The sequence below is a fragment of the Brevibacillus borstelensis genome (assembly GCF_003710865.1).
GTDB lineage: Bacteria > Bacillota > Bacilli > Brevibacillales > Brevibacillaceae > Brevibacillus > Brevibacillus borstelensis.
Genome location: NZ_RHHO01000033.1, coordinates 112228 through 169436 on the forward strand (window position 1 = coordinate 112228; position 57209 = coordinate 169436).

54 protein-coding genes and 1 pseudogene (1 of these 55 running past the window's edge) are annotated in these 57209 nt (G+C 53.2%); 35 read left to right on the forward strand and 20 right to left on the reverse strand.

Going from position 1 to position 57209, the window contains the following annotated elements; genetic code table 11:
* Positions 1–257, forward strand: the final stretch of a protein-coding gene (locus EDM54_RS16560; protein WP_003389661.1) for a 3D domain-containing protein. The gene continues 361 nt to the left of window position 1, outside the view; only the last 257 of its 618 coding nucleotides appear in the window; the start codon falls outside the window, past its left edge; its stop codon occupies positions 255–257.
* A gap of 117 nt (positions 258–374) precedes the next feature.
* Here the strand turns inward: EDM54_RS16560 and EDM54_RS16565 are convergent, their stop codons facing one another.
* On the reverse strand, positions 375–1175 hold the full coding sequence (locus EDM54_RS16565) for a cobalamin-binding protein (protein WP_003389660.1): 801 nt from the start codon (positions 1173–1175) through the stop codon (positions 375–377).
* 74 nt (positions 1176–1249) lie between these two features.
* Entirely contained in the window at positions 1250–1732 is a 483-nt protein-coding gene (locus tag EDM54_RS16570) for a divergent PAP2 family protein (protein ID WP_003389659.1), read from the reverse strand.
* Between the two features lie 150 nt (positions 1733–1882).
* Between EDM54_RS16570 and EDM54_RS16575 the strand changes: the two genes are divergently transcribed.
* From EDM54_RS16575 to EDM54_RS16590, 4 genes are read left to right on the forward strand one after another with little or no spacing between them, the layout of a single operon-like run.
* A complete protein-coding gene (locus tag EDM54_RS16575; protein ID WP_003389658.1) occupies positions 1883–2254 on the forward strand; it encodes a DUF309 domain-containing protein in 372 nt (123 codons plus the stop codon).
* Positions 2255–2314: 60 nt separating this feature from the next.
* On the forward strand, positions 2315–3817 hold the full coding sequence (locus EDM54_RS16580; RefSeq protein WP_031931943.1) for a leucyl aminopeptidase: 1503 nt from the start codon (positions 2315–2317) through the stop codon (positions 3815–3817).
* 55 nt (positions 3818–3872) lie between these two features.
* The gene (locus tag EDM54_RS16585) at positions 3873–4307 is read left to right on the forward strand and encodes a CoA-binding protein (RefSeq protein ID WP_003389655.1); all 435 of its coding nucleotides are present in this window, start codon (positions 3873–3875) and stop codon (positions 4305–4307) included.
* 51 nt (positions 4308–4358) lie between these two features.
* Positions 4359–4955 carry a sulfite oxidase-like oxidoreductase gene (locus EDM54_RS16590; protein ID WP_003389653.1) on the forward strand — a complete coding sequence of 199 codons (597 nt, stop codon included), beginning with the start codon at positions 4359–4361 and terminating at the stop codon, positions 4953–4955.
* A gap of 58 nt (positions 4956–5013) precedes the next feature.
* On the opposite strand, the gene EDM54_RS16595 is transcribed toward EDM54_RS16590, so the two are convergent.
* Complete coding sequence (locus tag EDM54_RS16595) at positions 5014–5829, reverse strand: DUF2935 domain-containing protein (RefSeq protein ID WP_122958470.1); 816 nt, start codon at positions 5827–5829, stop codon at positions 5014–5016.
* Positions 5830–5899: 70 nt separating this feature from the next.
* Here EDM54_RS16595 and EDM54_RS16600 point away from each other — a divergent pair.
* Together EDM54_RS16600 and EDM54_RS16605 are read left to right on the forward strand one after the other, a co-directional pair.
* Positions 5900–6163, forward strand: a pseudogene (locus EDM54_RS16600) (helix-turn-helix domain-containing protein); the annotation flags it as partial.
* 78 nt (positions 6164–6241) lie between these two features.
* On the forward strand, positions 6242–6712 hold the full coding sequence (locus EDM54_RS16605; protein WP_024983121.1) for a DMT family transporter: 471 nt from the start codon (positions 6242–6244) through the stop codon (positions 6710–6712).
* A 139-nt stretch (positions 6713–6851) separates the two neighbouring features.
* Here the strand turns inward: EDM54_RS16605 and EDM54_RS16610 are convergent, their stop codons facing one another.
* The gene (locus tag EDM54_RS16610) at positions 6852–7094 is read right to left on the reverse strand and encodes a hypothetical protein (RefSeq protein ID WP_122958471.1); all 243 of its coding nucleotides are present in this window, start codon (positions 7092–7094) and stop codon (positions 6852–6854) included.
* A 157-nt stretch (positions 7095–7251) separates the two neighbouring features.
* Here EDM54_RS16610 and EDM54_RS16615 point away from each other — a divergent pair, with 157 nt between their 5' ends.
* Positions 7252–8835: an alkaline phosphatase family protein gene (locus EDM54_RS16615; RefSeq protein ID WP_122958525.1), complete on the forward strand. Its 1584-nt coding sequence runs from the start codon at positions 7252–7254 to the stop codon at positions 8833–8835.
* A gap of 76 nt (positions 8836–8911) precedes the next feature.
* On the opposite strand, the gene EDM54_RS16620 is transcribed toward EDM54_RS16615, so the two are convergent.
* Both EDM54_RS16620 and EDM54_RS27240 read right to left on the reverse strand, forming a co-directional pair.
* A complete protein-coding gene (locus EDM54_RS16620; RefSeq protein ID WP_081607785.1) occupies positions 8912–9109 on the reverse strand; it encodes a hypothetical protein in 198 nt (65 codons plus the stop codon).
* Between the two features lie 204 nt (positions 9110–9313).
* Positions 9314–10288 carry a globin-coupled sensor protein gene (locus EDM54_RS27240; RefSeq protein WP_003389646.1) on the reverse strand — a complete coding sequence of 325 codons (975 nt, stop codon included), beginning with the start codon at positions 10286–10288 and terminating at the stop codon, positions 9314–9316.
* Positions 10289–10675: 387 nt separating this feature from the next.
* On the opposite strand from EDM54_RS27240, the gene katA reads away from it, so the two are divergent.
* Complete coding sequence (katA, locus tag EDM54_RS16630; protein ID WP_122958472.1) at positions 10676–12139, forward strand: catalase KatA; 1464 nt, start codon at positions 10676–10678, stop codon at positions 12137–12139.
* A 231-nt stretch (positions 12140–12370) separates the two neighbouring features.
* Here katA and EDM54_RS16635 read toward each other — a convergent pair whose 3' ends face one another.
* Both EDM54_RS16635 and EDM54_RS16640 read right to left on the reverse strand, forming a co-directional pair.
* Positions 12371–12604, reverse strand: coding sequence for a sulfurtransferase TusA family protein (locus EDM54_RS16635; protein WP_024983458.1), 234 nt, complete (start codon positions 12602–12604; stop codon positions 12371–12373).
* 168 nt (positions 12605–12772) lie between these two features.
* On the reverse strand, positions 12773–13843 hold the full coding sequence (locus tag EDM54_RS16640; RefSeq protein WP_031931936.1) for a YeeE/YedE family protein: 1071 nt from the start codon (positions 13841–13843) through the stop codon (positions 12773–12775).
* 211 nt (positions 13844–14054) lie between these two features.
* Between EDM54_RS16640 and EDM54_RS16645 the strand changes: the two genes are divergently transcribed.
* Entirely contained in the window at positions 14055–14948 is an 894-nt protein-coding gene (locus EDM54_RS16645; protein WP_003389642.1) for an AEC family transporter, read from the forward strand.
* A 240-nt stretch (positions 14949–15188) separates the two neighbouring features.
* On the opposite strand, the gene EDM54_RS16650 is transcribed toward EDM54_RS16645, so the two are convergent.
* The 3 genes from EDM54_RS16650 to EDM54_RS16660 all read right to left on the reverse strand — a co-directional run bounded on the left by EDM54_RS16650 (position 15189) and on the right by EDM54_RS16660 (position 16526).
* On the reverse strand, positions 15189–15389 hold the full coding sequence (locus tag EDM54_RS16650) for a hypothetical protein (protein WP_003389641.1): 201 nt from the start codon (positions 15387–15389) through the stop codon (positions 15189–15191).
* A 59-nt stretch (positions 15390–15448) separates the two neighbouring features.
* Positions 15449–15811, reverse strand: a complete 363-nt coding sequence (locus tag EDM54_RS16655) for a cupin domain-containing protein (RefSeq protein ID WP_024983454.1) — start codon at positions 15809–15811, stop codon at positions 15449–15451.
* A gap of 175 nt (positions 15812–15986) precedes the next feature.
* Positions 15987–16526, reverse strand: coding sequence for a superoxide dismutase family protein (locus tag EDM54_RS16660; protein ID WP_122958473.1), 540 nt, complete (start codon positions 16524–16526; stop codon positions 15987–15989).
* Between the two features lie 392 nt (positions 16527–16918).
* Here EDM54_RS16660 and EDM54_RS16665 point away from each other — a divergent pair, with 392 nt between their 5' ends.
* Positions 16919–19069: a M28 family metallopeptidase gene (locus EDM54_RS16665; RefSeq protein WP_122958474.1), complete on the forward strand. Its 2151-nt coding sequence runs from the start codon at positions 16919–16921 to the stop codon at positions 19067–19069.
* 170 nt (positions 19070–19239) lie between these two features.
* Here EDM54_RS16665 and EDM54_RS16670 read toward each other — a convergent pair whose 3' ends face one another.
* Positions 19240–19644 carry a hypothetical protein gene (locus EDM54_RS16670; RefSeq protein WP_003389633.1) on the reverse strand — a complete coding sequence of 135 codons (405 nt, stop codon included), beginning with the start codon at positions 19642–19644 and terminating at the stop codon, positions 19240–19242.
* 167 nt (positions 19645–19811) lie between these two features.
* Between EDM54_RS16670 and EDM54_RS16675 the strand changes: the two genes are divergently transcribed.
* Positions 19812–20030 (forward strand): hypothetical protein, encoded by a 219-nt coding sequence (locus EDM54_RS16675; RefSeq protein WP_003389632.1) that lies wholly within the window; start codon positions 19812–19814, stop codon positions 20028–20030.
* A 337-nt stretch (positions 20031–20367) separates the two neighbouring features.
* Here the strand turns inward: EDM54_RS16675 and EDM54_RS16680 are convergent, their stop codons facing one another.
* Positions 20368–21450 carry a suppressor of fused domain protein gene (locus EDM54_RS16680; RefSeq protein WP_122958475.1) on the reverse strand — a complete coding sequence of 361 codons (1083 nt, stop codon included), beginning with the start codon at positions 21448–21450 and terminating at the stop codon, positions 20368–20370.
* A gap of 151 nt (positions 21451–21601) precedes the next feature.
* Here EDM54_RS16680 and EDM54_RS16685 point away from each other — a divergent pair, with 151 nt between their 5' ends.
* Both EDM54_RS16685 and EDM54_RS16690 read left to right on the forward strand, forming a co-directional pair.
* Positions 21602–22780 (forward strand): DUF4272 domain-containing protein, encoded by a 1179-nt coding sequence (locus EDM54_RS16685; protein WP_122958476.1) that lies wholly within the window; start codon positions 21602–21604, stop codon positions 22778–22780.
* A gap of 194 nt (positions 22781–22974) precedes the next feature.
* Positions 22975–23367 (forward strand): nuclear transport factor 2 family protein, encoded by a 393-nt coding sequence (locus tag EDM54_RS16690; protein ID WP_122958477.1) that lies wholly within the window; start codon positions 22975–22977, stop codon positions 23365–23367.
* A gap of 209 nt (positions 23368–23576) precedes the next feature.
* On the opposite strand, the gene EDM54_RS16695 is transcribed toward EDM54_RS16690, so the two are convergent.
* From EDM54_RS16695 to EDM54_RS16705, 3 genes are all read right to left on the reverse strand, one after another.
* A complete protein-coding gene (locus EDM54_RS16695; protein WP_122958478.1) occupies positions 23577–24191 on the reverse strand; it encodes a flavin reductase family protein in 615 nt (204 codons plus the stop codon).
* Between the two features lie 77 nt (positions 24192–24268).
* On the reverse strand, positions 24269–24652 hold the full coding sequence (locus EDM54_RS16700; RefSeq protein WP_003389626.1) for a hypothetical protein: 384 nt from the start codon (positions 24650–24652) through the stop codon (positions 24269–24271).
* Positions 24653–24948: 296 nt separating this feature from the next.
* Entirely contained in the window at positions 24949–25740 is a 792-nt protein-coding gene (locus EDM54_RS16705; RefSeq protein ID WP_024983447.1) for a tyrosine-protein phosphatase, read from the reverse strand.
* Positions 25741–25971: 231 nt separating this feature from the next.
* On the opposite strand from EDM54_RS16705, the gene EDM54_RS16710 reads away from it, so the two are divergent.
* Positions 25972–26583 (forward strand): TetR/AcrR family transcriptional regulator, encoded by a 612-nt coding sequence (locus EDM54_RS16710; protein ID WP_031931930.1) that lies wholly within the window; start codon positions 25972–25974, stop codon positions 26581–26583.
* Positions 26584–26635: 52 nt separating this feature from the next.
* On the forward strand, positions 26636–27268 hold the full coding sequence (locus EDM54_RS16715; RefSeq protein WP_122958479.1) for a TetR/AcrR family transcriptional regulator: 633 nt from the start codon (positions 26636–26638) through the stop codon (positions 27266–27268).
* Positions 27269–27488: 220 nt separating this feature from the next.
* Here the strand turns inward: EDM54_RS16715 and EDM54_RS16720 are convergent, their stop codons facing one another.
* Positions 27489–28454, reverse strand: a complete 966-nt coding sequence (locus EDM54_RS16720; RefSeq protein ID WP_003389622.1) for a helix-turn-helix transcriptional regulator — start codon at positions 28452–28454, stop codon at positions 27489–27491.
* A gap of 294 nt (positions 28455–28748) precedes the next feature.
* On the opposite strand from EDM54_RS16720, the gene EDM54_RS16725 reads away from it, so the two are divergent.
* From EDM54_RS16725 to EDM54_RS27040, 4 genes are all read left to right on the forward strand, one after another.
* Positions 28749–29969 carry a cysteine desulfurase-like protein gene (locus EDM54_RS16725; RefSeq protein WP_024983443.1) on the forward strand — a complete coding sequence of 407 codons (1221 nt, stop codon included), beginning with the start codon at positions 28749–28751 and terminating at the stop codon, positions 29967–29969.
* A gap of 205 nt (positions 29970–30174) precedes the next feature.
* Positions 30175–30792, forward strand: coding sequence for a sporulation-specific diadenylate cyclase CdaS (cdaS, locus tag EDM54_RS16730; RefSeq protein WP_081787789.1), 618 nt, complete (start codon positions 30175–30177; stop codon positions 30790–30792).
* A gap of 180 nt (positions 30793–30972) precedes the next feature.
* Positions 30973–31251 carry a hypothetical protein gene (locus tag EDM54_RS16735; RefSeq protein ID WP_122958480.1) on the forward strand — a complete coding sequence of 93 codons (279 nt, stop codon included), beginning with the start codon at positions 30973–30975 and terminating at the stop codon, positions 31249–31251.
* Between the two features lie 700 nt (positions 31252–31951).
* Entirely contained in the window at positions 31952–32086 is a 135-nt protein-coding gene (locus tag EDM54_RS27040) for a hypothetical protein (protein ID WP_255320259.1), read from the forward strand.
* Between the two features lie 71 nt (positions 32087–32157).
* On the opposite strand, the gene EDM54_RS16740 is transcribed toward EDM54_RS27040, so the two are convergent.
* On the reverse strand, positions 32158–34764 hold the full coding sequence (locus tag EDM54_RS16740) for a winged helix-turn-helix domain-containing protein (RefSeq protein WP_122958481.1): 2607 nt from the start codon (positions 34762–34764) through the stop codon (positions 32158–32160).
* 262 nt (positions 34765–35026) lie between these two features.
* Here EDM54_RS16740 and EDM54_RS16745 point away from each other — a divergent pair, with 262 nt between their 5' ends.
* From EDM54_RS16745 to EDM54_RS16790, 10 genes are all read left to right on the forward strand, one after another.
* Positions 35027–35494, forward strand: coding sequence for a tripartite tricarboxylate transporter TctB family protein (locus EDM54_RS16745; RefSeq protein ID WP_024983438.1), 468 nt, complete (start codon positions 35027–35029; stop codon positions 35492–35494).
* 13 nt (positions 35495–35507) lie between these two features.
* Positions 35508–37025, forward strand: a complete 1518-nt coding sequence (locus EDM54_RS16750) for a tripartite tricarboxylate transporter permease (protein WP_024983437.1) — start codon at positions 35508–35510, stop codon at positions 37023–37025.
* 26 nt (positions 37026–37051) lie between these two features.
* Complete coding sequence (locus tag EDM54_RS16755) at positions 37052–38110, forward strand: tripartite tricarboxylate transporter substrate binding protein (RefSeq protein WP_122958482.1); 1059 nt, start codon at positions 37052–37054, stop codon at positions 38108–38110.
* Between the two features lie 396 nt (positions 38111–38506).
* Positions 38507–39595: a hypothetical protein gene (locus tag EDM54_RS16760; RefSeq protein ID WP_122958483.1), complete on the forward strand. Its 1089-nt coding sequence runs from the start codon at positions 38507–38509 to the stop codon at positions 39593–39595.
* 183 nt (positions 39596–39778) lie between these two features.
* Positions 39779–41170, forward strand: coding sequence for an efflux RND transporter periplasmic adaptor subunit (locus EDM54_RS16765; protein WP_122958484.1), 1392 nt, complete (start codon positions 39779–39781; stop codon positions 41168–41170).
* A gap of 9 nt (positions 41171–41179) precedes the next feature.
* Positions 41180–44311 carry an efflux RND transporter permease subunit gene (locus EDM54_RS16770; protein WP_122958485.1) on the forward strand — a complete coding sequence of 1044 codons (3132 nt, stop codon included), beginning with the start codon at positions 41180–41182 and terminating at the stop codon, positions 44309–44311.
* An 81-nt stretch (positions 44312–44392) separates the two neighbouring features.
* A complete protein-coding gene (locus EDM54_RS16775; protein ID WP_003389609.1) occupies positions 44393–45079 on the forward strand; it encodes a response regulator transcription factor in 687 nt (228 codons plus the stop codon).
* The gene (locus EDM54_RS16780) at positions 45072–46334 is read left to right on the forward strand and encodes a sensor histidine kinase (RefSeq protein ID WP_003389608.1); all 1263 of its coding nucleotides are present in this window, start codon (positions 45072–45074) and stop codon (positions 46332–46334) included. Before EDM54_RS16775 ends, EDM54_RS16780 begins: the two co-directional genes overlap by 8 nt.
* 230 nt (positions 46335–46564) lie before the next feature.
* Positions 46565–46990: a MarR family winged helix-turn-helix transcriptional regulator gene (locus EDM54_RS16785; protein WP_122958486.1), complete on the forward strand. Its 426-nt coding sequence runs from the start codon at positions 46565–46567 to the stop codon at positions 46988–46990.
* 139 nt (positions 46991–47129) lie between these two features.
* The gene (locus EDM54_RS16790) at positions 47130–48419 is read left to right on the forward strand and encodes an MFS transporter (RefSeq protein ID WP_003389606.1); all 1290 of its coding nucleotides are present in this window, start codon (positions 47130–47132) and stop codon (positions 48417–48419) included.
* A 195-nt stretch (positions 48420–48614) separates the two neighbouring features.
* Here the strand turns inward: EDM54_RS16790 and aspA are convergent, their stop codons facing one another.
* A complete protein-coding gene (gene aspA, locus EDM54_RS16795; protein WP_122958487.1) occupies positions 48615–50042 on the reverse strand; it encodes an aspartate ammonia-lyase in 1428 nt (475 codons plus the stop codon).
* Positions 50043–50228: 186 nt separating this feature from the next.
* On the opposite strand from aspA, the gene EDM54_RS16800 reads away from it, so the two are divergent.
* The 5 genes from EDM54_RS16800 (at position 50229) to EDM54_RS16825 (ending at position 56056) form a co-directional block, all read left to right on the forward strand.
* On the forward strand, positions 50229–51749 hold the full coding sequence (locus EDM54_RS16800; RefSeq protein WP_039070660.1) for a sigma-54 interaction domain-containing protein: 1521 nt from the start codon (positions 50229–50231) through the stop codon (positions 51747–51749).
* Positions 51750–51996: 247 nt separating this feature from the next.
* The gene (locus EDM54_RS16810; RefSeq protein WP_122958488.1) at positions 51997–53106 is read left to right on the forward strand and encodes an alanine dehydrogenase; all 1110 of its coding nucleotides are present in this window, start codon (positions 51997–51999) and stop codon (positions 53104–53106) included.
* 39 nt (positions 53107–53145) lie between these two features.
* Positions 53146–54561, forward strand: coding sequence for a Na+/H+ antiporter NhaC family protein (locus EDM54_RS16815; RefSeq protein ID WP_122958489.1), 1416 nt, complete (start codon positions 53146–53148; stop codon positions 54559–54561).
* 295 nt (positions 54562–54856) lie between these two features.
* Positions 54857–55294: a MarR family winged helix-turn-helix transcriptional regulator gene (locus tag EDM54_RS16820; RefSeq protein WP_003389600.1), complete on the forward strand. Its 438-nt coding sequence runs from the start codon at positions 54857–54859 to the stop codon at positions 55292–55294.
* Positions 55295–55300: 6 nt separating this feature from the next.
* A complete protein-coding gene (locus EDM54_RS16825; RefSeq protein WP_003389599.1) occupies positions 55301–56056 on the forward strand; it encodes an SDR family NAD(P)-dependent oxidoreductase in 756 nt (251 codons plus the stop codon).
* Between the two features lie 142 nt (positions 56057–56198).
* Here the strand turns inward: EDM54_RS16825 and EDM54_RS16830 are convergent, their stop codons facing one another.
* Positions 56199–57209 carry an LCP family protein gene (locus EDM54_RS16830; RefSeq protein ID WP_024983427.1) on the reverse strand — a complete coding sequence of 337 codons (1011 nt, stop codon included), beginning with the start codon at positions 57207–57209 and terminating at the stop codon, positions 56199–56201.

Sequence of the window (57209 nt, forward strand, 5' to 3'; positions counted from 1 at the left end):
ATCTGCGCGTGTTTCCACTGGGGACAGTGTTGTACATCCCCGGCTATGGTTACGGAGTTGTCGCTGACAAAGGAGGGGCTATACGCGGCAACAAAATCGACCTGTATTTTGAAACCAAGCAGGATGTATTCAAGCAGTGGGGGAAGAAGTCCGTAGACGTATACCTGGTCCGCCGGGGCGACGGGAAAGTAACAGAGGCGATGATGCAAGGGTTGAATGAAAAAGGGATTGCGGCGATGGCCGAACCTATTGACTAGTGTGATCGAAAGCAAACGAATGTGACTTTTAAAAAAGGATTTGCTTTAGCTATTTCAGCTGGCAAATCCTTTTTCGCATGAGCTCTGATCAAAATCTTGCAGCGTTCCATGCAAAGCTTAGTTTCGAGAAGCGGGCAGCTTTTCGGCGAGCTCGGGGTGGATCAGGGAGACAAGACGCTCCAATCCGTCCAGGATACGCGGAGAGGGCCTGCAGTAGAGGCCTTCTTCCAAAAGGTGCACCTGCTTTTTCCGAATAGCCGCCATCTCTTGCCATTCAAGGCGATCAGTGATCATAGCCGGTTTAATCCTTCGAAGCTCAATGCCGCACCAGACTACGCAAATATGGTCGGGATTGCGTTCCAGGACCATCTCGCGGGTCGCTTTTACATTGGGGACGGAAAAATCGGCAAACACATTCATGGCGCCGGCGATCTCGCTTACATCCGTCAGCCAGTTGTCCCGGCCCGGGGTGTAGATCGGATTGGGCCACCACTCCCAGTAGAGCTTTGGCGTAGTTTCAGCAGCCAACGCTGTTTGCCTGATGGTTTCAGATCTTTCGACAAAGTGATTGGCAAGCCGCTCTGCTTCCAGGTGTCTGCCGGTCGCTTCCCCGACGAGCCGGATATCCCGCGGGATGTCGGTGAAACGCTGCGGGTTGAGGACGATATGGGGAATCCGGCGGGCAATCAATGCTTCCACATTCTTTTCCATTCCAGGGACACTGAGCGAAGCTACGACCAAATCCGGTTTGAGGGCTTCCACCTTTTCCATGTCGATGGTCAGGTCAGGTCCGACGCGAGGCAAATGCTGCCACTCGCCTGGCCAGTCAGAGTGATCATCCAGCCCCACCACTTCCTCTTTCAACCCCAGATAATAGAGAATCTCCGTATTGCTCGGACAGATGGAAACGATCCGCATAACCCTTCCCCCTCCGGTTGTGTAAAGATCAGACCAGGACAGATTTTTCGTCTCCTGGTCTTTCTGTCGCCTGCTTATGCATAGAAGAGACGATCGACGATAATGGCGATCACGATTCCCAGCCATCCGCCGATAAGCACCTCGATCGGCTGGTGACCGAGCAGTTCCTTCAGCTTCTGGGCCTTTTCCTGATTCGGACGGACCTTGAAGGTTTTCATGCCTTCCAGAAGGTGATTGAATTCATCTACCAGCTTATTCAGAACGACAGCCTGCATTCCTGCATGGCGGCGAACGCCAGCCGCATCAAACATGACGATGATGCCGATAATGGCAGAAATGGCAAACATGCTGCTGGTGAAGCCTTCGCGAATGCCGACTGCTGTGGACAGTGCGGTAACAGCTGAGGAATGAGAACTGGGCATACCGCCTGTGCTGAACAAAAGCGACCACTGCCACGTCTTGGTGGCAAAGTAAGTAAGGGGAATCTTGACAAACTGGGCAATTCCTATGGCAATCAAAGCCGCCCATAAGGGAAAGTTGTCAAATATCGCTGCCATAGTGAAAATCCATTCCTTTCTGCTGTGCACTTCTAGAGATTATTGTAACAGAACGGCGTTATGCTCATCCGTGAAGTTTTCGTTGGGATTTCGAGACAAGCCAATCTGTGTTACCATAAAGATGGAAGGTTTGAAACGGAGGCAACGCTTATGAGTTACCCCGAGCAGTATCTCCAGTTTATTGATTTGTTCAATAAAAAAGAATACTACGAGTGTCACGATCTGCTGGAAGAAATCTGGATGGAGGATAAATCCAACAAGTTCCTTCAGGGACTCCTGCAGATGGCAGTCGGGCTGTACCATTTCTCCGGCGGCAACATCAAGGGAGCGCGCTGGATGTTCGAAAACAGCCGCAAGTACCTGACGCCCTATGCGCCCAGGCACTGGGATCTGGACGTATCTGCCGTGCTTGCTTTTCTGAATGAATGCATAGCAGCACTTCCCGAGGAGAATGCCATCCCGTACACAGAGGCAAAGGCGATGCCGTTTCCTGACTTGCACCTGACGCTGGGCACGCGCTGAAAATCGGAAAACAAATGTGCCCATAATTGTATCCTATCACAGAGAAAGAAGGAAGAGTATATGAACGTCACTGTAGAAAAACGTATGGATGGGTGGAACGTCGCCTGCGACGAGTTGATCATTCCTCTCTGGAAAGGAGAGGAGATTGCGGCGGCGTATCCGGAGTTGGACCAACGCTTTGACGGCGGTCTTGCCGCGATGCAAGCGGATAAGGAGTTCAGCGGCGAAGCGAAGACAGTGGCTATTGTTCACACGATGGGAAAACTGGCGGCAAAAAAATTAATCATCGCCGGCATGGGCAATCCCGAGTCGTTTGACTTCGTTTCGGCACGGGCTGCATGGGGACGCGCAGCCAAGGTTTCCACGACGAAGGGAAAGGAAAAGCTCGTTGCGATCGATGTGCGGACGAAGGGAAGTCTGGAGCTGGACCGTCTGGCTCAGGCGATGACAGAAGCGTTTGGGCTCGCTTCGTACCATTACGAGGGCTACCGTCAAAAGCCGAAGCGCGAAGCGGAACCGCTCAGCACCGTTCAGCTTCTGGTCGGCAGCGATGAGGAAGCCGCGACCGCTATGGTCGGCGTGATGCGCGGCGAGGCGCTGGCGCAGGGAACCAATTTGGCCCGCACGCTTGTCAACGAGCCCGGCAATTACTTGACACCGACCGCGTTGAAGGACGCTGTCGTGGCTGTCGCCGAGCGCTACGGTATGGAGTATGAAGTGCTGGCAAAAGATAAACTGGAGGAATTGGGGATGGGCGGCGTTCTGTCCGTTGCAAAGGGAAGCGCGGAGGAGCCGTTCGTCGTCGCCGTCAAATACCAGGGCAAGGAAAACTGGGAAGACGTCATCGGTCTGATCGGAAAAGGCGTTACCTTTGATACGGGCGGTATTTCCATCAAGCCGGTAGCCGGCATGGAGGACATGAAATCGGATATGGGCGGGGCAGCGGCCATGATCGGGGCTCTGGAAGCGATCGGGCAGCTAAAGCCGAAAGCAAACATCCTGACCGTGATCGGCTGTGTCGAAAACATGCCATCATCAACGGCCTACAAGCCTGGGGACGTCATCACTACGATGAGCGGGAGAACCGTTGAAATCATCACCACCGATGCGGAAGGCCGACTCGTTCTGGCGGACTGCATTACATATGCCAAACAGAAAGGCGTTTCCTGCCTGCTCGACGCGGCTACCTTGACCGGGGGCATCGTCGTCGCACTGGGCCACTACTGCTCCGGTGTCATGACGAACAACGACGCTTTGGTGGGAGAGGTACTGGATGCTGCCGGCCAAGCGGGTGAACGGCTCTGGCAGCTTCCGACCTTTGACGAATACCGCGAGCTGAACAAAAGCCGTTTTGCCGATCTGAAAAACTCGGGCGGACGTTACGGTCACGGCATTATCGGCGGAGTCTTTTTGCAGGAGTTTGCCGAAGAGACGCCGTGGGCACATCTGGACATCGCGGGCACAGCGTATTCTGCCAGCGCGAATGATATGAACCCGGCAGGCGGTACAGGCGTCATGGTGCGAACCATCGCCCAGTTTGTAATGAACCGCAGCCAGGCATAAGTACAGATACACGATCAAACAGCCAATCATAGCGGAATGAAGGAGGAAGTTATCCATGTTCCAAAATCCAAGCGATGAAAAACGCCGCCAGCTCCTGCAGGAGGCAAACACAATCGCAGTCGTAGGTCTTTCCGACAAGCCGGATCGGACCAGTCACATGGTAGCGGCAGCCATGCAGAGCGCTGGCTACAAGATCATCCCGGTCAATCCGGTGATCGCGGGAAAAACGGTACTGGGTGAAAAAGTCGTCGCCTCGCTTACCGACATCGACGAGCCTGTCGACATTGTAAACGTCTTCCGCCGCAGCGAGGATATTCCTCCCGTGGCCGAAGAAACGCTGAAGATGAAGCATAAGCCGAAGGCATTTTGGCTGCAGCAGGGCATCTCCAACGAGCAGGCGGCAGAGCAGGTGTCCAAGGAAGGCATCGACGTCATTATGGATCTGTGCATAAAGGTGGACCACGCTCTTTTACGCATTGGCAAGAAGTAATGGCTGCACAAAAACAACCGTGGAATGGTTTCGGCGAAGGAGTGAAGTCAGATGTTTTACAACAAGACAGCAGAGGCAAAAAATGACCGTGTCCCACCGAATCAAAAGGTGACGACCGGCTTCCCTGTATTGCATTACGGCGAAGTGCCGGAGTACACCGATCTTGCTGCGCAGTGGAGCTTCCGCATCTTCGGGCTCGTGGAAGAGGAAGTGACATTGTCGTACGAGCAGATGATGGCTCTTCCAAAAGGAACGACCACGAACGACATTCACTGCGTTACAGGCTGGAGCAAGCTGGACAACGTCTGGGAAGGCATCCCCGTAGAAGAGATCGTCAAGCTCGTCAAGGTCAAGCCGGAGGCCAAATACGTCATGCTTCACGCGGAGCACGGCTGGACAGCCAACATGCCGCTCAGCGACTTTTTGACGCCGGGCAATCTATTTGCCAACAAGCATAACGGCGAGGAACTGACGCCGGACCACGGCTGGCCGCTCCGTTTTGTCATTCCTCACCTGTATTTCTGGAAGAGTGCAAAGTGGGTGCGCGGCATCGAGTTTTTGGAGCGTGACAAGCAGGGCTTCTGGGAGAAAAACGGGTATCATATGTATGGCGATCCCTGGAAGGAGCAGCGTTTTGCGTGGGATTAAATAGACGTAGAAAGGAGGCGGAGAAACCGCCTCTTTTTTTTGAACCATAGCGGGACTTCTACTGTTCAATCCTCGGCCTCGTAGGATAACAGTCCGGCATTTTCACATCCGATACCTCAGACAGCTTCAGCAAGTAATAACACTCCTCCCGCGACATGTGGTCGGCCATCAGCGGAGACAGCACGACCAATACTTCATCCCGCAAGCGCATTTCCGTCAATTCATGCAAGAAGGATTGGAAAAGCTGAATCTCCATTTCTGCCTGGTGATGGAAACGGCTTAGCGCAGGAAAGCTTTGCAAATGGGTACGGAGATATCCGGCCAATTCAACGGCTTTTAGATAAAAATGTTCAAACTGCTTCGTAAAATGATTGCTTTTTTGCTTATAGTCATGTTCCACCATGTCCAGAAGCGAACTGATCGTAGCAGCATGCCCGGCAGCGTCAGACAGCCACAGCAGATGATAATGAACGGCATGAAAAGTGGGAGCTCCGCTTCCGGAAAGGACATCGTTGAGGATTCGTTCGTATTCCTCCAATTCGTTTACCATGTGGTTTAAAAAAGTGGGAGGCAGGCTGATCGCAATCTTTCCGACAAGATGCCGCTCCAATAGATGAAGCTTAAATTCACGCAATTTCTCCGTGAAGAGGCTCGCCTGTTGATTCAGCAAATGAATGTCCTCGCCAGAGAGATTTTGGCGTGCGTATTCAAGCAGCTTGTCAAAGGACTTGATAAAGTGGCTTGCTTGCTCAATCTCACGGGTCTCTTTTGGCGCCAGTGACTGATGAATAAACCGGGCATGATCGCCGAGTATTTGCAGCCAAAATCTATGTTCAAACATAATGTCACTTTGTACATCGACTTTGTTTTTCATGTCATTCCCTCCCTTTGCACACTTCAGGGTATGTGCAGGAGCCCAAATGTGTGTAAAGGGTGAACAGGGGAATCGGATGCACCCCGTGGAAGTGAGATTGGCCAGTTATCTGTTGTCTGTCTGCTTTGATGCAGCCGATTCCCGGTTTCAAGGGCAATTGAGCACGGCCAGTCTGAGGGATGCCGCGAACTCAATCGGAACCAGCTACCGACATCTGAACAGGGTCATCCGGCAGTTTTGCACGGAGGGTCTGATCGAACGCAGCAAAGAGTACATCCTGGTTGCGGACAAGGAAGGGGTAAGAGCGCTGGCAGGCGATAATATTTACGAATAGACACATGGCAATAGGCTTCAGAAGAGCAGGGCGGCGATCAATCATCATCCAGGGTGCAATCACGGGAGAGGAAAGCGTATGATATCGGGACGGATACTTGCAGTTCTCGCAGGTTCGCTGGTCAGTCTGCAAAATATTTTCAACAGCAAGGTAAATGAACGAGCGGGATCCTGGGCAACCACGGCGCTCGTATTAGGCATGGGATTTTTGGCTTCGCTTGTGATCGGTCTGCTATTTGAAGGCGCAGAGCTGTCTGTCTTGGAAAAGATGCAGCCCTGGTACTGGTTTAGCGGTTTGATCGGAGTTGGAGTAGTCATTTGTCTGGTGCAGGGGATCAGGCTGCTCGGCCCAACGTACGCCAGCTCGGTCGTTTTGTCAGCGCAGCTCGGATTTGCGTTATTGTGGGTCTCTCTAGGCTGGTTCGGTTTGGAGCAAGTCCCGTTTACTTTCAAACAGGTGGTCGGCGTGCTGGTCCTCGTCGGCAGTATCATCGTTTTTAAATTTGGCGGTAAACATGAGGCGCAGGAGTCGTCCAAGCAGCCAGCGTAGATGATCCGTTGAGCTTTCTCGCAGGCGATGACCTGTGTGCACATTCCGTTTTCGTTATCGGAAATAGCTGCCATCCGTTTGCCTCTTCTCCCTGGCGGTTGCGCTCAGGGATTTTTTATTGGGCAGGCGGGTACTGCCACTACAGCTTGACAGCGAACAGCCAGAGAATCACCCCAGCCACGGCAGCACCTAGCAGGAGCAGCACCGCCCATATTGTGCTATTTCCCTGCTGCTTTGCTTGTACTTGTTCCTGACCCTGGTTCTTTTCTTGTTCCTTTGGTTGTTTCTTTCTGAACAGCAGCGGCAATTGAGAAGCGGCTATCGCGGCAATGCCCGAAAAAATCCAGAACCGCATCGTTTTCTTCGTTTCGTTGTCTTCCATGCTCTGCACCCTCCTAATAGCTTCAGTATGCGTCAAATGCCGGGAAATGTTGTAGGAGGAACGGGTTTGTCCAACCGAGTCTAAATTGACTGTATGGGCAGCATCGCTGCATAGAAATATTGCGTTGGGAAATTTTATGGTTAAAAAGGGTGGGCTCATGAAGATCAAGGATAGGGTTTCTTTATTGCTCGCCGTCAGCCTGTGCCTGTTGACCATCGGTTGCCGGACAGACCCCGGCCAGCAGCTAAACCAGCAAAGCGTCAAATCCCCGGCGTCTGCCAATCAAACGGCAAAACCCGTCATACTGATTGTCATTGATTCGTTGATGGACAAGCCATTGCGGGAAGCGATTCGGCAAGGCCGCGCCCCCGCTTTGAAGCATTTGCTAGCGAACGGGCACTACTTTCCGAAGGTCGTCAGCTCGTTTCCGACGATGTCCGTCACCATCGACAGCACTTTATTGACCGGGACATACGCAGATCGGCATCATGTTCCGGGCCTTGTCTGGTACAGCGGCAAAGAAAAGCGGATGATTTTCTATGGAAACGGCCCAAAGGAGGCCATGAAAATCGATCAGCCGCAAGTATTGATAGACTCCGTGCAGCAGTTAAACCAGGTTCAATTGAACAAGGAAACGAAAACGATTCATGAGGAGCTGGCGGAAAAGGGAAAAAAATCGGCGTCGATCAATGCGATTGTATTTCGGGGAAAAACGGAACACAGCTTGAAAGTCCCCGGCTGGATCTCAGCCGCCACTCATATGCCAGACGCATTGAACGTAACGGGACCTGAATGGCTTTCCTATGCGGCGTTTGCACAACTGGACCCGAACAACCGCCACGACCGTCTGTGGAAAAAGTACGGGATGAACAATGATTTTTCCGGTCATGACGTGGCCTATTTGATCACGAAAAAACAGCTTCCGCCTTTTACAATCGCATACTTCCCGGAGAATGACATGACCGTCCACAGAGGGGGCGTCGCCAACCTGGATGGGATAGCAAAAGCGGATCAGGCGCTGCAGGTCGCGCTTAACGCTTACGGCTCGTGGGATCGGGCGGTGAAGAACGCCGTTTGGATCGTTATGGGGGACAGTGCACAGAGCGCCGTGTACGACGACCGGGACAAAGCGACGGTCGACCTAAGACCGCTATTGGCTCCGTATCGGATCGCGAAAATCGGCCAACCGGTAAGGCCCGAGGATCAGGTTGTGATTTCCACCAACGAGCGCATGGCTTACATCTATGCGATTGATAAGAAGGTCCGGTTAGCCGACATCGTGAAGCGGCTGCAGGCCGAGGACAAGCTCGATATCATTGCCGTGAAAGACGGCAAAAACGTGCGGGTTACTGCAGGCAATACCAGCGATCAGTTTTCTTATCGTCCCGGCGGAAGATACACGGATGAGTACGGGCAAACATGGACGATATCGGGAGAACCGAAGCTGGCGGATATTGCGATTGCCAATAAGCGGATCAAATACGGGAAGTATCCGGATGTTTTGGCGAGACTGTACGGTGCGGTGCATTCTCACGAAGGAAGGTATGTTGTCGTCACGATCAAACCCGGATACGAACTGGTCACGGAAAGCTCCCCCACTCATCTCGGCGGAGGAGCTCACGGTTCGCTTCATGAAAAAGATTCGCTTGTCCCGATGATTGTAGCCGGAACAGACACCCGGCCAAAAACGCTGCGCCTCATCGATATGAAAGACTGGATTTTGCAATTGGCAAATCGGTAGAGAACAAACTCCCTCGCTGCCTGGACAGCACAGGGAGTTTGTTTGAAGCATTACAGGCTGCTCGCCCCGCGACTGATTATGCCTTTGACGGATCACCCATAAACCAGGATATATACGTGCACCGCTTGCAAATCAGGATGGCTGCCTCTTTGTTTGCCCAATCCAGCCCGAAAAAGGTAGCTCCCCGCGAGTTTAACTGTCTATAGTCCTTGTCAAACGTGTCGTTTTGACAGCACGGACAAGTGAGAATCGTCCCGCCGATTTTATATTTCAAACCCATTCACTCCCTGTCATTTGATACATAAAAATACGAAATTACCCAAAAAAAGGTTTCAAAAGGAGGCGGTCTGTGTGTCGTGGCAGTGTCCTCAAAAGGAGCGGCTTCCTCCCAAAACAAGTGATTTGGGGACTGAAGCGGAGCTTTTTGCAAAAAAGCAAGCGGCCATAGGAAATCAATGAGTCCATGGCCGCATGCCGTTTATTGGTGCTTGTTATGTAATCGGTTCGAAATCTCATCCAGCGTGTGGATGATCGAAAAGAGCTGGTCGGAGGTAGCAGCCATCTGTTCAGCAGAAACAGTGGAAAAGGCTATCTGTTGGTCAATTTTTTGCAATTGGTTGGTAATCTTCAGCAGAGATTGATGGATATGTTTGGAGGAGGCATTCGATTTATCCGCCAATTTTCGCACCTCATCCGCAACGACGGTAAAGCCGCGGCCGTGCTCGCCAGCTCTGGCAGCTTCTATGGCGGCATTGAGTCCAAGCAAGTTGGTCTGCGAAGAGACTTCCGAAACGAAGTCGCTGAGCTTTTCGATTTCTTCGTTGTGCGTTTTCAGAACATCCATGGAAAGGGCAATCTCTTCATTGCATTCGGCAAGCTTTGAAGCCGACTCGGCAAATACGGAAGAGATCCGAACGGCTTCCTGTGTCGTGGTCGTAAGCTCTGTTGCCATTTGCTCCATCCGCTGGCGATATGCCAAATTTTCTTCCATGGTATCCCCGATGTACTGCTCGAGAATGATGGCAGAATCAAAGAAAACTCGTTTGCTAAGCGCGCGATAAAAGGCATGCCCATCAGGCAAGGCTTGGATTCTTTCAGCAAACAGGCGCAAATAGAGAGAGTATCCGCCCAGAAACCAGGAAGCGGACAACCCGATCTTGGCATGGATAGCGCCTATTTTTTGCCGAGTGTGTATATAGTCAGCATCAATGACGGTAGAAGAGAGAGATTCCAGGTACCGCAGTTGTGTTTTCTTTAGTCTGTCTACAGTACTGTTGGTACGAATGAGTTGGTCGAGAATCGAGTGTCTCTCCAACTCCTGATAGAAACAGTCTACGATCTCTTCCGAGTAAGTCTGAAAAAAGTCGCGATGTGAATGCAAAAGATTCAGATCGTCTTTTGTCAGGTCATAAAACGCGAGGAGTTGGCTCCATTTGTTCTCTAGCGTAACCATGATGTGTGCCCCTTTTAGAAAAATAGAAAAATATATTCTCAAATTTTACCAGAGTTGAAAGTAGGATGAAACCCAAATTTTTCATGCACGGGGTTGTCATTCCTTCTTCTCGAACTATTCCCGAATGTTTCTGATGCGAAACCTGATGGGTTTGGCACTGTGATTCAGCACAGTTTGGAGAATAAAATCGCAAGATCCGGGCATAATAAAAAATACGCTGTTAACAACCTTTTTCATCCCCCCGCTTTGGCGGGGGCTTTTTTTTGCTTTTTTACAGCAATCATTGTAACAATTACTTATTTAAATTTATTATAAAAAAGTATTGATTTTATTTTGAGAAGTGTTATCATTTGTTTTGTAAGAACAAACTGGTGAGGTGAATAGGTGATGAGTGCAAACAAGAACAACAACCTGACGACTAGCTGGGGTACTCCGGTCGGGGACAACCAAAATTCGATGACAGCCGGTTCCCGCGGTCCCACATTGATTCAGGATGTGCATCTGCTTGAGAAATTGGCGCATTTCAACCGGGAGCGCGTGCCAGAACGGGTCGTGCATGCCAAAGGCGCCGGTGCGCATGGCTATTTTGAAGTCACAAATGACCTGACAGCGTACACCAAAGCTGCTTTCTTGTCAGAAGTAGGCAAACGTACACCTCTCTTTGTTCGCTTCTCGACGGTTGCAGGCGAGCTGGGCTCGGCCGATACAGTCCGCGACCCTCGGGGTTTTGCCGTCAAATTTTACACAGAAGAAGGCAACTATGATTTGGTAGGGAACAACACGCCTGTTTTCTTTATTCGGGACGCGATCAAGTTCCCGGATTTCATCCATACACAAAAAAGGGATCCGAAAACGCATTTGAAAAATCCGACAGCGGTATGGGACTTCTGGTCTCTTTCCCCAGAATCCTTGCATCAGGTGACGATCTTGATGTCTGACCGCGGCATCCCTGCTACTTACAGACATATGCACGGCTTTGGCAGCCATACCTTTAAATGGGTCAATGCAAAGGGAGAGGCCGTCTGGGTCAAATACCACTTCAAAACGGAACAAGGGATCAAGAATCTAACGCCCGAAACAGCGGCTCAAATTGCCGGTGAAAACCCTGACTATCATACAGAGGATCTGTTCAATGCGATTGAAAAAGGCGACTATCCTGCGTGGAGGCTATACGTGCAGATCATGCCGCTGGAGGATGCCAATACGTACCGCTTTGACCCATTTGATGTGACGAAGGTATGGTCGCAAAAAGACTATCCGCTGATCGAAGTGGGGCGCATGGTGTTGAATCGCAACCCGGAAAACTACTTTGCCGAGGTTGAGCAAGCGACATTTTCACCCGGCACGCTTGTTCCCGGCATTGAAGTGTCTCCTGACAAAATGCTGCAAGGACGCCTGTTTGCCTACCATGACGCACACCGTTACCGCGTAGGGACGAATCACCAGATGCTGCCGATCAACCGGCCGCGCAACGAGGTGAACAACTATCAACGCGACGGACAGATGCGTTTTGATCAGAACGGCGGCGGCTCGGTATACTATGAGCCCAACAGCTTCGGCGGTCCGACGGAGGCGCCCGAGCACAAGCAAACGGCTTATCCGGTGTCAGGCTTGGCCGACAGCGTCGCCTATGATCGGGATGACCACTACACGCAGGCCGGAGATTTGTACCGGCTGATGAGCGAGGATGAGCGCGCGCGTCTGGTTCAAAATATTGTGAATGCGATGAAACCGGTGGCAAAAGAAGAAATCAAGCTTCGCCAAATCGGACACTTTTACAAAGCGGACCCCGAATACGGAACACGTGTTGCCGAGGGACTTGGCCTGTCTGTACCGGAAGAAGTGAAATAAGACGGTCGGGACTGTCTGCTTCAGCCGTTTGGCAAAGCGGGAAATAACGAAGAGGTGAAAGACGATGAACCTTCAAAAGGTGCTATGTCCGGTCTGCCAATCGGAAATCAGGTATTTGAAGCACAGCATTATTTGTGATTGCGGCATGCGGCTGAAGCCAAAACGGAAACGGGCGTAGGCAAGATAGGCGCCTTTTGAGGGTGGATACGAGAGCAAAAAGACGCGGCAGCTTCAGCCTGCCGCGCCTTTGCGTATCGTGATTTGCCACTGGGCATCATCGGTTTGTTCGAAGGAGACGACCTGATGTCCGTTTTTGACGGCCCATCGGGGCAAGCTTTCTGTCGCTTGCGTGCAGTCAAAATCGATGATCAGCTCCTGTCCCGGCGCCAGCTCCCTAATGGCGCTTTCCGCTTCGACCAGCGGGAAGGGGCAAACCATGCCGATGACCTGCAAATGTTTTTTCATGCGGATTCTTCCTTTCTTAGAAGAGTATGAGGCAGTAAAAGCGTTGTGCCTGGCCGCAGCAAAACCAGTCGGCAGCAAAGCCGGTCGCAGCAATGCTAACTGCCAAAGCCCACGGCAGTCACAGTTTCGCGAGGGTAAAGCTTACGATCGTCAATCTGCTACCGATCGTCAAACCGCTACCGACTGGCTCGGGGCTGCTCCGCTGTTGGCTTTGCGTTTTCCGCGAATGATCACAAAATAGGTGGCAACCCAGGTGCCCAAAATGATGAACAAGGTGGCGACCCAGCCCTGCCAGGTGAACAGCGACGTGTTGACCAGCCCGTTTCCGATGGTGCAGCCGCCGGCGATACTGGCGCCGAAGCCCATGAACAGGCCGCCAAAGAAGTTGTTCCGGATCGTTTTGATGTCAGGCAGCCGCCAGCGGAACTCGCCGCTGCCCTTGGCAGCGACGTAGGAGCCAAGCGCGATGCCGATGACCAGAAATACAGCCCAGTCGAGAAATTTGATGTCGCCGGTCGTGATGTAACGCAAAAGGTTGCCGCTCGGAGTGGTAATGCCCAGTCCAAACATGCGGCCGGTAGCTTCGCTCATCGGCCATGCCGCAATGGCGATTACGCCGACGATCAGTGCGGTCACAAACGGATGCCAGCGTTTTTCAAACAGCAGATGGGCAAGCCCTGTTTTTCGCCGTTTCAACGTCGGTACGGCGAAGGACGGCTGGCGCAAATGCCTCCAGACGATCAGCCCGACGAGAACAGCAAACAAGGCGACGAGCACCCAAGGGGAAATCCCCAGAGTCGTATAGATAAACACATCCTCGCTCTTTTGTCCGGTCAAGGCATCGGAAGCCGGCTTTAAAACGCCCCATTTTGTCGCCACGGTCCCCAGCATGTAGGCGAACAGCGCGATCCAGCTGCCTAGTAGCCCTTCGCCCGCACGGTACCAGGTGCCGGTTGCGCACCCTCCGGCAAGGACGATCCCCAGGCCGAAGATAAATCCGCCTAGTGTCGCTCCGAGCCACGTGAACGGCACTTCCGAAAGCTGGATCAGGCCGAGGCCGGCCAGAGCGTAGACGCCGATGCTCTGAACGGCGATGGCAATCAAGACGGCGATGAACATGCGATTGTCCTTGACCAGAATGACATCGCGATAGGCGCCGACCACGCAAAACCGTCCCCGCTGCAAGACAAATCCGAGAGCGAGCCCGCAAAGAAGTCCCAATACAATTTTCGCTGCCATGTTCATCCTCCCCAAGCGTGGTGTTTTGATTGTAAATTATAAATACAGCAATTCCGATATGTCAAATATGAATTGTGTGGAAACTTGTTTTTGTTTCTTGCTTTGAACAACGCGTTGGAAAGGAAAACGGGCATAAGAAGAATCAGCGGTTTGCAACTTCGTCTGGTATACTATTCTCAATCAACAATCGACTCGGAAGTAGGTTGCTATCATGATCTTTTTTGAAGTCATTTTGCCCGTTCTGCTTATTTTTTTGAGCGGCTACGTCTTGCAGCGCATTTTCAAGCTGGATCTAAAACCGATCTCCACGCTTGCCATTTACGTTTTGACGACCGCCCTGGTGTTCCGCACGTTTTACAAAACCCCGCTGGATCTGCAGTTGTTTTACATTGTGATCATTTCGCTGCTGCTTCTGGCCGGATTGATCGTCATTACGCAGCTGACCGCAAGATTTTTCAAGTACGACAAGCAGCAGGAAAGCGCGTTGATGCTGTCGACGGCTTTCATGAACAGCGGAAACTACGGAGCGCCGATCATTCTTTTCGCGTTTGGGGAAACGGGCTTTCACTACGCCGTGCAAATCATGGTGTTTCATTCCATCATCATGGGCGTGTTCGGCGTCTATTTTGCTTCTCGCGGGGAAAATGGGGCGAGAACAGCGGTCAAGGCGGTATTGAAGCAGCCGTCCAATTATGCGGTCATCGTGGCCGTTGCGATGCAGCAGTTCCAGGTGGTCATTCCGGAGAGCTACTACCAGGCGATCGATCTCGTAGCGCAGGCGGCGATCCCTACCGTTATGCTGATCCTCGGGATGCAGCTGGCGAATGTATCGTCGAGCACCTTTGAATGGCAAAGCTTGAGTGTGGCCACCGTGATTCGACTGGTGGCCTCGCCGCTCCTGGCATATCTCATCTGTCTGTGCTTTCCGATTGATCCGCTATTGCAAAAGGTTCTGGTCATTCTGGCCGCTATGCCATCGGCTGCCACGACAGCGATGTATGCGATCCAGTTCAACATGCGCCCCCAATTCGTCTCCAGCAGTGTTTTGGTCACAACGTTGATAAGCGTGGGGACGCTGACGTTTTTGCTCAATATCATGCAGTAGGAAAAAAATGCCTGACATCCTGTCTGCGGCTATCGGCGGCGGGTTTGCTTCAAGCGTAAAGGTTGACATTTTACGTTTAACGTCTAAACTCGAAAAGTCTATCGTTGTTCACTTATAAAAATTGTTTGGGATTGTGGCATGCCTGTCCCGTGCTTCCCTCGCTCCGGCGGGGGATTTTTTTCGGACAAAAAATAAACTCCGCCCAAAAACTGCGGAGGTAGTAGGCATATGGCTTGCAGGCTAGCTGCTGAAAAAACCGCTGCTGGAGCGTTTCTTCTTTTTGTAATAGGAGCTGCCGTAGTAGGCATGCCCGTTTCCGTGAGGATGGCTGTGGCCTTTTCTGTGATGGTAATCGCTGCTGCTGTACTTGCGGTATTTGTGTGAATGAGTCGTTCCATGTTTGCCGAGCAGGTTGTTTAACAGTTTTTTAAACACGTTCATCACTCCCGCAGGTAATGGTTGCTCTATCCTTTACGATTGTGACGGCTGCAGGTTTCAGTCTAAATGGTATCCAGCTTGGCGACGGTCCTCTCGTTGTTCACATTTCCTGTGTTCAATGTGCTTTTCGGCTCGATCAGAATGACGTGGCATTCGCCTTCCGGTACGGACGGTTTGTGCTCCACGCCCTTGGGAACGATGATAAACTCGCCTTCCTCGACCCATTCATCCCGGTCGCGGAAATGCATCAGCAGTCTTCCTTTGACGACCAGAAAAAGCTCATCCTCATCTTCATGATGATGCCAGACGAACTCTCCCTGAAACTTGGCAAGTTTGATGTAGAAATCATTGAGGTCGCCGACAATCTTTGGACTCCAGTATTCCTGGAACAGCGCAAACTTTTGCGAAATATTGACCTTTTCCATCCCTGCACCTCTTTGGTTTATATTTGTCCACGTGCAAGTATGATTACGTTAGCCTTTTGATTATAGCACGCTGCTGATGTACCAAACGGGAGGGATTGCACTTTGACGAACAAAAACAGGCTGCCACAAAGGGCGCCTGTTCAGTTGTTTTTCGTGTATGCAGGTATCGGTATCGTTACGCTTCCCACGGCTGGATGATCCCGCAGGCCAAGCGCTTGCCGGAATTGCCTGCCGGCTGGGTGCGATAGTCGTCCGGGTTTTGATGGATGATGATCGTTTTCCCGATGATGTCTCTCACCTGGAACCGATTCGTGAAAAAGCTCATGCGGGCGTATCCATCGTTGGAGAACAGCACGGGAAAATCGCTCGCGTGATTGCCGTGGGGCTGATTCGTCGGATTCCAATGTTCTCCCGCCCGCTTGAATGGGTCCTGCGGATCGCCGATTTCGCAAGTGGTTCCATCATGTATATGGAAGCCATGGGGCCCGATTGGCTGCCGGCCCGCTGATCCCGGTCGGTAGGGAGGAAAGCCGGTTACTTCGACAAGAACGTCAGTGCCATAAGGAACTTCGGTAAATGTCACATAGCCTTGGAGATTGGGCGCCAAGGGACCCCCTTGTATCCAGGCAATCGCCCGGGCCGGTTGAGCGTGCACTTGCTCGGAATCCGCGACTGGATAGGGATAGGGAAAGCCCTGTTCTGAATAACTGTACATAACACTCCTCCACTTTCTGTTTTTGAGACTGCCTACTGTATCTTACGGTGAGCATAGGCATTGTGTTCTGGCTTTTGAAAGGTTGCCGATGATGACTGCCCGATTGTTTGCGATTCCGGTTTTGTCATGCTTCATCAGGAATCGAATGGAATACTTCTCACCGATAGATGAACAACTGCCATATGTCTGTCGATCAGAGAAAAAGGGTGTAGGCCCTGCGTTCTTCCTCAACCTAGGGCTACATGGAATTGCCTGCTTCTCAAGCTTTTCAACGAGTCAATAGGACAGAAGCAACTGCTGGGAATTACACCCAACAACCTATGTTTTATTGCAGGTAATTTACCTACTATTATGATTAATCAGAAATTTAATGGCGGTAAGGGGGAGTCTGATTGAGCAAGCTGGAATCTGCATCTTTATGCGCAAGGAAAGTTTCTTCGCTGTTATTGGGTCTCACTGTTGCTTCGACACTGGTCTTCACGTCAGCCGTTCCGTCGCTGACATACGCTGCATCGGCAACAGCAGCTTCAAAAACCGCAACAGGCTTTTCAGCGGAAAAAGCGGATTGGCAACTGGAGTATGAACAGACTTTTGCCCAACTGGTCAAAAAGGAATCGCTGGCCCGCTATTCCAAAGATTTGAGTGAACGCTCCTCGCTGGTGGGATCGCCCGGCAATGAGGCCAATGTAGAGTATGCCGTGCGGGAGTTGAAAAAGGCGGGGCTTCAGCCGGAAGTGAAGACCTATCATGTCTACATGTCCGTTCCCAAAAAGATTTCGGTCACGCAAACCTATCCGCAAAAACGCGAGCTGCAGGTCATCGAGAAGCTGCCCAAAGGGACGAAGCACGCAAACGAGATTGTGCCGGGATACAACGCATATTCACCCGCTGGCGAGGTGGAGGCGGAGCTTGTATACGCCAACTACGGCAGGCCCGAGGATTTCGAAGAGCTGGAAAAACGGGGCATTTCGGTAAAAGACAAGATCGTCATCACCCGCTACGGTGCCAACTTCCGCGGCGTCAAGCCGGAACAAGCGGCGAAAAGGGGAGCCGTCGGCATGCTGATGTACAGCGATCCGGCCGATGACGGGTACATAAAGGGACTCGTCTATCCGGATGGTCCATGGAGACCTGCAGACGCCATCCAGCGCGGAAGCATCCTGTACATTTTCCGATATCCGGGCGATCCGCTGACCCCGGGAGAGCCGTCAACGCCCGATGCCAAACGGATCGATCCGGCTGATGCGGATTCTCTGCCGACGATCCCGACGACTCCGATCTCTTACGGGGAGGCACGTTCCTTGCTGGAAGCGATGGAAGGAGAAGAAGCGCCGGAGTCCTGGCAGGGAGGTCTGCCGTTTACGTACAAGATCGGACCGGGGCAGACGAGAGTAAAGATTTCCCTCGACATCGATTACAAGCAGCAGCCAGTCAATGACGTGATCGTCCGCATTCCCGGGGCAAAATATCCGGAGCAAATGGTGGTGATCGGGGCTCACCGTGACACTTGGGTAAAAGGGACAAGCGACGATCTGTCGGGCTGGACGGCCACGATGGAGATTGCCCGCGTCCTCGGGGAAATGGCGAAAAAAGGCTGGCAGCCGGATCGCACGATTGTCCTGGCCGGATGGGACGGGGAGGAATACGGCTTGCTTGGCTCGGTCGAATGGGCCGAGGATGAGCGCGAGGAATTGACGAAAAACGCCGTCGCCTATATCAACATGGACGGATTGGGCGGTCAGTTCTTCGGCGCATCTGCGGTGCCTTCACTGAAGCAGCTCGTATACGAGATCACGAAAGAAGTAACAGAGCCAAGAAGCGGCATGTCGATCTACGATGATTGGTATTTGAGATCGGGACGCAAAGAGCCGGCGATTGGAAAATTGGGCAGCGGGTCGGACTACACTCCGTTTATCCAGCACCTCGGCGTGCCGTCGCTCGATATGGGGTTCGGCGCTGCTGGCGGGCTCTATCACAGCGCCTATGACAACCTTGATGCGATGGAAAGGTTTACCGATCCCGGCTATGAGCATCATGCTGCCGGTGCCCGTTTGGTCGGAATGACAGCGCTTCGCTTGGCAAATGCGGAAGTAATACCGTTCAAATACTCCGATTATGCGGCCGACGTTCGGGCAATGCTGGAGGAGCTGGCCGATAAAGGAACGCTCGGTGTCGATCTGTCTCCGGTGATCGCTCAGGCTCAGGAGTGGCAGGCTGCGGCCGCTGCACTTGAGGAGAAGGCGGCGAATATCATCGAAGACGGCGTAACCGAAGAGGAGTACGGCGATTTGGCAAAGCTGAATGCGGCACTGCTCCAGCAGGAGCGCGACCTGCTCAAGCCAGAGGGGCTGTCCGGCCGTCCGTGGTATAAGCATCAGGTATGGGCGCCGGGGCTTACGACCGGTTATGCGGCGCAGCCTCTGCCAGCCATCGCTGAGGCCCTGCAAGCCAATGATCCCGCGGCATTGCAAAAGGCGGCGGAGAAGCTGAAGGAAGTGTTGGCAAAGGCGGCAGAAACGGCTCGTTCGGTGAAAGAAGAATAGGCAAGCACTCGGGGGTGTACAGCCAAGAGGTCCGCGTGAATGCGGACCTTTTTCGTGTACCGAACCAATGTCGGGTGCGGAACCAATATCGAGTGCAAACCACTATCGAGTACCGAACCAATTTCACAAATACGCACATAATCAAGACGGTTTTGCAAACAGGGCCAGGTTCACTCGTTTGACAGAGAGAGCGGATGGTCCGTCACGGGTGCTTTGAACAAGACAAAATCGCCGGACCACATTCTTGAAGTGATCACGATCTTTTCCGTCCCTTGCTGAAAAAAATAACCCGAGCCTTCTTGCTGTAAAAAAGTCCAGCCCGCTTTGCCCATTTCTTCGATCAGCTTGTCTTTTTCTGCTCCTCTTTGGGCAGCAATGCCGTACCAGACATAGCTTCGTTCGGTTGCCAGTTTTCTGAACCGGCCGTTTGCTTCTCGCAATTGGGATACAACCGTCTGTTTCGAAACGGATGGAAAGGGCAGTTCGGGATAAAGAAAGGCAGGGCGGTCGGCAAAAAGGAGCATGCCGCCCAATAGACAAATCAGCAAAAAGAGAAAAACTGTTTTTCTCGCCATATGTTCGCAGCTCCATTCAATCGTGGTCGGGTCATGCGATAGAAATCTTTTTACCAGCGAACCATTTGAGAACATGAGTTCGTTTGTGTACAATGTAATTTATGATGCTTGGTTCACACGATCTCTAACTTTTATATACAACATGCTCGTCAACGGAGGGATGACAATTGATCGAAACCATCATGGTTCCATTGGACAGTAAAATGCAGCGGGTGCCCGTGCTGACTTCCAAACATCTGAAGGTGTACGGCTTGCTGATCAAGGGTACGGACATAAACGAGCTTGTAGCTGACAGAAAGACGAGACATATTATAAATGAGCTGTGTCGTCTCGGGTGGGTAAAGCCTCGTGCCGAGAGGAAATATTCTTCGCAGAGATATATCTGATTTTTCAAAACTGAATTGTTTTACAAAGATTCATGAAATTTTAACACATTGCAAGAAAAACGATCACATTTATCGGATATAATGGGGGTGAAGTACACAGGAAGCATCGAAAGGGGTAAATACTCTTGAATCTGGTGTTAACGGAAGTGCAATGCAAGGAATGCAAGGCTCGGCTCACGGAGTATGAGATCGAAAACAACAACTCTGTTTGCATGGATTGCTATAAGGAGACTCAAGAAGATAATTAATCTGTTTGGATAGAAGGACCCGTCTTTGCGATTGCAGCAGAGACGGGTTTTCTTTTGCCGAGTCCATTCAAAAAGAGATTCGCCTGCATTTAAAATTTGCATTCACCATTGAAAACCAACAAATCTTTTCCGGCAGACCTCTGGATCAGCGCTTCCGACCCGTGGTTTTCGGCGAATTGTCTTTCCTCATCGGTTATCGGAATCATCCAGAGCAGGTTGACCGGGTCTTCTCCCATGTCCGGAAAAGAAATAGCAGGAGCATTCGCCGGTTGGGCGAGCAGGACAGATGTGAACCTCTCGTGAATCTGGCCGATTTCGCGGCAAGGAATAGTATGGCCGCGGGCGAAAAAGGTGAGGTATGACCAGGGCAGCGAGGTTTGCCCACTGATGTATTGCAGCATCTGCTTTTCGTTTTTGGCGAGCCACTCTGTTTCGCAGGCAAAGGCGAGCTCAAAGCGCCGTAGCCGCTCCGGTGTTTCCGTATACTGCTCGACCTTGGGCTGCGGCAGGATGGAGACGCCGAGTGTGACGACATAGGTGATCTCTTCCTTGACAATCTTGACCATCGCTTTAGGCGGCCAATGGCCACCGTCGATCGCGTAGTAGTTGTCGATCGGGCCCAGCTCTCGGGTGATGGCGTCAAGGTATTGCTGCTGCAGGTGCGTCCATGGATTCGCGTCCCAGCTTTGCCAAAACTGCTTGGCAGACTCTACGCGCTCATACAGTGCATTCGTCTCGGACGTTCCCAGCGGAAAGCACAGGTCCGACTCGCCGATGCAATCCCGGGCATAGGAAGGGTAGAAGGAACGTCCGTCGTCCGAAGGGCCGGCCCATCCGGGGATGACGCTGAGAATCTCCTCTTTGTAAAGAAGGGCGGCAGCATCGCATTCCTCAAACCAGACGATAGACAGGTGATCGGGGTCCAATCTTTCGGCACCTTCGGGATGGGCGCACAAGGCTCTCGGCAGCATCGGACCTTTGCCGCTTTCCATCGCCTCCAGATCGAGCGATTCCGGCGCTTTTTTGTAGTTTCGGACCCAGCAGGAGCGGATGCGGGCATACTCCTCGCCGGGGTAATCCCATAGGTAAAAGTAGACGCAATCGTCGTATTCTTCTACAAAGGCCTGGATAGGACAAAAGGGGGATAATTCCTCCAAAAGAATGTTTTTCATCTATTCACCTCAATAATCATGTTCTCCCAACCGATACATATATGGATTGATATACAACTTCAGGGTGGATATGGAAAAAGGATAGCACAGTTGTTGCGAAGGAAACAAATTTAGAAATAGTAAATCAATTTTCCGGAAGAGAGGGTTTACCATGCAGCAGTGTACATTGTACGTTTCCATTCAGGATCGTGAAAGCGTAACGGATGCCATTCGGAAGGCGTTTTCCGAAAAAACGGTTGAAGTCTCAACAGATGGCCGGGCTGTGACCGTCAGCAGCAAAAAATGGTTTAGCAAAAGCACGATTACCTTCAATACGCTGAGAGAGGACCTCGATCCGGAAGCGTTTGACCAGATGAAAAGAGGGATGTACGGTTATTTTTCGCAGATTGAAACGCCTCATCTGCGTGTTCAACAGAAGCTGCTCATGCAAATCACGGCTCTCAATGTCGCAGTAGGAATCGTGTCGAGTGACGGGATCGACAAGGAAACGTTTCAAAAAATACTGGAGATTGCCCGAAGCGTGCATGGGATCGTTTTCCTCCCTACAGGCGAGATGCTCGACAAAGAGGGCAAACTCATTCTCGACACGGCAGGCGAATCAGAGCTGGAGGATTTTATCTTGACTGTCAGTGTTGATCTGATTGATGGACATATACACCCCACGCCATCGGGAGAGGCGCGCAAACAGAGAAGCATGCAGCTTCTCAGGGAGCAGGGAATCCCGGTGATTGATCACCTTCCTGTAATCGTCGGGGACGAAGATGCGGTGATCCGGACAAAGGATGAGATCGTCCAGCGAGCAATCGCACTGTGTCTGATCGCGGTTTATTCCGGCGGCATTGCCGAGAATGGCAATGTTGAGGAAGAGCGAGAGTTTATCGAGGGAATCATCGAGCAATACGGCGCGGAAGGATTCTTTACGGAAAAAGAGCGGGCCTTCCTGTACAACGATGCTCCCGACCGGACGGACACGATCCAGATGGTATGGATGTACGAATGCTACTGGGTGCTTCTATGGGCGCTCGGTTACGTGGAGACGCTTGATTTCCCATCAGACATATGCGATGTGCAATCCGCCATTGACTGTCTGCGTCTCGCCGAAAACTACGATGCCTTCTACCAAAATGCGACGGTACGCAGCAAAACAGAAATCCTGGACCAGGCAGATTTGATATACCGTTACGACTGGGCATGTGTAGACGCGAGAATCAACAATCGTCCCGTCGCAGGCGGTTTAAACGACGAGGTGGTGCTGGAGAGGCACAGAGCGCTGAACTGGCTGGTGCGTTATATGGATGCCGACTGGGATGACGTTCAGATGGATACGTAAGGCAAGCCGTTTTTCGACATTTTGCTTCTATTTATAGAACATTTCTTGTCTATTTGCACAGACGGGCCGCTGCTGTTGTTTACTAGACGAATCGGCTGCTGCTGTCGGTTGAGCATGTTCTCTCATCGGGGTAAGATATGATCAACATCGTGTCAATAAAGTGATGGACGAACCAAAAAGGGAGCGTGCGACAGATGAACAACAGCCCGACGATGAAACAAGCATTGCTTGCGTATGTAGACGCATTCAACGCCGGTGACGCGGAACGTCTTCTCGCGTTGTTCGCTGAGGAAGCGACGGTGGAAGACCCGGTCGGTCTGGAGCCGAAGAGGGGACGAGCAGAGTTTGAGCAATTTTTCCGCTATGCCATCTCAGGCGGGGCCAAGCTCGAGCTGGTTGCGCCGCCGCGCGCTTCTTTCAGCAACCATGCAGCGGTCACCTTCATCGTGCACACCGAAATGGAAGGCCGTGCCGTCGGGATTCACGTCACCGATGTGATGACTTTCGACGAGAACGGAAAGATTGTCCACATGCGGGCTTTTTGGGGACAGGATGACGTGCGTCCGGCGGATTCCCCCAACGCGTAAACGCCTCCAACACGTAGTCGAAGACATTGTCCGAGCGGATCGCAAATAGATTTGCAAAAATGATCGTCGGTTTTGAAGAATAGCATTTGGCAGGCAGCCAGGCTTGGATGTAATTCCGCCCGGCTGCCTTTTTTTGGCCGGCCCGATCAGCTTCATGAGCAGGAGCATCGCGTAGAGAAGCCTGTTTTTCCGATGCATCGCAAGAGTTTTCAGGTCTCGGAGCGATACGATTTTCCCATTTGTGCGCCCAGGCCGAAGTAATGGCGGAAATTGTAAATGAGCGGAGACCAGGAGGCAGGATCGATGTAATTTTCTCCGAGGACGATATCCTCTGAGGCGTGCACCTTGACTGCCTTTACTTCCACAATGGCAAAATCCGGGCTGTGCTCGGGCGTGCGGATGTTTACGACCTTGGCCTCTATCTGGAGCGGGCATTCGAGAATCCGCTTCGGCTCTACGGTAGCGGAAGGCATCGGCGTGAAGCCGGCAGCCGCAAATTTGTCCTTTTCATAGCGGAAGCCCATCTGCTCTTTATAGGAAGGAACGGGGTCCTTGCCGGTGAGCGGCGCCAGCAATTCTACCTGTTTCCACAGGGAAGGGTCGGGAAGATTGAGCACGCATTCGGGATGCTGACGCAGGTTCTCTACTGCTTTTCCGCCGTATCCGATGCCCATGACGATGCAGTCGCCGAGCGCCCAGGAAGAAGAGATCGGGCTGATATTGGTCGAGCCGTCTTCGTTTTTGGTTGTCAGCAATACGACAGGTGTGCCGTAATACAAAATGTTGGGCTGAATGCTTTTGTGAGCGAGTGCGTTTGTTTTCATAACCTACCTCCATCGTTTCATCATAAGACGAAACGATTATAGCAAGCAGATATTTCGGCAGGGATCGAAGTATGGAATTATTTCGGGAAAGCTTTTGGCTGAAGCAGGCTCTTGTAATGATCGCGATACGCCCAGAGCAGGAAGCATTGCAGAACAAAGACGATGATTCCCAAAGGAAGCAGCGAAGGATCGGCGAACAGGTGAAACGTCAAAATATTGACGGCAACCGGGGCCAGAATGACCAGTGATAAAGGCACGAAAAAATTCAGAAGTAAGCCCAGTCCGCAGACGATCTCCACCGTTTTGACCAAGACCAATAAATACCCTTGCAAAAACTCCATCGCTGGCGGACTCGTCGGAAAGATCGGCGGCTGTCCGAAAATAACGAGGTAGCCGTTGAAGCCTGCGCCTAAAAAGATAAGTCCGAGTAACAGGCGGCACAGCAAAATGGTGGTTCGCATGATCATGACATCCTTTCTGGAAGGAGATAGGATATGCCACCGGGTGTGTGACCGGGTGGTCAATAAGGAAAGTATAGTCCGTTTTGACCGGGTGGTCAATACAGGGTGTGAACACTCAATTTTGCGGGGCCAAGCAACGCTCTGGAACGAAGGGTTGCCATTCCAAGCAGCAATGTCATTGTCATCGGTACGGGGGGCCGTGTCTTTGAGGAGGCAGCACTTGTGCAAATTGCCGGGCAACAAAAAAGCCTCGAAAAACCGATGGTTCCGAGACTCCAAGTATTGATGATGTATGCTTATTCAAGCAGATGCTGCTTGAGTCTTAACAAGCGCTCGGGCTGGATGCTGCAGGCCTGACACAAATAGGTTTCCATGTCTCCGTACTCATTCAGAATGCCCTGACAAACCTCCTCCAAATAGTCCCGGCGCACCTCCAGCATCGGCTTTACCTGATCCGGCGAAACTCGAAACAGACTCATCCACCTGATAAAGGTCTCGATTTTTTTCATGCGCGGCCCGATGGCATCGTTTGAAAACAGGTAGTCTTCCAACACATTTTGATAAGGGACCCCGACGAGAAGCTGAATGACGGCGGAGACAAAGCCAGTCCGGTCCTTTCCTCCTGTACAGTGAATCAGCGCCGGCAAATTCCTTTGTTCGGAGAGATGCGTGATGATTTCGTTCAACTGAGCATGACTGTTAAAAGCCATGTTGTGATACATGTCCTTCATGATGTGCTCAAAATTGATCGTATTTGCTTGACTGACCAAAAACTTGAAAAACGCCAGGCGTGTAAATTCCTGGCTGCTGTCATAAAGAGATACGCGAATGACTTGGATCCCGTGCTGGGAAGTAATCCGGCTGGTCTTTGAACTTCGCTCGCGCGGCGTTCTTAAATCACAGATGGAGGCGATTCTCAGTTGCTTGAATTTTTCTATGTCTTTTTGCGACAACCGGGACAAGTCTGCAGAGCGAAACAGCACACCTTTCTTCATTACACCGCCGTCTGTGGTTTGAAAGCCGCCTGCATCGCGAAAATTATATACTCCGTCGAATGGAAGGACCGAACGTGGCTCCAAGGTTTTCATGAACATTTCCCCCATGCAAGCAGATGAAAAACGGGTACCTCCTGGAACGTTCTCAAAAAAATGTGCACATGTGATTGAAATGGTTTTTATGGTCACATAAAAGCCGGAAGAAAAGACTGCGACTCATACAGTCCCCGGTTTACTTCTAGGTACTGAGCGATTATGATAAGTATAATGACCATGTGACGAAAAGTCCATAAAAAGTCACACGATTGTAAAAGGGAGTTTGTCATGCCGAAATTCACCGAGCAAGAAAAAGAACAAGTTCGCCAATCTCTCTTGATAAAAGGCAGGGAATTATTTATTCAATACGGGCTGGCCAAGACCAGCATTGATGATGTCATCCTCGCGTGCGGAATTGGCAAGGGCACCTTTTATAAATTTTTTGCTTCCAAGGAAGAGCTTTACTTTGAAATTTTGAAGAATGAGGAGGAAGTCAGGGAGACGGTGCTAAGGGAGCTATTTCGAGAAAATTTGCCTCCAAAGGAATTGCTGGCTTCTTTTTTCCGCACCTCATTTGAACTGGTCGAGAAGAACCCCTTTCTTCAACGCGTTTTTCAAAATGATGAACATGAGCGGCTTGCCCGCAAGCTTCCTGAGCAAATGAGACAATTTTCACAGGAGAACACAGAGCGAGGCATCCGTGCAGTCGAGCTCTTGATCGAGCGCGGGGCGCTCCCGAAGGATGATCCGCAAGTCATCGTCGGCATTATGCAGGCTGTCATGATGATGCGGCTGCACAAGCAAGACATTGGCCACGAGATCTTTGCCGATGTGATGGATAAAATCATCGAGTTTGTAGCGGAAGGATTGACCCGAGAGAAGCAGCATGCGGAAAAATGATTGCTGTTTCCCGTGAAAGGGTCCAGCTACGCAAAAAGAAGAAGGTGACGAGGTGCAAACCATTCATTTATGGAGCCAGGACGAAGAACCGAACAAAGTCAAGCTGCTGAATGCGGCTCTGCTTGAGTTTGCCGAAAAAGGCTACACACTTGGCTCTACGAACCAGATCGCGCAAAATGCCGGCATCTCCAAAGGGATGCTGTTTCACTTTTTTTCCAATAAAAAAACGCTGTACCTGTATATCGTGGATGCTTGCCTTGATTACTTCCAGACTTACCTGAAGGGGCACATGCAGATGCGTTCAAGCGACCTGCTGGACCGTGTGGCGGAGCTTGGCATGGCGCGAATGAAGCTGTTTTTCGAGGAACCTTTGATCTACCGGCTGGCGGTCGAGACCTTTGTCCGGTACCCGGCGGAGATCAGGGAGGAGATTGCGGGGCGGGAGCAGCAGGTGTATGAGAGCTATTTGACGATGCTGCTTGAGGGATTGGACAGCTCCGTCCTCCGCGAAGGCATTTCTCCGGCGAGAGCGGCCGACTTCCTGATTACGGCTGTCGAGGCTTTGATTCAGAAGCACGTCCGGGCACATGTAAATCAGGAGGACAAGGGGCTGGACGCTCTGCAGCAATTTTTCGGCGAGCTGTCCACCTATATGGATATGGTGCGCTATGGACTGTACCGTTAGACGGTGAATGAAGAAACGGCTGTCTGGCCAAGATCTGCTGATCGATCTTTGCAGGACAGCCGTTTTTTCGCGGGTACGACAAATACCTTTTTGCAGTATATGAGCAATGGAGTCGGGGGTAACGAAAGGCGGTTGAAGTGTAAGAAGGTTATTGCTGTGCAGGGGGGTGGCAGAATGTGACGATGTTCCCTGTTTAAAAGGCTGGACCGAACAGGAGGCGTCATGCCTCTTTCTCTGACTGGCGATACAGGGCGGTGATGGCCTTTGCCTCTGCGATGACCTTCTCGCGCAGCTCGAGCGGCTCAATGACTTCTATGCGCGACCCGAGTCCGAGGACAATTTCACAAGCAGAGTCCAAAGTCTGAAATTCGACTTCGGCTTCGATCCACCCGTCGGCAGCGGGAGCGGTATGAATGACTTTGGCATAACGCTCCTGGCGAAAGCGGGACAAACTCGTTTCCACAAGCTTCACGCGCCCGGGATAGGTCGGCAGATTCGCCTTGAACTGCTCGGTAGACTGCTCCCAGTAACGGGCGAGGTCAAAATCGGCCGGCCGCTCAAAGGCTTCGTCAAGCATCCGGGCAGAAAGCAGGCGGGAAATCCGATAGGTGCGAACTTCGCCGTCCACCTGCGCGACCATGTACCAGACGCTTCGTTTTGCCACCAGTCCTAACGGCCAAACAGTTCGTTCCACAGCGGTTTCCTCTCTTTGGTAGGAGATGAACAGCTTTCGGCTCGCCCATACAGCCTCTTGTACAGCAGGGAGAAAAGGAAACGACTCGTCGGACTGGTGCCAGCCAGCTCCGTCGATGTGGATGAGCTGGCGAACAGCTTCGGCGTCACGGCGTGCTTTTGCCGAGGACGCTGCCAGCAGTTTTTGGAAGGCAGCCTCGAACCGATTTTTGAGGCCGAGATCGCTCAGCAGGCTGGAAGGATGCACAAGCAGCAGCGATTGAAGCTCCTCCGTCGTCATCCCTGTCAAATTGGTCCGGTATCCCTCCGACAGCGACCATCCGCCCTGTGAACCGCGTTCGGCAAAAACGGGGATTCCCGCCGCGCTTAGAGCCTCCATGTCGCGGTGAATCGTCCTTTCGGAAACCTCGAGCATTTCCGCAAGCATCCGGGACGTCAGCCGGCCGTGGTTTTGCAGCAGCAATAAGATGGAAAGCAATCGATCTGCCCGCAAGGAAAGTCCTCCTTTGATCCGAAACGGTGTTCCGGTTTTCATACCGGTTGCTTTTTTGATCATACCATTTTTATATGACAGGAGCTGTCATATATCATGTTCAGTAAGAACTTCAGTACCTGGGAATGTCAGATGAGTACGGTCTCACCGCGCGGGACGTCAGCCGGCCGCACTGGGGCAAGTGCGTGGCAGAACGGGCTTTTGAATACTGGCCTTCTTTTTTTAGGAAAAGAAGTGTACAATCCATCATATAGTTAGAATATTCTGCATAAAAAGGCGGAGGAGGAGCAGATCATGGACTTTGACGTACATCGTTACCGGAACCACTTTCCTTCCTTGCAGCGGAAGGTTGGGGACAACTGCGCAGCCTATCTGGATGGCCCGGGAGGAACCCAGGTGCCAGCGCAGGTCATCGCCGCCATCGCCCAGTACTATGAGACAAGCAATGCCAATGCCCACGGCCCGTTTGTGACAAGCGAGGAAACGGATGTGATCGTGGAGAGAACGAGGGAGGGGATGGCCGCTTTTTTAGGGGCTGCTTCTCCCGGCAGCATTTCGTTTGGGGCCAATATGACCACGCTCGCCTTTTCTCTCAGCAGAGCGCTGTCGCGCCTCATTTCTGCCGGAGACGAGGTCATCATCACCGATCTCGACCACGAAGCCAATCGCGGACCATGGCAAACGCTGGCTGAAAAAGGAGCAGTCATCCACTCGGTCAGGATGACATCGGGCGGGCAGCTCGATATGGACCATTTGCAGTCGCTTCTATCCCCCAAGACGAAGATCGTCGCGGTCGGGTACTCATCGAACTCGCTCGGTACCGTCAATGACCTGACTGTAATAAGGGAATGGACACGGGCTGTCGGTGCCTGGATGATCGTGGATGCCGTCCACTACGCCCCGCATTTCCCGATGGATGTGGCGGCGCTTGATCCCGACTTTTTGCTATGCTCCGCCTACAAGTTTTACGGTCCCCACGTCGGTGTGCTGTACAGCCGTCCCGGATTGCTGGACCACATTCCGACCGACAGACTCCGGCCGCAGCTGGCGGAGGCTCCCTACCGGATCGAAACGGGCACGTTGAACTTTGCTGCATTGGCGGGGGTGAGAGCAGCCGTCGATTATATCGCTTCGTTTGGGAACGGTGAAAGCCTTCGCGAGCAGCTCACGAGCGGCATGGCGCTGATCCATGACCATGAAGAGCACGTCGCCCGTTACTTGTACGACAGGCTTTCAGCCTTGCCGCAGGCAAGTGTATATGGCCAGCCGTTTGGAGAAGGGCTGCGGGCGCCCACTGTTTCCTTCACTGTACAGGACGTACATACGGCAGACGTGGCGAAGGCTTTGGGCGAACAGGGACTGTTCGTCTGGGGCGGCCATTTTTACGCCATGCGCGTAGTCGAGACTCTGGGACTCGAAGATATGGGCGGGCTGGTCCGCGCAGGCATCTCCTTGTACAATACGGTGGAGGAAATCGATCGATTGATTGACTGTGTCGAGGCGTTGAAAAAGTAAAAAATACAGGATGCAGGCAGGCTTTTCTTCGGTTAAAGCCTGCTTTTTTTTTGTGCTTTTTTGTGTGCCGTTTTTTAGTCGAGCAGAAGAATAGCCGGACCGAGCAAAACAGGGAGTATCGTATATTCCTGCGAGAAAATGGAATGCTGTACGTAGTGGCATTGGGCAAATCCGGTTTGCATGAAGGGAGGTACAGTGCAAAGTGATGGCGATGGAGCCGAGAGATTGCGATATGTCTCCGATGAAACTGCAGGTAGAGAGTGATTTGCAACAGCTAATCCTCGACATCCAGCACAGTTTGGTCTCGATGAGAGATGAAAATCACTGCGTTCTGGGAAACCTGGACCAGATCAAGCGGGGATTCTTCCAGATTGAATCGACAGCCGCTTCCTTTTATCTCTATTGTTACTTGGCGCCCTTTACCGATAAATACCCGGATTTATCCCTGACCATCCAACATCTGTCCAGCCGCAGACACGGCGCCTTGATCGTCATTGAGCGAAATGAGCCGCTCGACCAATGGATATACAAGGGGACACCGGTTGGGGCCACGGTAAGCAGCTCGCTATTGGAGTCCATTTTTTATCCCGGAAGTCCGCTGCACGATGGCGCTGTGCTGATCCAAGGAAACTCGATTGTCTCAGCGGGGAATGTGCTGCCTCTCTCCGACAACAATCTGGGTGATCCCAGCCTCGGTACAAGGCACCGCGCTGCCTTGGGATTGACAGAACGGAGCGACGCGCTCGTGCTCGTGGTTTCCGAAGAGACGGGAAGAGCTCGCTTTGCCTATCAGGGAAAACTGTACCCGCTGCCGACTGTGTAAGAACAATGCGTGCAGCGGGTTTTCGTTATGCCATCCGCCCGGCAGCCACCCCTTTTTGCAAAGAGGGGCGACAACGTATCACATTAATTCCGACTTGACATATATGTATTATATGATTTATCTTTACACATAATCCTTTTCGTCAACATGGCACGTATAGCGCGATTGGGAGGAATCGATATGGAATTTTATTGTCCCGCATGCGAGCAGGCATTCTCGAAAAAAGAGGAGATATGCAGTCATTTGACGTCCTTTTTTCAATCCTTGCACGGCAAAAAAGTGTGGCGAATCCGCTTTCTTCATCATCATCCGTATCACATTTACAGCGATGAGCAAATCTACGAAATGCTGCAGAAGCAGCCGTTGACGGTCACTCATGCCATGTGTTTGACAGATTTTGATTCCGACTTGTGTACGGGCACTGACTCCCTTGGCAAAACCGTTTCGATTTTTGACTAGAAGCTGAGATTTTCAGTGCTGGGAGAACCGACAGGTTTTTAGAAAGCCTGGACAGATTTCTGTTTCAGTCCAGGACGAAGACTGGCACGGAGAGTGGGCCCAGGCTTTTCTTCACCACAGCTTTTCTTTTTTAGCGGTTGGACGGGCTTTGGTGAAGGAGATGAAAAAGGAGAAAACCGCTCAAGGTTCGGTGGGACACTGCGGGGAGCTGTACTGGCCGGCTCCATTCCAAAAGCAAAACCGCGTCCAAAAGCAGCCTGCTCGGGGGAGTGTCCCAGAGTTGGACGCTTAAAAGCGTGTTTTGCTTTTTCCATTTCGCCCGGGAAGTGTCCCAAAGCCCTTCGCGGTTTTCTCCTTTTTCATCTCTACAGATGCTGGATTCTATCCAAAAAACCGTTCGGACATAAGCCCGAACGGTTTTGAGCGAGGCTGGCTTGAAAGAGGCTTGCTTGAAAGGAGGTTCGAATCAAAGAACCGCCGTCAACTTACCGGGATCAGGTTTGCCGCGAGCCATAGACAATCAGAAGTGAGCTTGCTGAAAAACCTTGACTTGATTCTTTTGGCGCCATGAAATAGCCCGCAAGCATTTTAAAGCTGGAAGAAGCCATTCTGCTCGCCAGAGAAGCCTGTTTCCAGTCGGAGCGACTAGCGAAGTCCCACCCAGCGGAGCAGTGATCCCGAGGAAACAGAATCGCAACCTATGAATCCGCTGCGAAGCTGCGCGCCGTTTTGCGATTCCCTCGGGATCATTGCGGAGCGGACAGTCTCCGCTGCCCTGCAGGACGAAGACCGGAGCGCAGAATGGAAACAGGCTTCTCTGCACCGCAGCCGCTAAAAAAGCATCCTAGCTTTGCAAACATTCTCTTACAAACGCAACTCGTTTGCTAGTCAAAAAGGGGCAAACCGCTAAGGAGCAATCAACCCCAAATCCTGCGCCTTCAGCAAAGCTTGCGTCCGGGAGGAAACCCCCAGCTTCCCGTAAATGCGGTTCAAATACACCTTTACTGTCCCCACGGTTAAATCAAGCTCTGCCGCGATCTGTTGGTTGGTTGCGCCTTGTCCCAATAGTCCGAGAATGACGCTCTCACGCTGGGTAAGCGGCTCCAGAAAACCGTCGGCAGGAAGGGCAGGAGGACTACCGGCTCGCGGCTTCCCTGCGGCAAACCGATCCAGCAGATTATTTACATAGTCCCAGGAAACTCCTTCCCACTCCTGGCGTTTCGCAACGATTCTCCGCTGTTTCCCGTAATCCCGCAGCAAGCGGGCCATCCTTTCTCCCTCGTCCAGGAAGCTGCGAATATAGCCGTTTTGCTCTCCGAGGGCGAGGGCTTCATGCAGGTAGCGGAATGCTTGCAGGCGGTGCCCCAGCTTATGATGGATCAGTGCCTGGAGAACCGGGATTTCCACCATGCTCAAAAGACAGCCATCGCGTTTGCCCAAAGGCTTGAGGGTTTCCAATATGCGCAGTGCATCGGTGGTGTTCCCTTTTGCCTCCAAAAGACGGACAAAAGTCAGATACTCCAGCTCCTTGTCCAGCGTCGGTTTATCCTGTGCGGACAGGTGAAGCAAGTCCATGACGCGCTCTGCCTCCGATGGATTGTCTTCCAAAAGATCGATCCGCGCCCGAAAGGCGTACAGAGAAGGCAGCCAGTGATATTCCGTCCATTCTTTCACAGTGACAATTGTTTCGTCGATCGCTTCTTTTGCAGAATCGTACTCGCCTTTTACCAGGCGCAAGCGGGCAAGCGTAATCCGATTGGGGACGAGCAATCCGGCCACCTGCTTTTGGAGGGCGATCCATTCCACCTGCTTCAGAAGCGTCCCGCTGTCTTCCTGCCTGTCCCAATCATAGTACCCTTCGGCGAGGGCCTGGACTACATACAGGTTGATCAAGGAATCCTGCCAACCGTGGGATTGGAGAATGGCAATGAATCGTTTGCCCACTTCTTCTGTTTGTGCAGAGAGCAGTCCCTTGAGTCCAAATGCAGTCCGCCTGATGAGCGGTTCACTCGTATTGAAATTCAGATTGTAAAAAAGCGGATTTTCCGGCAAGACGTCATAGATGAGATCGGCATGGGCGAACCATTCCTCAAAGCGACGCGTAGAGAACACGAGATTGGCTTTGACAAAAAAGATGCCGCTCCGGATTTCCTGACGCTGCTCTTCAGTGACATCCGCTATGCTCCGTTCCAAATCGTCCAGCAGCGGATCGACGCGGTCGAATTTTCCGACGACATTCAAGGAAAAGGCGTAGAGCAGCAGCAGCACGGGGGAAAGAGTCCTGACGGGATCGGGAAACGCTTCGAACCAGCGGAGCAGGGTGGAAAATTCGCCTCGCTTCAGCACTGTGACGATATGCTGCTCCAGCCACTTGACCGCCAGCGCATAGTCTTTGGCGAGCAGGGCATGCTCGATGGCCTCATCCATCATCTGGCGTTCGGCAAAACACGCGCTTGCCCTCCGGTGAAGCTCGCTCCATGCCTGAGGATGCTTGATGAGCAGTTCCTTTTGCAGAAATTCCGAAAACAAATGGTGGTACCGATACCAGGTGCGTTCTTCATTTAGCGGGAGAATAAACAGGTTCAGAGTAATAATGCGCTGCAGCATGGCATGGCTGTCCGTCCTTTGCAGCACAGCATCGCAGCTTTGAAAGTCCAGTCGCTGAAGCACGGAGGTTTGCAGCAAAAAGTCGTGAATATCCTCCGGCAGTCCGGAAATGACTTCGTGCAACAAGTAATCGGCGACATTTCGGTCATACCCGGACATTCGCTGCAACAGCCGGTCGTAGTTCGAGCTGGCGAGCAGGGAGATGGCAAATAGCTGCAGTCCCGCCACCCAGCCTTCGGTAAATCCGAGCAATATTTCAAGCTCGCTCGAAGAAAGGGACAATTGCGCTACATCCTTGTAAAAATGGGCAGCTTCCTCCCGCGTGAACAGGAGTGAAGGAGCGTCAATCTCGTTATATTCGCCGCGTACTTTCCACTTTGCTGCAGAGAAAGGCAGGGCGGCGCGGCTGGAAAGGTACAGATGGATGTTTCCAGGAAGATATTCAATCAGGTAGGAAAGACTTTCATGGATCTGCTGATTCGCAATCACATGCAAATCGTCCAGAATCAAGCTGGCGTGATCCGGCAGCAAATCCAGCTCGTTGATCATGGCGTCAATCATCGTATAAACAGAGCTGCCGGAGAGCGAATCGAGCAAGGGAGTCATGCGCTCAGTCAACTGCGGGCAACAAGCGGAGGCGAGTGAGTAGGCCACGTATCGCCAGAACCTGCTGAGGTCATTGTCTTTTTCGTCCAACGATACCCAAGCCGCGCGGACGTTTGTGTGGAAAATCCATTGCCCTAAAAGCGTTGTTTTGCCAAAACCGGCAGGAGCGCAGATAGATGTCAGGCGGCAGTGCTGGCCGGTGCTGAGCATCTCCAGCAAATGTCCTCGGTTCACGGCTTTATCCTTGAATACAGGCAGGTTGATCTTCGTTTTTAACAGCACATCGGCAGGATTAAGCATGCTCCCTCCATGAAGGTGTTTTTCCAAGCGTCAACATGGATGAAAACCCTGAGTATTTCGGTTATTCCCATTATAGCCCATCTTCCCTGAGCAAAAAGAAAAACATTCGGGTCCGAGTAAGGCAAAAGATGATGCCAGCAAAACGAGAAAAGTCCCAAGGGATTCAATAGCTCGCCAAACGGTGGCGAGTTTTTGTTTTCACGTAACACTATAGGCCTCTGTGCCATAGGCTGTTGTATGGTTCAGATGCTGAGGTGATGATGTGAGACTTCCGTATAACCTGCCTGACTTTTTTGGTGCCTTGCTATCCATTGCGATCGGAATCGTCGTCAGCCTGGAGGCTTTTCGCCTGCACGCATATTCTCCCTCACAGTATGTCGGGGACCACACCCTGCCCGCCACCTTGGGGCTTCTGCTCATCACGCTAGGCACGGGATTGCTTTTTCATTCCTTTCGGGACAAAAAAGAAGAGAGGAAGACTGATGCAGAGAGTGGCTTCCGGCCAAAGAGCGTACTCCCTTGTCTTCTTGTGCTGCTTCTCTACGCGCTGGTGATTGACATTGTGGGATATGTGCTGGCTACCTTTCTGGCTTCCATTGCCTTGTTTCGCGTCATCGGCTCGTACAAATGGAGCCGTTCCATCGCGATGGCGATTGTCCTGACGGGGTGCTTGTACGCGGTTTTCGTGGTTTGGCTGAAGATTGCGTTTCCGACCGGATTCTTCTTTTGAAAGGTTGCTGCTTATGGATACCTTGCATCTTCTGCTGTCCGGCTTTGCGGAGGCCCTGACGCTGGAAAATGTGTTGATGGCTGCTCTAGGCGCTCTGGTCGGGACCTTTGTAGGCGTACTGCCCGGACTGGGGCCTACATCAGCTATTGCCATCCTGCTTCCGGTTACGGCTGTTCTCGAACCTACGCAAGGCATCATCATGCTGGCCGGCATTTACTACGGGGCCATGTACGGAGGCTCCACGACAGCGATTTTGCTGAACATTCCGGGAGAGCTGTCCTCGGTGCCGACCTGTCTGGATGGATACCCTCTGGCGAAGCAGGGGAAAGGCGGACCGGCTTTGGGCATCTCGGCTATCGGCTCGTTTGTGGCTGGAATCATGGGCGTGATCGGGCTTGTCTTTTTTGCTCCCGTCCTGGCGGATCAAGCACTCAAATTTGGCCCGCCCGAATACTTGGCCTTGATGGTGCTGGCCTTGACCTTGATGGTCAGCCTCTCCGGGGGTTCTTTTCTCAAGGCGTTCATCATGGGGGCATTCGGGTACGCCCTGTCACTTGTCGGACTGGGTCCTTCCACGGGGGTCCCCCGGTTTGATTACGGCAGCGCAAAGCTGGTCGGCGGCCTCGATATGATCAGCATTATCATCGGGTTGTTTGCCATCACGGAAGTATTGAAGGGAATCGAGGAAAAACGGGTGACGACGGTGATCGGCAATCCGGGGAGCGTTTACCCGTCCAAGGCTGATCTGCAAAAAAGCGTAAAGCCGATGGTGCGGGGAGGACTCGTAGGTTTTTTCCTCGGACTTCTGCCGGGCTGCTCGGCCGCTATTACGTCGTTTCTCGCCTATGATCTGGAGAAAAAGGTATCGAAACACCCGGAACGGTTTGGCCATGGGGCGATGGAGGGGGTAGCTGCGCCGGAAGCGGCAAACAACGCGACGAGCAGCGCCGGTTTTATTCCCCTGTTCTCGTTGGGAATCCCTTCTTCACCGCCGCTCGCCATTCTGTTGGCGGGATTGATGATTTACGGTCTTACGCCGGGACCCGTGCTTTTTGAGCAAAATACCACATTCGTCTGGGCGGTAATCGCCTCCATGTTCGTGGGAAATGCCATGCTCCTGGTGCTCAATCTGCCGATGGTCTGGCTGTGGGTCAAATTGACGAGAGTGCCGTATGGAATAATGGCCCCGATCATTTTGATCTTTTGCACCATCGGGGCCTATTCGGTAAGAAACAGCATGTTCGACGTCTTCGTCGCCTTTCTTTTTGGCGGGCTCGGGTACCTGTTCTCCACGTATAAATGGCCCGTGGTACCGCTGGTGCTCTGCTTCATCCTCGGACCGCTCCTCGAGGAGTCGCTCATCCAGACGGCGGCCATGTCAGCGGAGGGACTGGCGATTGTCCTGCAGCGCCCGATCTCATCGGTGATCCTTGTTGCGGCCGCAGCGCTGCTGATCATTTCTCTTGTGTTGAACAGGCGGACGCAAAAGAGGGTGCAGGAAGAGCGGGAGCGGGGAATAGACGTCAGCTAGATACACAAGTACGGGAGGAATTTTGGTTGAAAGCAGCCCATGTTTGGTTTCGCATCGCTTTTTCTCTCTTGATCGCAGTTGCCACGACGGCTTGCGGTGCCGGGCAGGCCCAGCCGCCTGCATCCCCGGCGGTTCCACAGCAGCCGGCCACAGATCAATCGGCTGGACAGTCGGAGCCCGCCTACCCGACGAGACAGATTGAATACATCGTCCCTTATTCGGCAGGAGGCGGGGTAGACCTGGTAGCCCGGGCTGCCGCCGACTATGTAAGCAAAGAGTGGGGCCAGCCCATCGTCGTGGTCAACAAGCCGGGAGGCGGCGGTACAGTAGGCGCGGAATACGCGCTGAAGCAGGCAAAGCCCGACGGATATACCGTATTGGCCGTCAATGTATCCAACACGACGATGCTGACTGCGGGGATGAAGGACTCCCTGATCACCAGTAACGACCAGATCTACACCGCCCGCATCGGGAAAGGAACGATGGCCTTTGCTGTGAAGGAAGACGCTCCGTGGAACGATTTTCACGCTTTCTCCCAATGGGCGAAGGAGAACCCCGATCAGTTGACCTGGACATCGGTAGGTCCAGCAGGCTTTTCAGCATTTGGCGTAGCTCAATGGTTTGACATGATTGACGCGGACTTTGCCAAGACGCGGATGATCGTGACAAAAGGGGCGTCCGACTCCGTTCCGAAGGTAGTGGGAGGCCACGCGGTAGTGGCTATCCATACGATCGGGGAAATCAACCCCATGCTTCAGGCGAAAAAAGTGAAGATATTGGCCGTCGGCGGGACAGAAAGAAGTCCGTTTCTCCCCGATGTACCGACTGCAAAGGAGCAGGGCATTGACGGACTGACCGTTTTCTGGTGGACGGGTGTGTCGTTCCCGAAAGGCACACCGGAAGCGGTCATCAAGAAGTGGGAGGCTGTCGTTGCCAAAATGACCAGTGACCCCGACTTTGTGAAAAAGCTGCACGAACTTCAAGTGGAGCCTGCTTACGCGGATTCGGCACAGTTTACGGCTGATGTTGAGAAGGAGACCCAGTATTATACCGATCTGGCTACGAAGAGCAATATACGGAAATGAATCTACGCTGCTGGTGGGGGACTTCCCTCCACCGCAGCCTCTTTTTTGGGGTGGTCGGACAGGCTTTGGTGGGGGAGATGAAAAAGGAGAAAACAGCAGCAGGTTCGGTGGGACACTGCGGGGGGACTGGACTGTCCGTCTCCATTCCAAAAGCAAAACCGCGTCCAAAAGCAGCCTGCTCGGGGGAGCGTTTCAGTGTCTCCAGATCGTCAGAGAAGCCTGTTTCCATTCAAAGCGACTGGCACAGTGTCCTTATGCATTCCACCTGTTCTCCGCAAACCTCCACAGTTTTTCCCCCACTTTTCCACAGTTCTCAAAAACAAATCAAAATTTCCCCGACTAGACTAAAGCTGTGCCTAGGTACAAGACGAAAAATCGAGAAAGGTGGATGATAATATGTTTAGCAAAGCAAAAGTGGGAATCGCGCTGGGGGCGCTGGCTGCGGTGCTGAGTGCAGGAACGATCAACGGTGTATACGCTGCAACCAACGATCAGGCAACGTCTGTGCAAGCTGCAAACAAAGCCGACCAACATAAAATTGTGATCAAAGGCTTCAAGGGAGGCGAAGGAAAAGGCTTCTTCCTCAAAGGAAAAGGGCTGGATCAAAACGAAGACCTGCTGAAGCTCTTGAACCTCTCCGCAGACGAGTTGAAGGAGGCACTGAAGGCAGACAAGTCTCTCGCGGACGTGGCCAAAGAACAAGGCGTGTCTGTAGAGGATGTCGTCAAACTGATCGCAGAGCAGGAGGAAGCGCAGCTAACAGAGGCTGTGAAGGCCGGAAAGCTGACCCAGGAGCAAGCGGATAAAATGAAGGAAAACGCCGCTGAGCGCATCCAAAAAATGGTTGAAAGCACGCGCCAGGACAGAGGCTTCGGCCCACACGGCGGTTTCGTTTTCTTCAAGAGCGAAGAACTGCTGAAGCTGCTCGATCTCACCGCCGAAGAGCTGGATACAAAGCTGAAGGCTGGCAAATCTCTCGCAGACGTCGCCAAAACACAGGGCGTATCCGTCGAAGATGTCGTGAGCCTGATCGCCAAGCACCAGGAGGAGCAGTTGGCAGCGGCCGTGAAAGCAGGCAAGCTGACCCAGGAGCAAGCCGATAAAATGAGCGAAAACGCGTCTGAGCGCATTCAAAAAATGGTCGAAAGCACCCATCAGGATAAAGGCTTCGGCCCGCGCGGCTTCGGATTTTTCAAAAGCGAAGAGCTGCTGAAGCTGCTCAATCTCACCGCTGAAGAGCTGGAGACAGAGCTGAAGGCCGGCAAATCGCTGGCAGAAGTCGCCGAAGCACAAGGAGTGGATACGGATGAAGTGGTCGCCCTTTTGGCAAAACAGCGCGCAGACCAGCTTTCCGAGGCAGTCAAGGCGGGCAAAATCACACAGGAGCAGGCAGACAAGCTTCAGTCTAACCTGACAGAGTCCATCCAAAAACAGCTTGAGCACAAACGGGGAGAAAAGCCGGAGAAGGTCGTCGTAGAAAACTAAGCGCCTCCGCTTCCACACAACGAGAGCAGTTTCGGGCAGGTGAATCGATCACCTGCCTTTTTCAAATCTTTTTCAAAAAAAGACGTGCTTTAATTGGACCCAAAGACCTAATTGGAAGAGACAGGGATTTTTCATGCGGGTTGATTTGTCACAGTTTGGTAGAGAAAGAAGGAGGAAGCCAGTTTGAGGTCCAGCAAAATAAAAACGACCGCCGCCATCCTCGCGATTTTTGGCCTGTTGGCCGGATGCTCGCCGCAGCAGGGCGGCATGGGACAACGGGCAGGAGCCGCACAGAGGGCCATCCCGGTGGAAGTGAAAAAAGCAGACAAGGAGCTGTTTGGGCAAAAGCTGTCTCTCAGCGGCAGGTTGGAGGCGAAAAGCCAGGTGGCGCTGACATCAAAAGCGAGCGGCCGGATTACCCAGGTTCATGTAAACGTAGGCGACCAGGTCAAGGCGGGGCAGCCCATCGTGACGCTGGATGGCGAAGAAGCGAAAATCCAGTTGCAGCGGTCCCAGGCGTCTCTTCTCTCTGCGCAAGCGAGATACGAGGAAGCCAAGGAGGGGACTCCTGAAGAAACGGTAGCCCAGACGCAAAATCAGCTTGCCGATTCGCAAAACAAGTACGACGCGGCCAAAAAGGAGCTGGAGCGCACAGAAGCTTTGTACAAGCAGGGAGCCATCTCGGCGGCAGAATACGAAAAAGCGAAGGCAGCGCTCGACAGTGCCGCGATCAGTCTGGAAAACCAGAAGCAGAAGCTGAAGCTGGATCAAAAGGGACCGACCGCCGCTTCGCTCGCATCGGCGCAAGCGTCATTGAAGCAGGCCCAGGCCGATCTGGCACTGGCTCAGCTCAACGCGTCCAACCTGGTCGTAAAAGCGCCGATTGACGGCGTGATCGGTTCCCTTCCTGTTTCTGTCGGCGCGAATGTCGGCAGCAATACAGAGATCGCGCAAATCATCAATATGACGACGATGAAGGTGAAAACGCAGGCTACGGAAAGCCAGGTCGGTCTGTTCCAGAACGGCCAGGAGGTCGAGATCAACGTTCCTGCCGTTCAGCTCACGACGAAAGGAAAGGTGGCTTCTGTCAGTCCGCTGGCAGACTCGACCAAGTCGTACCCGATCGAAATCGAGATCGCCAATCCGAGTCTGAAGCTCAAGGCAGGCATGATCGCTTCCATCGAGATGACAGGCAAGCCGCATGATGCGTTGATCGTTCCCCGCGAAGCGATTATCTCCCGGGAAAATGAGGACTATGTCTACATCGTCCAAGAGCAGAAAGCAAAGCTCGTCCCGGTCAAGCGCGGAGAATCGGACGGGGAGCGGGTCGAAATCATCGAAGGACTTTCCGGCGGTGAAGAGGTCGTGGTCAAGGGGCAGAACACGCTTGCAGACGGATCGTCTGTTGTCGTCATTGATCCAAACCAGTCCGCCGCTTCGCAGGATGCAGGCAAGCAGGAAAATAGCGGCAAGCGCCAGCGGGGCCCGCAGAATCAACAAAACCCGGAAAACCCGCAAAACGCACCGACAAACGGATCGGAAAATCAAGAGCGTCCGGCAAGACCAAAAGGATAGGTGAACCCCATGCATATCTCTGATCATTCGATTCGTCGTCCGGTGACCGTGATGATGGGCATTCTCATGGTCGTAATTTTGGGAATCCTCTCCTTGACGCGAATCCCGATCGATCTTTATCCGCCGATTGAAATACCGACTGTGGCCGTAACGACGAGCTACTCGGGGGTCGGCCCGAAAGAGTTGGAAAATCTGGTGACCAAGCCGATCGAGCAGGCTGTGGCGACGGTTGCAGGCATCAAGTCGGTCACGTCCATCTCCCGCGAAGGCTCGTCACAGGTCATCGTCGAGTTTGGCTACGGAACGGATATTGACGGGACCGTCGCCGAGATTCAGCAGAAGGTGGAACGGGCCAGAAGGTCGCTGCCGGATGATGCCGATTCCCCGACAGTGATGCGCTTTGACCCAAACAGCTCACCGGTATTGACTCTGGCTCTCTCCTCCGAGATGAGCGCTGACCAGTTGCGCTCTTTTGTGGATGAGCAAATCGTGCCCTATCTGGAACGGGTAGACGGCGTCGCGTCTGTGACCGTGTCCGGCGGACTGGAGCGGGAAATCACGGTCCGGGTCGATCCCGGCAAGCTGGAGCAATACGGTATTACGCTGGCCGACATCAGCCAGCAGCTCCGCAACCAGAATATCGATTCGCCGGGCGGCACCATCACAGAGGGCGGGACTACTTATACGGTTCGCTCTGTCGGCAAGCTCGCCTCTATCGATGACATCAAGAAGGTATCCATACCGCTTCGCGGCGAAGGCCAGGTATTTCTGGAGGATGTCGCACTCATCACGGATGGCTATAAAGCCGTAACGATCGAGAGCAAAATGGACGGGCAGCCGACGGTTACCCTTTCCATCATAAAGCAGTCCGGCACCAATACAGTTGCCGTCGTCGATCAAATCAACCAGGAGCTGGAGAAGCTGCAAGGCTCTCTGTCCGCCAATCTGAAGGTGTTCAGCATTTCCGATCAATCCGCCTTTATTCGCGCATCGATCAATACGCTTGTCCACGATACGCTGATCGGGGGCATTTTGGCCATCTTTATCATCTGGTTTTTCCTGAAGAGCATAAGCAACACGCTGATCATCGGCACGGCGATTCCGATCTCCGTCATCGCCACGTTTGCCCTGATGTTTTTTACCGATATGTCGATCAACACGATGAGTCTGGGCGGGCTTACCCTTGGCATCGGGATGATCGTGGACGATGCCATCGTCGTGCTGGAAAACATTCACCGCCACCGGGAAAAAGGACTGTCCATCAAGGAAGCGGCTGTCTCGGGCACGAAGGAAGTGGCGATGCCCGTGATCGCGGCTACATTGACCACGGTTGCCGTGTTTTTCCCGATCGTCTTTGTCGAAGGCGTGACGGCACAGTTGTTTAAGGATATGGGCGTAACCGTTTCGTTTGCCCTGCTGGCTTCGCTGGTGGTGTCGCTGACCGTCACGCCGATGCTCGCGGCCAAATGGACGGCTTCGCAAGCGAAAAAGCTCAATCATGAGGAAGCAGACGCGAAAAGCGGACTGGTCCGATTTTACAAGCGAGTCCTGGCCTGGTCTCTCGGCCACCGGAAGAGCGTCATCGCGATAGGCCTCGCCTCGCTGGTCGCCGGCGCGGGGCTCGTACCTTTTATCGGCATGGAAGTGATGCCCACATCGGATCAGGGACAGGTCAACATCTCCATCTCCTTGCCGAACGGGACGGAGCTGGAAAAAACGAGAGAAGTCCTGACGAAAGCAAATGAGATCGTGTCACAGGTCCCCGAAGCGAAGACGATCTTCTCCACGCTGGGCAGCGCCAACGCAACCCGCGGCGGCAACGCGAACAGCTCGGCGGCTTCCTTTTTGCTGATCCTGTCCGATTCGTCAGAGCGCAGCCGGACGACAGCAGAGGTCGTAGACGATCTGCGGAACAAACTGAACCGCTTCCCGGGAGCGCGCGTACGGATCAGCGAGACTGGCGGCATGATGCTTCCCGGTATGGGCGGACAAGGCTTTTCCGGCGGATCTTCGCCGATTTCCTACGCGCTGCGGGGAAATGATGAGGCGACCTTGAAGGATCTCGCCGAAAGGTTGACTGCCGCTATCAGCGAGGTGGACGGCATCCGCGAGACGGACAATACGCTGGAGGAGTCCCGGCCGGAGATCCAGATCAAGCTTGACCGCATCAAGGCGGCTGGTCTCGGCATTACCCAGTCGTCTCTGACCAGCACGATCCAGACCGCCTTGCGCGATCAGGTGGCGACCCGGATGGAGGCGGGGGGAAGCGAGATCGACATCACCTTGAAGCTCGACAAGGAAGGGCAGGACAGCATGCAGGATATCGAAAACCTGCTGATCACCACTCCGAAGGGAGAGGTTGTCCAGGTGAAGGATGTGGCGACCGTCGCCATTGCCGGGGGACCGCAAGCCATCCAGCGCTACAATCAGGCCCGGGTGGTCAATGTGACGGGGATGCTTGCTCCGGGAAGAGATTTGGGCAGCGTCGCCGAGGAAGTCAATCGAGTCGTAGCAAACTTCCCTGTGCCGCCCGGCTACGTCATCGAGCAGCAAGGGCAAAACCAGCAGCTGGATGAAACGACCCAGGGAATGATTCTCGCCTTTGGCCTCGCCGTGGTGCTTGTGTACATCATCCTGGCGGCACAGTTCGAGTCGCTCGTCTATCCGCTGTCGATCATGCTGTCCGTGCCGCTGTCTTTCTTCGGCGCGAGCTTCAGCTTGTGGATGACCGGACGGACACTGAGCATTCCCGCCTTTATCGGGATCATCCTTTTGACCGGGATCGTCGTCCGAAATGCGATCGTTCTGATCGACTTTATCAACATTCTCCGCAGGCAGGGGATGGAGCGGAGCGAGGCGATCCTGACCGCTTCGCCGATCCGGCTGCGGCCGATTTTGATGACGACGCTGTGTACGGTGCTGGGCCTCTTCCCGCTCGCCCTCGGGATCGGCGAAGGAGGAGAAAGCCAATCGCCGATGGCCACTGTCGTGATCGGCGGGTTGCTATTCTCGACAATGCTGACCTTGATCGTCATTCCCGTCGTCTACACGATTCTTGACGACTTCTCCGGCAGGCTGAAAAAGCTCTCCCACATCTTCCGGCCTTCGCGGAAGCTGAAAACGGCGAGCATCGAAAAATAGAATAGTATAATGAATAGATAACATGGACAGGGGTGGCATTCTTCGGGTGCCACCTTTCTGAAGCATCAGGAGGTGTGACGGATGCGGATTTTGGCAGTAGAAGATGAACGCGCATTGTTGGAAGCGGTTTGCGGCGTTTTGCAAGAGGAGGGCTATCAGGTGGACAAGGCCGAGCGGGGCGATGAAGGGCTGCTGCTCGCCGAGCGCGGCATCTACGACTTGCTCATCCTGGACATCATGATGCCCGGTCTGGATGGCGTCTCACTCGTGAAAAAGCTGCGGGCAAAAGGACAGCTTACGCCGGTTCTGCTCCTCACCGCCAAAGACAGCGTAGAGTCGCGGGTCGAAGGTCTGGACGCCGGGGCTGATGATTACCTCGTCAAGCCTTTTGCCGTGGAGGAATTGCTGGCCCGCACGAGAGCGCTGCTGAGAAGAAACGGCAAGTATTCGGCCGACGGAGAAGTATCCTACGGGCCGATTTCGCTGAAGACAAATGAACACGACGGCTTCGTGGGCGAGCATCCGTTGAAGCTGACCGGAAAGGAATACGATCTGCTGCAGTATTTTCTTCACAACCGGGAGCAAATATTGACGCGAGATCAAATCTTCGACCGAATCTGGGGGATCGATTCGGAGGCGAACTACGGGATCGTCGACTTGTACGTGCATTATTTGCGCAAAAAACTGGCTGAGTACGGATGCGACAACTACATCCGGACGATTCGCAATGTCGGCTACATTTTGAAGGGACAAAAGGAGAATGTTTAAAAAGACGAGGATTCGCCTGGTTATTTTGAATACGATCGTGTTTGTGCTGCTCTTGAACGCGCTCGGAAGCGCGCTCTACTTCTCCATTCAGTACCGCTTGTTTTCACAGGTGGACAGAGAGCTGGTCCGGTCGGGCAAATGGTTCGTGCAGGTGCCGCCTCCGTTTCTGAAGCCGGAGCGCAAGCGGCTGCCCGATGTCGACAGGCGCATCGTCTTTTTGCTGTGGGACGACCGGGGCGGGCTGATCAGCAAGGATTACGGCGAATCGCTTGAAAATGGCGACTTGAACCTGTTCCACCCCGTAGATCGGAGCAAGGAAATCGAAAATGTGACGGTCGGCGGGCAGGTGTACCGAGTCTATACGATGACCACGGACAAGCGCGTCATCGACCGCGGATTCATCCGAAATGTCAGCCACATTCAGCTGATTTACAATCTGGAGCCGGAGATGAAGATGCTCGATACGCTCCTCTATGTGCTCGGAATCGGCGGTCTTGCCAGTATTTTGATCGCGCTGTTTGCGGGGCTGTTTTTGGCCAAGCGGGCGCTTGTTCCGATCCAGCTTTCCTGGGAAAAGCAGCAGCAGTTTATCGCGGACGCTTCCCATGAGCTGCGAACGCCGCTCTCCGTGATTCTGGTCAATCTGGAGAGGCTGTTTCGCTCTCCGGAGCGGACGATTGAGGAGGAGAGCGAGCACATTATGGTCAGCATTCAGGAGACCAGGCGGCTGAACAAGCTGGTCGGCGATCTACTGACCCTGGCCCGCTCCGACTCCAATGAGCTGCAAATCCTCAAGCAAAAGGTGGCCATGGATGAGCTGGTCCAAAAAAGCGTCCACACGTTCCGGCAGCTGGCTGTTGTCCGAGGCATCGAAATCGAGACGGACATCCAGCAGCCGCTGGAGCTGAACGGGGACCAGGAGCGGATTCAGCAGCTGCTCGTCATTTTGCTCGACAATGCGCTCAAATACTCGAATGAGCAAGGAAAAATTGCGGTGAGCTGCAAGCGGGAGGGGCAGGGCATTACCCTCGTTGTAAAAGACAACGGGATCGGGATCGCCAAGGAAGACATTCCGTACGTGTTCGACCGCTTTTTCCGCGCGGACAAGATGCGCTCCCGCCAAACAGACGGGACGGGGCTGGGACTGTCCATCGCCAAGTGGATCGTCGACGCCCACGGAGGGAGAATCCGCGTCGAGAGCGAGGAAGGGGCAGGGGCCACCTTTACCGTCTGGCTGCCGGCCAAACACGGATGAGGAAAAATGGCTCTATGCCATTTTGCAAAGCCGAGCCCGGCGGCAAATAAGGTTATCGACTGGATATGAGAGCATAGACAAGCCGAGTCTCTGCCATGTCAGCTTGTTCCCATGAGGAGCAAGCTTTTTATTTGCACATAAATAATTTGCATACAAACTTTTTGTGTACAAATCGTGTGAGCCTATGTTATTCTTTTCAAAAAGTTTTGGGAATGAACGGGAGGGTCATCATGGAGCGAATCGAGGACTGCTTTGGTTTTTTGTTGGGAAAGGCGTACCAGAAGGTTTTCCAGCTGGAAAAAGCGCGATTGAGCGAGTACGGAGTCACTCCGGTGCAATTTGTCCTGCTGCACGTGCTATGGGAGAAGGATGGGCAAAAAGGAGTGGAGCTGGGCACCCGGCTCCGTCTGGATGGAGCGACGATTACAGGCCTCTTGGATCGGCTGGAGCAGATGGGCTTGATCGAGCGCAGGCCGTCTCCGACCGACCGCCGGACGAATTTGATTTACCTGACTCCGCGGGGGAGAGAATTGGAAAAGCCGCTCAACGAGATCAGCGACGAGGTAAACCGGGAGGCCATGTCCATTTTTCGGGAAGAAGAGCTTGCGATGTTGAAAAGCATGCTGACCAGGCTCGGATTGGAGAAAGAAGCGTAATCCATCGTCCGGATGCCCGGATGGCCTTTACGGCGAATGGACTGACTTTCGGTCTGCCGTAGGGACGGATAGATGGGCAACTCCGAGGATCGGACGCCTGAACGGCAAAGAAGCATCTTTTACAAGTGGGGAGAAGCAGATGGAGAAAAAGATTCACTATGCTTGGATTGTATTGTTTGTCACGTTTTTGGCTTTGCTGGCCGTCCAGGGCGTTCGCCTTTCCTTCGGCGCCTTTATCGAGCCGTGGGAGACCGAATTCTCGATGGACAGAGGCACGATCTCACTCATTTCTACGCTGAGCTTCATCGTATACGGCATATCCCAGCCGGTGGTGGGCAAGCTGGTCGACCGCTTCGGCGCTCGGATGATTTTGTCAGTCAGTGCACTGCTGGTCGGGATAAGCATCGCCCTGACGTATTTTGTGACCTCGCCGTGGCAGCTTTTTCTTCTGTACGGCGTGATCGCTTCGCTCGGAGTGGGCGGGGCGTCGAACGTGGCAGCCACCGTTGTGGTGACAAACTGGTTTCAGGAAAGGCGGGGCCTCGCTTTCGGGTTGATGGAAGCCGGCTTCAGCGTCGGGCAAATGATCGTTGTGCCAGCCTCGCTGTTTTTGATTCACTGGTATGACTGGCAGATGGCCGTCGCAGTATTGGGCGCGTTTCTGATTTTGATCGTCTTTCCCGTCCTGCTGCTTTTGCTGCGCAATCATCCTTCCGAAAAAGGTATCCAGCCGATCGGAGGCGACAGAGCTGCGGAAGGCACTGAAAACGGGACAGACGAGAGCCCAGGCGGCCAATTGGCGGAAAACGTGTTTCGCACGAGAAGATTCTGGTTTCTGATCCTGCCGTTTTTTATCTGCGGTTTTACGACGACCGGTTTGATGGATACCCACCTCATCCCGTTCGCCCAGTTGTGCGGCTTTTCCGCGGTCGTAACCGGGTCGGCGGTCAGCCTGCTCGCGGCCTTCAATACGCTGGGAACGCTGCTGTCGGGAGTGGTCGCAGACCGCTGGAGCAATAAAAAATTTCTGGCCCTCCTGTATGCGGCAAGGGCTGCAACTATCGTACTGCTGCTCGTGTTCGTCAGCGATCCCGAGCTGCTGCTGGTATTTGCCGCACATCCGTCTCTGTTGTTTTTGTTCTCCATTTCCTTCGGCCTTGTCGACTTTGCGACGGTCGCTCCCACGCAAATGCTGGCGACGCAGTACTTCAACAAGCAGTCGCTCGGCTTCATTGTCGGCTGGCTGTTTCTCAGCCACCAGCTAGGCTCCGCGCTTGGCGCTTACTTGCCTGGATTATTGTTTAGTCAGACTGAAAATTACAATATGTCATTCTACATTGCGGTGGTTTTGCTGGTCGGAGCTTCCGTGTTGAATCTTCTCCTTCCTGAACCCGCCCGATTCAAAAGGAATGTCGCCTCGGAGAGCTAGAGGCTTGGAAGCCGGACATGCTCTACAGCCACAAAGAGTTGCAGAGCCCCTTTCTCAAAAAGGCGGCCTGCTCCGACAGTCTGCAAAAACAACACAAAAAGCCGGCTCCCCCCTCGATACGGGGCGGAGCCGGTCTTCCTATTTGAAAGCATATGGTTTACGAACGAGCTTTTCCGTTTTTGTACGGCGATCTCTTTAGTCTTTAAACAACAGCGAAGCGCCGGCGATTCCCGGATGGGTCATCTCGTACGGATCGAGAATCAGATCGAGCTCTTCCTCGGTCAGAACATTGTGCTCAAGGCACAGCTCCCGCACCGATTTGCCCGTCAAAATCGCCTCGCGGGCGATGCGTGCCGCCACTTCGTATCCGAGGTGAGGGTTGACGGCGGTAATGACGCCCACGCTCTTCTCGACGTAAGCCTTCATCACTTCTTCGTTGGCACGGATGCCGTCCAGGCAGTATTCCTTGAATGCGCGGAAGGCGTTGTTCATGATGCTGATCGATTGCAGCAGGTTAAAGACAAGCACCGGCTCCATGACGTTCAGCTCCAGTTGTCCCGCTTCGGAAGCGAGGCAGATGGTGTGGTCGTTTCCGATTACCTGGAACGCCACCTGATTGACCACCTCGGCCATGACCGGATTGACTTTCCCTGGCATGATGGAGGAGCCTGGCTGACGGGCAGGCAGGGAGATTTCCCCGAGTCCGGCGCGCGGTCCGGAAGCCATCAGGCGCAGGTCGTTGGCGATTTTGGACATGTTGATCATGCACACCTTGAGGGCCGCGGACACTTCTGTGTAAGCATCCGTGTTTTGCGTGGCGTCGACCAGATCGGATGCGCCTTTGATCGGCAGGCCTGTGATCGAAGCCAGATGCTTGATGACACTCTCGATATAGCGCGGCTCCGCATTCAAGCCGGTTCCCACGGCAGTCGCGCCCATGTTTACTTCGTACAGATGCTGGCGGGAGCCGGAGATTCGCAGGATGTCCCGGGACAGCACTTTGCGGTACGCTTCAAATTCTTGGCCCAGACGGATCGGAACCGCGTCCTGCAGATGGGTTCTGCCCATTTTGATAACGCTGTCAAATTCTTTCGCTTTTTGCGAGAACGACTCCTGCAGGCTATCCATCGTCGCGAGTAGCTGGTCCAGCATCATCAGTACGGAAATGTGGATCGCAGTCGGGAAAGCGTCATTCGTAGACTGGGACATGTTCACGTGCGTATTCGGGCTGACCTGGAAGTAGTCGCCTTTTTCAAAGCCGAGAATCTCCAATGCACGGTTGGCGATGACTTCGTTGGCGTTCATATTGATCGAGGTTCCGGCGCCGCCCTGAATCGGATCGACGATAAACTGGTCGTGCAGATTGCCATCGATAATCTCTTGTGCCGCCTGAACGATCGCTTCTCCGATGCGGCGGTTGAGCTGGCCCGTTTCCATATTGGCAAGTGCTGCCGCTTTTTTTACCATCGCCATCGCCTTGATCAGCGATTCGTGGATTCGATATCCGGTGATCGGGAAGTTTTCCAGGGCACGAAGCGTTTGTACACCGTAGTAGGCGTGTTTCGGCACTTCTTTTTCGCCGAGGAAGTCTTTTTCTACCCGTTTGGTTACTGCTGTATCCATGTGTATACAACTCCTACAGGATATTTTTGATGTTAAACAACGTTGTTTACTTTCATCAAAATCGTAACATAGTTTCAAAGAAAGAAGTAGCTTTAAATCAATTGAACGAACGAATCGAAATGATTGTAGAACCCGATCAGTGTTGATAAGATGGGATAAATCTTTGTGAACAAGGAGGCGGACCGCATGCATCGGGTTGAGCTGCTGCAGGAGATCACGTATATTGACGGAATTACGATCATCGATACGTCGGGAACGATCCTCTTTTCGGTGAAATTCAACCCCCGCTTCGCATCCGGGAGCGAGAAGACGGATGAAATCGTCGGGGAAAATCTGTTTACTTCCTTTCCTATGCTGAATGAACAAACAAGTACACTCTACCATGCGCTGAAAACGGGGCGTCCGACTTTTCGCAAGCGTCAGGAAATCATTGATTTTACCGGTAAAAAAATCGAAACGACCAATGTTACGCTGCCGATCAAGACAAACGGGCGGGTGATCGGGGCGATTGAGCTGTCCAAGGATATCAGCAAGCGGGGGGAGCCGGTAGACGAGCTGATCGAACTGGACGCCAGCCTGTTCATACCAAGCAAAGCGGAGCAAGCGAATATCCAGCCGGAAGGAGCCAGATACACGCTGGACGATATCGTGACGGGCAACGAGCAAATGCTGGAGCTGAAGAGGCAAGCAAAGAAAATGGCTCGCGGCCGCTCGCCGCTTTGCCTGTTCGGTGAGACGGGCACGGGGAAGGAGCTGTTCGCCCAGGCCCTGCATCATGCAAGCGGCCGCTCGCACAAGCCTTTTATCGCCCAGAACTGTGCGGCCATTCCCGAAAGCCTGATGGAGAGCATCCTGTTCGGGACGAAGAAAGGCAGCTTTACCGGGGCGGAGGACAATCCGGGGCTGTTCGAGCTGGCCGATGGCGGCACGATTTTTCTCGACGAATTCAACTCGATGCCCCATTCCCTGCAGGCAAAATTGCTGCGTGTGCTGGAGGATGGCCTCATCCGAAGACTGGGGGACAAGCATGTCCGCAAAGTAGACGTGCGGGTGATCGCTGCCACCAACAAGCATCCCCGTCAGTGCGTCAAGGATGGACAGCTCCGCCCAGACCTGTACTACCGGCTGTGCGTGATGGCCTTGCACCTGCCGCCGCTGCGCGAGCGGCCCGAGGATATCGAGCTGCTCCTGCCCTATTTTATCAACAAGTACAACCATCTGATGGGCAAAAGCGTCCGCCACATCGCCAAAGGCGTGTACGAGTATTTGCAGATGCACGATTGGCCGGGGAATATCCGGGAGTTTGAATACGTCGTCGAATTTGCCCTGCAGCTCAAGGAAGACGGTGACGAAACGCTTCAACGCAGCGATTTGGAGCCGATCATGAACCACCTGAGGGACGAGCAGGCACCCGAACAGACAGCCGCTTCGGAAGGAAAAGCGTGGGGAGCAACAATTGGAGAGGATTACGGGGAAGTGACGGGAGCAGGCGAGGGCCAGGAAAAACAGGAGGCACAGGAAGCACAGGAAGCACAGGAAGAACAAGATGAGCTTGTGCCTCTCAAGGAAGCGGTCGCTTCTCTGGAAACGCGGCTGATCCGGCGAGCGCTGGCGAAAACAGGGGGAAATGTCTCGAAAGCGGCACTTTTGCTGAACATTCCCCGGCAGTCGCTGCAAAACAAAATCCGCGACTATGAAATCAAATAGCAGTAAAAACGGGGCTCCAATCGATTTTCTGCCAATTTTGCTTCTGCCCAAAAACGTACAAAGAAGTGCCCGAAAATTAACACGCTGTGCGAATGAAACTGGAATTTTCCTTTCGATAGATGGTGTATCCTCCCGAAAAAGGAGAGATGCCCGTCTTTTTTTTGAGAATATTCCACAAAATGGCTGGCATGGTCCTTGCTTTGAGAAGACGGCATCATTGCATTTGCAAACAAGGAGGATGCCTTCCATGATTATCGGAACGTTTAAAGAATTGAAGCCGGGGGAGTCGCGCGTCGTGCTTACCCCGACGGAAGTGGCCGAATTGACCGGCGGCGGCCACACCGTCCTGATCGGCAAAGGGACAGGCGAAAATGCCGGGTTTCCCGATCAGTCCTATGCCGAAGCGGGCGCCGAGCTGAGAGACGGCATGGAGGAAATCTACGCCGAAGCGGAGCTGATCGTAAAGGTAAAAGAGATTTTGCCGGAGGAATACCACCTGCTGCGGGAAGGACAAATCCTGTTTACTTGCCTTCATCCCGCTGCCAACCGGGAAGAGGTGAATGTACTGCTGGACAAAAAGGTCATCGCCTTTACCGCCGAGGATACGCATCAGTACGGCTCTCCCAATGGAGAAGTGGCTGGAAAGCTGGGAGCGCTCTGGGGCGCCCATTATTTGCTTAGCGTGAATGGCGGGATGGGCAAGCTTGTCGGCGGCATCGGAGGCGTACCCGGCATCCAGGCGCTCGTCATCGGTGCGGGAATTGTCGGACGCAGCGCAGCCAATGTCCTCTCCTCGCTTGGAGCTCGGGTAACAATGATGGACGTGAATATCGGCGTCCTTCGGGAAGCGCAGTATTTGCTGCCAAAAGGGGTAGACACGATGTTTTCCAACCGGAGCAACATCCGCCAGGTGCTGCCTCACGTCGATTTGGTGATGAACTGCGTCAAATGGCCAAAGCACCGCAAGGACCATCTGATCACACGCGATATGCTGCAGCTCATGCGCAAAAAGGCGGTTATCGTCGACATTAGCGCAGACGTCGGCGGAGCAGTGGAGACATACAGACCGACGACGTACGAGGAGCCTGTCTATGAAGTCGACGGCATTATCCACTTCGGCGTCGACAACATTCCGGGCGCTGCCCCTCATACGACTTCGATTGCTTATGCGGCATCCGTATTTCCGCACATCAAGTCGATTGCCGACCACGGAGCGGACGAGGCAGCTCGTCGCAATCCGTATCTGCGCCGGGGATTGACGTCGTACAAAGGGATATTGACTCATGAGGAAACCGCTTTGATCCAGCAGCGCGAGCGTACGACAGCAGAAGAACTGCTCGGCTTGCCGGCGAAATAGCATTTACAAACAAAAGGAAAAAAGGGGGAAGTGCTGTCTATGGAGGCGACAGAAGCAGTTCATCTCGGCATCATTTCGCTGGTTCCCGCGACGGTCTCTGTCATTCTCGCGTTTTGGACAAGAAATACCGTGTTTTCGCTTGCAGTAGCCTGTTTTCTCGGCATCCTGCTGTCGGGACAAGGCCTGATGGGATTTCCCGCCTTGCTGAAAACCGCGCTCGGTACGACCAGCTTTTCCGGACTGTTGCTCCTGGAGCTGTTTATCGGCGTGATGATCGCATTTTTCCAGCGGACCGGAGCGATCCAGAATGTAACACTGATGCTGGAGCGCAGGCGGTTCACACGTGTGAAAACACAGCTTGTCGCCTGGTTTTTGGGCATGTTCGTGTTCTTCAGCGACTATTTCAGCCCGCTGTTTGTCGGCTCGACGATGCGCAATCTGGCTGACAAGGCGAGAATCTCCCGGGAAAAGCTGGCCTATATCGCCGACTCCACCTCGGCGCCGGTCAGCGTGCTGGTGCCGATTACGGGCTGGGCGGCCTACTTTACCGGCCTGCTGATCGGCGTCGGCACCATCGCCAATGAAGCAGACGCCATGTCCCTGTTCTTAAAGACCATCCCGTTCAACTTTTACGCCATCCTGTCGGTTCTCTTCGTCGGTTTGCTTGCGCTCCGCGTCATTCCGGAATTTGGCCCGATGAAAAAGGCGGAGAAACGGGCATTGGAGGAAGGGAAGGTGCTTCGCGACGGCGCAGACCCGCTGATGGGCTCGGAGCTGACCGACACGCCTCCTTACGAGGGAATCAAGACAAATGTGTTCCTGAATTTCATCCTGCCGGTGATCATCGTCATCTCTATCGCCGTCGGCACCTTTATGACCATGAAGTCGGCCAAAACGATGGAAGCCTTTTTGGCGGCAGCGGTCATACTCGGCATTATCATGCGTATTCAAGGGGTGCCGTTTGCCGACATCATGAAGACGGCGACAGCGGGGATGAAAGGCGTCATGCCGGCCATTCTCGTTCTGGCTTTTGCCTTTTCGCTCAACCAGCTCAGCAAAGACATGGGGACAGCCCACTACATCATTTCCGTCACGGAAGGCTGGCTCACTCCTCATTTGCTGCCGTTCCTGATTTTTATTACCTGCGCCGTCACTTCCTTTGCCACCGGGACCTCGTGGGGCACCTTCGCCATCGTCATGCCGCTGGCCGCTCCGCTCGCTTTCACCTTTTCCGGCGGAGAGGTTTCCATTCTGGTCGTCGCCACGATTGCAGCAGTCGCCGGGGGAGGCGTCTTCGGGGACCACTGCTCGCCGCTGTCCGACACATCGGTCCTCGCCTCCACAGGAGCGGCTTCTGACCACATCGACCACGTCAAGACGCAGCTTCCGTACGCGCTGACAGTCGCGGTCATCTCGGCTTTGCTGTATCTGGTGATCGGGTTTGTGTTTGTGTAGAGCGGGTGATTGCCGTTTGTGGGTAAGATCAAACAGTTAAATGCGCACCAAAAAAACCGGAGGGTATTCCTCCGGCTTTTCTTTTGGCAGGAAGAAAGCTGTGCATTGATAATCCAACACCCTCTCACAAATGTTCTCCTCATTTATATAGTCGAACGGAGCCAAGCTCCGGTTCATGAATTTTTTGCAAGGCACGTTGACATGAGCTGATCAAATGATTTAGACTAAAACTGAAAAAGTTAAAAGTATTAACTATTAAACGTTTTAATAAACTAGGGAGATGGTATAGCCTGCCATGGATGTAAAACAGTCACTATCCAAACAGTTTTCCATCATGATGCACAAGTTTATCGTGGCCTATGGCAAGGCCCTCGACCCGGATATTTCCGGTTCTCAGGTGTATATGCTGGAGATCTTGCAGGACGAGGGAACAAAAAAGAGCTCGGATGTGGCGGCACAACTGGAGATCAGTCTTCCAGCCGTTACGAATCTGGCCAACAAGCTGGTCAAAAAAGGGTATATCAAACGATCTGTCTCCGCAGAGGATCGCCGGGTAACGCTCCTCGAGATCACACCGACCGGGTCGGACGTTTTGAAGCGGATTCTGGACAAGTACCATCATTTGACGGAAACGCTTTGGAGCGGCTTTGCTCCCGAGGAATTGACGCAGCTTCTGCAGCACTACGAAAAAATGGTTGCCAACCTCAAGCATTACCAACCTGACAAGGAGTGAAATGACATGACAACACAACAACAAGTAGCTGTAATCACTGGTGCAGGGAGCGGCATGGGCCGCGCGACTTCGATCAAGCTGGCCGAGCTCGGCTATCGCCTGGTACTGGTCGATTTCAACGAGCAGTTCGGTGAAGAAACGCTCGCGCTCGTAAAGGAAAAAGGCGCAGAAGCGATCTTCGTAAAAGCAAACGTGGCCGAAAGCGCCGATGTGCAAAACTATGTCAATCAAGCGGTCGAGACGTTCGGCCGGATCGATGTCTTTTTCAACAACGCGGGAATCATCCAAAAACCGTACCTGTTCGCAGATATTCCGGATTCCGAGTTTGACCGCATTTTCGCCGTAAACACCAAAGGCGTGTTCCTCGGCATGAAATACGTCATCAAAGTAATGGAAAAGCAAGGCTCCGGCGTGATCATCAACACGGCATCCACGGCAGGCGTGAAGCCCGAGCACAGCCTGGGCGTTTACTCCGCTTCCAAGCACGCAGTCGTCAGCCTGACCAAGTCCGCTGCGATGGAATACGCGAAAACCGGCGTCCGCATCAATGCCATCTGCCCTGGCGGCGTAGCGACCAACCTGGTAGCCGGTTTTGAGCAAACGATCAAAGAAACCGGAAATGTTCCGGAAATCCAATTCCCGCGCATCGGCTACATGGCTGATCCGAATCAAATCGCGAGTGTGGTCGCTTTCATGGCTTCCCCGGGCGCGTCCTACATGACAGGCTCTATCGTCGTTGTTGACGGTGGTCTCACGCTGTAAGCGGCTGTTTCCGCGATCGAACACCATTTGTCAAAACCTGTTTATGCCAACTAGCCGAGAAGGCTGTCCTCCAAGCAGATGCTCTTGCTTGAGGGACAGCCTTCTTTTTTGGATGCATGGTCTTGCGGGGGGTGTACATGTATTACGAAGCTTGCGGCAGCGTACTGCTTTTTGCGAGTCCCAAATGCTCCTGCAGCGTTTTGCGGATCTCGGCCAAGTCCTGCTCGTCCAGCTTGTAGTAATAAATGTTGTTCTTGTACATGCTGCTGCCTTTCAACTGCAGCTTCTCAATATTGACGCTGCTTCCCTTGGCAAAATGATAGAACGCCTCCAGGTCAGACAGCCGCAGGTTCGTCTTCACATTGTCGCCCAGCGCCTCCAGCAGCGCTCCGTACTTGGTGACAGAGCCGAACGACAGCGTTTTGTGGAAGATCGCTTCCAGCACGAGCTGCTGGCGTTTGCCGCGCTCCATGTCGCTGTCTATTTTTCGGGTCCGGACCAGCGCCAGGGCTTCTTCGCCGTTTAACGTCTGCAGCCCTTTTTTCAGCTTGATCGCACGCGGCCTGTCTTTGCTGTCCTGCTCCGTAAACGTGATCGGAACATCTACCTCGACCCCGCCGAGCGCGTCGACGATTTCCATAAACGCCGTGAAATTTACTTTTACGTAGTAATCGACCGGGACGTCGAGCAGACCTTCCACTGTTTCCACCGCAGCGTCCACGCCGCCGAAGGCATGGGCGTGATTGATCTTGTCCTTTTTCTGCTCAACCGGCACGTATACGTAAGAATCGCGCGGAATGCTGAGCAGCTTCACGGAGCGGTCTTTTTTGTTGAAGGTCGCAAGCAGAAGGGCGTCCGTGCGGATGGCTTCCCCGTACTGCTTATGTCTTTGCTCGCTGTCATCGACACCCATGAGCAGGACAGAAAAGCTGTCTGCCAAAGCATCCTTCTTTTCCACACGCTTGGGTGAGATCGTTCCCCGCTGCAGCTCCTGATGGGACTTTTCCTCCAGCATGGCTGCCTTGCGGTACAGATCGACCGCATACCCGGTTGAGACGAACAGCAGGACCAGAATGGGGATTAGCAAAAAAACGATGCGACGCTTGCTCTTTCGTTTTCTTTTTAGATTTTGAGTTTGGTTATTTTTCACAAT

Bases quoted from the DNA above. Each gene is read 5' to 3' on its own strand.
- EDM54_RS16565 (WP_003389660.1), bottom strand. From the start codon at position 1,175: ATGCGGATCGTTTCCATCTGTCCGAGCAATACGGAGATTCTCTATTAT.
- EDM54_RS16570 (WP_003389659.1), bottom strand. From the start codon at position 1,732: ATGGCAGCGATATTTGACAACTTTCCCTTATGGGCGGCTTTGATTGCC.
- EDM54_RS16575 (WP_003389658.1), top strand. From the start codon at position 1,883: ATGAGTTACCCCGAGCAGTATCTCCAGTTTATTGATTTGTTCAATAAA.
- EDM54_RS16580 (WP_031931943.1), top strand. From the start codon at position 2,315: ATGAACGTCACTGTAGAAAAACGTATGGATGGGTGGAACGTCGCCTGC.
- EDM54_RS16585 (WP_003389655.1), top strand. From the start codon at position 3,873: ATGTTCCAAAATCCAAGCGATGAAAAACGCCGCCAGCTCCTGCAGGAG.
- EDM54_RS16590 (WP_003389653.1), top strand. From the start codon at position 4,359: ATGTTTTACAACAAGACAGCAGAGGCAAAAAATGACCGTGTCCCACCG.
- EDM54_RS16595 (WP_122958470.1), bottom strand. From the start codon at position 5,829: ATGAAAAACAAAGTCGATGTACAAAGTGACATTATGTTTGAACATAGA.
- EDM54_RS16605 (WP_024983121.1), top strand. From the start codon at position 6,242: ATGATATCGGGACGGATACTTGCAGTTCTCGCAGGTTCGCTGGTCAGT.
- EDM54_RS16610 (WP_122958471.1), bottom strand. From the start codon at position 7,094: ATGGAAGACAACGAAACGAAGAAAACGATGCGGTTCTGGATTTTTTCG.
- EDM54_RS16615 (WP_122958525.1), top strand. From the start codon at position 7,252: ATGAAGATCAAGGATAGGGTTTCTTTATTGCTCGCCGTCAGCCTGTGC.
- EDM54_RS27240 (WP_003389646.1), bottom strand. From the start codon at position 10,288: ATGGTTACGCTAGAGAACAAATGGAGCCAACTCCTCGCGTTTTATGAC.
- katA (WP_122958472.1), top strand. From the start codon at position 10,676: ATGAGTGCAAACAAGAACAACAACCTGACGACTAGCTGGGGTACTCCG.
- EDM54_RS16635 (WP_024983458.1), bottom strand. From the start codon at position 12,604: ATGAAAAAACATTTGCAGGTCATCGGCATGGTTTGCCCCTTCCCGCTG.
- EDM54_RS16640 (WP_031931936.1), bottom strand. From the start codon at position 13,843: ATGGCAGCGAAAATTGTATTGGGACTTCTTTGCGGGCTCGCTCTCGGA.
- EDM54_RS16645 (WP_003389642.1), top strand. From the start codon at position 14,055: ATGATCTTTTTTGAAGTCATTTTGCCCGTTCTGCTTATTTTTTTGAGC.
- EDM54_RS16650 (WP_003389641.1), bottom strand. From the start codon at position 15,389: ATGAACGTGTTTAAAAAACTGTTAAACAACCTGCTCGGCAAACATGGA.
- EDM54_RS16655 (WP_024983454.1), bottom strand. From the start codon at position 15,811: ATGGAAAAGGTCAATATTTCGCAAAAGTTTGCGCTGTTCCAGGAATAC.
- EDM54_RS16660 (WP_122958473.1), bottom strand. From the start codon at position 16,526: ATGTACAGTTATTCAGAACAGGGCTTTCCCTATCCCTATCCAGTCGCG.
- EDM54_RS16670 (WP_003389633.1), bottom strand. From the start codon at position 19,644: ATGGCGAGAAAAACAGTTTTTCTCTTTTTGCTGATTTGTCTATTGGGC.
- EDM54_RS16680 (WP_122958475.1), bottom strand. From the start codon at position 21,450: ATGAAAAACATTCTTTTGGAGGAATTATCCCCCTTTTGTCCTATCCAG.
- EDM54_RS16685 (WP_122958476.1), top strand. From the start codon at position 21,602: ATGCAGCAGTGTACATTGTACGTTTCCATTCAGGATCGTGAAAGCGTA.
- EDM54_RS16690 (WP_122958477.1), top strand. From the start codon at position 22,975: ATGAACAACAGCCCGACGATGAAACAAGCATTGCTTGCGTATGTAGAC.
- EDM54_RS16695 (WP_122958478.1), bottom strand. From the start codon at position 24,191: ATGAAAACAAACGCACTCGCTCACAAAAGCATTCAGCCCAACATTTTG.
- EDM54_RS16700 (WP_003389626.1), bottom strand. From the start codon at position 24,652: ATGCGAACCACCATTTTGCTGTGCCGCCTGTTACTCGGACTTATCTTT.
- EDM54_RS16705 (WP_024983447.1), bottom strand. From the start codon at position 25,740: ATGAAAACCTTGGAGCCACGTTCGGTCCTTCCATTCGACGGAGTATAT.
- EDM54_RS16710 (WP_031931930.1), top strand. From the start codon at position 25,972: ATGCCGAAATTCACCGAGCAAGAAAAAGAACAAGTTCGCCAATCTCTC.
- EDM54_RS16725 (WP_024983443.1), top strand. From the start codon at position 28,749: ATGGACTTTGACGTACATCGTTACCGGAACCACTTTCCTTCCTTGCAG.
- cdaS (WP_081787789.1), top strand. From the start codon at position 30,175: ATGGCGATGGAGCCGAGAGATTGCGATATGTCTCCGATGAAACTGCAG.
- EDM54_RS16735 (WP_122958480.1), top strand. From the start codon at position 30,973: ATGGAATTTTATTGTCCCGCATGCGAGCAGGCATTCTCGAAAAAAGAG.
- EDM54_RS27040 (WP_255320259.1), top strand. From the start codon at position 31,952: ATGAATCCGCTGCGAAGCTGCGCGCCGTTTTGCGATTCCCTCGGGATC.
- EDM54_RS16740 (WP_122958481.1), bottom strand. From the start codon at position 34,764: ATGCTTAATCCTGCCGATGTGCTGTTAAAAACGAAGATCAACCTGCCT.
- EDM54_RS16750 (WP_024983437.1), top strand. From the start codon at position 35,508: ATGGATACCTTGCATCTTCTGCTGTCCGGCTTTGCGGAGGCCCTGACG.
- EDM54_RS16760 (WP_122958483.1), top strand. From the start codon at position 38,507: ATGTTTAGCAAAGCAAAAGTGGGAATCGCGCTGGGGGCGCTGGCTGCG.
- EDM54_RS16770 (WP_122958485.1), top strand. From the start codon at position 41,180: ATGCATATCTCTGATCATTCGATTCGTCGTCCGGTGACCGTGATGATG.
- EDM54_RS16775 (WP_003389609.1), top strand. From the start codon at position 44,393: ATGCGGATTTTGGCAGTAGAAGATGAACGCGCATTGTTGGAAGCGGTT.
- EDM54_RS16780 (WP_003389608.1), top strand. From the start codon at position 45,072: ATGTTTAAAAAGACGAGGATTCGCCTGGTTATTTTGAATACGATCGTG.
- EDM54_RS16785 (WP_122958486.1), top strand. From the start codon at position 46,565: ATGGAGCGAATCGAGGACTGCTTTGGTTTTTTGTTGGGAAAGGCGTAC.
- EDM54_RS16790 (WP_003389606.1), top strand. From the start codon at position 47,130: ATGGAGAAAAAGATTCACTATGCTTGGATTGTATTGTTTGTCACGTTT.
- aspA (WP_122958487.1), bottom strand. From the start codon at position 50,042: ATGGATACAGCAGTAACCAAACGGGTAGAAAAAGACTTCCTCGGCGAA.
- EDM54_RS16800 (WP_039070660.1), top strand. From the start codon at position 50,229: ATGCATCGGGTTGAGCTGCTGCAGGAGATCACGTATATTGACGGAATT.
- EDM54_RS16810 (WP_122958488.1), top strand. From the start codon at position 51,997: ATGATTATCGGAACGTTTAAAGAATTGAAGCCGGGGGAGTCGCGCGTC.
- EDM54_RS16815 (WP_122958489.1), top strand. From the start codon at position 53,146: ATGGAGGCGACAGAAGCAGTTCATCTCGGCATCATTTCGCTGGTTCCC.
- EDM54_RS16820 (WP_003389600.1), top strand. From the start codon at position 54,857: ATGGATGTAAAACAGTCACTATCCAAACAGTTTTCCATCATGATGCAC.
- EDM54_RS16825 (WP_003389599.1), top strand. From the start codon at position 55,301: ATGACAACACAACAACAAGTAGCTGTAATCACTGGTGCAGGGAGCGGC.